Source organism: Paradesulfitobacterium ferrireducens (genome assembly GCF_017310645.1).
In the GTDB taxonomy this organism is placed as follows: Bacteria; Bacillota; Desulfitobacteriia; order Desulfitobacteriales; family Desulfitobacteriaceae; genus Paradesulfitobacterium; species Paradesulfitobacterium ferrireducens.
Genome location: NZ_JAFLRH010000034.1, coordinates 57,672 through 115,342 on the forward strand (window position 1 = coordinate 57,672; position 57,671 = coordinate 115,342).

General features: G+C 51.1%; 42 protein-coding genes (1 of these 42 only partly in view). 35 read left to right on the forward strand and 7 right to left on the reverse strand.

Features of this window, described 5'->3' with window-relative positions; genetic code table 11:
• The 6 genes from J0X21_RS11600 to bshB2 all read left to right on the forward strand — a co-directional run.
• Window positions 1–896, forward strand: partial view of an acetylornithine transaminase gene (locus J0X21_RS11600; RefSeq protein WP_407947650.1) — the 3' portion only. It extends 319 nt beyond the left edge of the window; 896 of the gene's 1,215 nt are visible here — the last part of the coding sequence; the start codon falls outside the window, past its left edge; it ends in the stop codon at window positions 894–896.
• An 80-nt stretch (window positions 897–976) separates the two neighbouring features.
• Window positions 977–2,092, forward strand: a complete 1,116-nt coding sequence (gene carA, locus J0X21_RS11605; protein WP_206812372.1) for a glutamine-hydrolyzing carbamoyl-phosphate synthase small subunit — start codon at window positions 977–979, stop codon at window positions 2,090–2,092.
• Window positions 2,082–5,300 (forward strand): carbamoyl-phosphate synthase large subunit, encoded by a 3,219-nt coding sequence (gene carB / locus J0X21_RS11610; protein WP_206812373.1) that lies wholly within the window; start codon window positions 2,082–2,084, stop codon window positions 5,298–5,300. The genes carA and carB overlap by 11 nt, the downstream gene beginning before the upstream one ends.
• A gap of 915 nt (window positions 5,301–6,215) precedes the next feature.
• A complete protein-coding gene (locus J0X21_RS11615) occupies window positions 6,216–6,710 on the forward strand; it encodes a hypothetical protein (RefSeq protein ID WP_206812374.1) in 495 nt (164 codons plus the stop codon).
• A 278-nt stretch (window positions 6,711–6,988) separates the two neighbouring features.
• Window positions 6,989–7,348: a YojF family protein gene (locus J0X21_RS11620; protein WP_206812375.1), complete on the forward strand. Its 360-nt coding sequence runs from the start codon at window positions 6,989–6,991 to the stop codon at window positions 7,346–7,348.
• Between the two features lie 385 nt (window positions 7,349–7,733).
• Window positions 7,734–8,363 carry a bacillithiol biosynthesis deacetylase BshB2 gene (gene bshB2 / locus J0X21_RS11625; protein ID WP_206812376.1) on the forward strand — a complete coding sequence of 210 codons (630 nt, stop codon included), beginning with the start codon at window positions 7,734–7,736 and terminating at the stop codon, window positions 8,361–8,363.
• 47 nt (window positions 8,364–8,410) lie between these two features.
• On the opposite strand, the gene J0X21_RS11630 is transcribed toward bshB2, so the two are convergent.
• Window positions 8,411–8,809, reverse strand: a complete 399-nt coding sequence (locus J0X21_RS11630) for a pyridoxamine 5'-phosphate oxidase family protein (RefSeq protein WP_206812377.1) — start codon at window positions 8,807–8,809, stop codon at window positions 8,411–8,413.
• A gap of 226 nt (window positions 8,810–9,035) precedes the next feature.
• Between J0X21_RS11630 and larA the strand changes: the two genes are divergently transcribed.
• From larA to J0X21_RS11645, 3 genes are all read left to right on the forward strand, one after another.
• Complete coding sequence (gene larA / locus J0X21_RS11635; protein ID WP_206812378.1) at window positions 9,036–10,304, forward strand: nickel-dependent lactate racemase; 1,269 nt, start codon at window positions 9,036–9,038, stop codon at window positions 10,302–10,304.
• A gap of 108 nt (window positions 10,305–10,412) precedes the next feature.
• Window positions 10,413–11,099, forward strand: a complete 687-nt coding sequence (locus J0X21_RS11640; protein ID WP_268939402.1) for a protein-L-isoaspartate(D-aspartate) O-methyltransferase — start codon at window positions 10,413–10,415, stop codon at window positions 11,097–11,099.
• Between the two features lie 130 nt (window positions 11,100–11,229).
• Window positions 11,230–12,063, forward strand: a complete 834-nt coding sequence (locus tag J0X21_RS11645; protein WP_206812379.1) for a DUF2889 domain-containing protein — start codon at window positions 11,230–11,232, stop codon at window positions 12,061–12,063.
• Window positions 12,064–12,081: 18 nt separating this feature from the next.
• On the opposite strand, the gene ggt is transcribed toward J0X21_RS11645, so the two are convergent.
• Together ggt and J0X21_RS11655 are read right to left on the reverse strand one after the other, a co-directional pair.
• On the reverse strand, window positions 12,082–13,692 hold the full coding sequence (gene ggt, locus J0X21_RS11650; RefSeq protein ID WP_206812380.1) for a gamma-glutamyltransferase: 1,611 nt from the start codon (window positions 13,690–13,692) through the stop codon (window positions 12,082–12,084).
• A 195-nt stretch (window positions 13,693–13,887) separates the two neighbouring features.
• Window positions 13,888–15,093 carry an MFS transporter gene (locus J0X21_RS11655; RefSeq protein ID WP_236006226.1) on the reverse strand — a complete coding sequence of 402 codons (1,206 nt, stop codon included), beginning with the start codon at window positions 15,091–15,093 and terminating at the stop codon, window positions 13,888–13,890.
• 264 nt (window positions 15,094–15,357) lie between these two features.
• Here J0X21_RS11655 and argF point away from each other — a divergent pair, with 264 nt between their 5' ends.
• The 10 genes from argF (at window position 15,358) to J0X21_RS11705 (ending at window position 31,458) form a co-directional block, all read left to right on the forward strand.
• Entirely contained in the window at window positions 15,358–16,302 is a 945-nt protein-coding gene (gene argF, locus J0X21_RS11660; protein WP_206812382.1) for an ornithine carbamoyltransferase, read from the forward strand.
• A 25-nt stretch (window positions 16,303–16,327) separates the two neighbouring features.
• Complete coding sequence (locus tag J0X21_RS11665) at window positions 16,328–17,533, forward strand: argininosuccinate synthase (RefSeq protein WP_206812383.1); 1,206 nt, start codon at window positions 16,328–16,330, stop codon at window positions 17,531–17,533.
• A 501-nt stretch (window positions 17,534–18,034) separates the two neighbouring features.
• A complete protein-coding gene (gene xdhA, locus J0X21_RS11670) occupies window positions 18,035–20,326 on the forward strand; it encodes a xanthine dehydrogenase molybdenum-binding subunit XdhA (RefSeq protein ID WP_206812384.1) in 2,292 nt (763 codons plus the stop codon).
• A 15-nt stretch (window positions 20,327–20,341) separates the two neighbouring features.
• Complete coding sequence (gene xdhB, locus J0X21_RS11675) at window positions 20,342–21,223, forward strand: xanthine dehydrogenase FAD-binding subunit XdhB (protein ID WP_206812385.1); 882 nt, start codon at window positions 20,342–20,344, stop codon at window positions 21,221–21,223.
• Window positions 21,216–21,719 (forward strand): xanthine dehydrogenase subunit XdhC, encoded by a 504-nt coding sequence (gene xdhC / locus J0X21_RS11680; RefSeq protein WP_236006227.1) that lies wholly within the window; start codon window positions 21,216–21,218, stop codon window positions 21,717–21,719. The genes xdhB and xdhC overlap by 8 nt, the downstream gene beginning before the upstream one ends.
• 262 nt (window positions 21,720–21,981) lie before the next feature.
• Complete coding sequence (gene ygfK / locus J0X21_RS11685) at window positions 21,982–25,041, forward strand: putative selenate reductase subunit YgfK (protein WP_206812387.1); 3,060 nt, start codon at window positions 21,982–21,984, stop codon at window positions 25,039–25,041.
• 248 nt (window positions 25,042–25,289) lie between these two features.
• Entirely contained in the window at window positions 25,290–26,633 is a 1,344-nt protein-coding gene (locus J0X21_RS11690; protein WP_206812388.1) for a nucleobase:cation symporter-2 family protein, read from the forward strand.
• Window positions 26,634–26,844: 211 nt separating this feature from the next.
• On the forward strand, window positions 26,845–28,173 hold the full coding sequence (gene ssnA / locus J0X21_RS11695) for a putative aminohydrolase SsnA (RefSeq protein ID WP_206812389.1): 1,329 nt from the start codon (window positions 26,845–26,847) through the stop codon (window positions 28,171–28,173).
• 174 nt (window positions 28,174–28,347) lie between these two features.
• Entirely contained in the window at window positions 28,348–29,589 is a 1,242-nt protein-coding gene (thrC, locus tag J0X21_RS11700; RefSeq protein WP_206812390.1) for a threonine synthase, read from the forward strand.
• Window positions 29,590–29,973: 384 nt separating this feature from the next.
• On the forward strand, window positions 29,974–31,458 hold the full coding sequence (locus J0X21_RS11705) for a pyridoxal-phosphate dependent enzyme (RefSeq protein WP_206812391.1): 1,485 nt from the start codon (window positions 29,974–29,976) through the stop codon (window positions 31,456–31,458).
• 426 nt (window positions 31,459–31,884) lie between these two features.
• Here J0X21_RS11705 and J0X21_RS11710 read toward each other — a convergent pair whose 3' ends face one another.
• The 3 genes from J0X21_RS11710 to J0X21_RS11720 form a co-directional block, all read right to left on the reverse strand.
• Window positions 31,885–32,313, reverse strand: coding sequence for a hypothetical protein (locus J0X21_RS11710; protein WP_206812392.1), 429 nt, complete (start codon window positions 32,311–32,313; stop codon window positions 31,885–31,887).
• 31 nt (window positions 32,314–32,344) lie between these two features.
• A complete protein-coding gene (locus J0X21_RS11715) occupies window positions 32,345–33,832 on the reverse strand; it encodes an FTR1 family iron permease (protein WP_206812393.1) in 1,488 nt (495 codons plus the stop codon).
• Window positions 33,833–34,173: 341 nt separating this feature from the next.
• Window positions 34,174–34,497, reverse strand: coding sequence for a YmaF family protein (locus J0X21_RS11720; protein WP_206812394.1), 324 nt, complete (start codon window positions 34,495–34,497; stop codon window positions 34,174–34,176).
• A gap of 293 nt (window positions 34,498–34,790) precedes the next feature.
• On the opposite strand from J0X21_RS11720, the gene dpaL reads away from it, so the two are divergent.
• From dpaL to J0X21_RS11795, 15 genes are all read left to right on the forward strand, one after another.
• Window positions 34,791–36,062: a diaminopropionate ammonia-lyase gene (gene dpaL, locus J0X21_RS11725; protein WP_268939403.1), complete on the forward strand. Its 1,272-nt coding sequence runs from the start codon at window positions 34,791–34,793 to the stop codon at window positions 36,060–36,062.
• A 627-nt stretch (window positions 36,063–36,689) separates the two neighbouring features.
• On the forward strand, window positions 36,690–38,453 hold the full coding sequence (locus J0X21_RS11730; protein WP_206812395.1) for a sigma-54 interaction domain-containing protein: 1,764 nt from the start codon (window positions 36,690–36,692) through the stop codon (window positions 38,451–38,453).
• A gap of 324 nt (window positions 38,454–38,777) precedes the next feature.
• Window positions 38,778–40,031, forward strand: coding sequence for a YgeY family selenium metabolism-linked hydrolase (locus tag J0X21_RS11735; RefSeq protein ID WP_206812396.1), 1,254 nt, complete (start codon window positions 38,778–38,780; stop codon window positions 40,029–40,031).
• Between the two features lie 83 nt (window positions 40,032–40,114).
• Window positions 40,115–41,119: an ornithine carbamoyltransferase gene (locus tag J0X21_RS11740; RefSeq protein WP_206812397.1), complete on the forward strand. Its 1,005-nt coding sequence runs from the start codon at window positions 40,115–40,117 to the stop codon at window positions 41,117–41,119.
• A 60-nt stretch (window positions 41,120–41,179) separates the two neighbouring features.
• Window positions 41,180–42,130: a carbamate kinase gene (gene arcC / locus J0X21_RS11745; RefSeq protein WP_206812398.1), complete on the forward strand. Its 951-nt coding sequence runs from the start codon at window positions 41,180–41,182 to the stop codon at window positions 42,128–42,130.
• A gap of 391 nt (window positions 42,131–42,521) precedes the next feature.
• Window positions 42,522–43,910 carry a dihydropyrimidinase gene (gene hydA / locus J0X21_RS11750; protein ID WP_206812399.1) on the forward strand — a complete coding sequence of 463 codons (1,389 nt, stop codon included), beginning with the start codon at window positions 42,522–42,524 and terminating at the stop codon, window positions 43,908–43,910.
• A gap of 77 nt (window positions 43,911–43,987) precedes the next feature.
• Window positions 43,988–46,537 carry a selenium-dependent xanthine dehydrogenase gene (gene xdh / locus J0X21_RS11755; RefSeq protein ID WP_206812400.1) on the forward strand — a complete coding sequence of 850 codons (2,550 nt, stop codon included), beginning with the start codon at window positions 43,988–43,990 and terminating at the stop codon, window positions 46,535–46,537.
• A 36-nt stretch (window positions 46,538–46,573) separates the two neighbouring features.
• Window positions 46,574–47,824, forward strand: coding sequence for a serine hydroxymethyltransferase (locus J0X21_RS11760; RefSeq protein ID WP_206812401.1), 1,251 nt, complete (start codon window positions 46,574–46,576; stop codon window positions 47,822–47,824).
• 102 nt (window positions 47,825–47,926) lie between these two features.
• A complete protein-coding gene (locus tag J0X21_RS11765) occupies window positions 47,927–49,525 on the forward strand; it encodes a methyl-accepting chemotaxis protein (protein WP_206812402.1) in 1,599 nt (532 codons plus the stop codon).
• 61 nt (window positions 49,526–49,586) lie between these two features.
• A complete protein-coding gene (locus J0X21_RS11770) occupies window positions 49,587–50,375 on the forward strand; it encodes an XdhC family protein (RefSeq protein ID WP_206812403.1) in 789 nt (262 codons plus the stop codon).
• Window positions 50,365–50,682, forward strand: a complete 318-nt coding sequence (locus J0X21_RS11775; RefSeq protein ID WP_206812404.1) for an XdhC family protein — start codon at window positions 50,365–50,367, stop codon at window positions 50,680–50,682. Before J0X21_RS11770 ends, J0X21_RS11775 begins: the two co-directional genes overlap by 11 nt.
• A 169-nt stretch (window positions 50,683–50,851) precedes the next feature.
• Window positions 50,852–52,234 (forward strand): argininosuccinate lyase, encoded by a 1,383-nt coding sequence (argH, locus tag J0X21_RS11780; RefSeq protein WP_206812405.1) that lies wholly within the window; start codon window positions 50,852–50,854, stop codon window positions 52,232–52,234.
• A 499-nt stretch (window positions 52,235–52,733) separates the two neighbouring features.
• On the forward strand, window positions 52,734–54,203 hold the full coding sequence (locus J0X21_RS11785; protein WP_206812406.1) for a nicotinate phosphoribosyltransferase: 1,470 nt from the start codon (window positions 52,734–52,736) through the stop codon (window positions 54,201–54,203).
• A complete protein-coding gene (gene nadE / locus J0X21_RS11790) occupies window positions 54,193–54,966 on the forward strand; it encodes an NAD(+) synthase (RefSeq protein ID WP_206812407.1) in 774 nt (257 codons plus the stop codon). Before J0X21_RS11785 ends, nadE begins: the two co-directional genes overlap by 11 nt.
• On the forward strand, window positions 54,966–55,526 hold the full coding sequence (locus J0X21_RS11795; RefSeq protein WP_206812408.1) for a 5' nucleotidase, NT5C type: 561 nt from the start codon (window positions 54,966–54,968) through the stop codon (window positions 55,524–55,526). Before nadE ends, J0X21_RS11795 begins: the two co-directional genes overlap by 1 nt.
• A 51-nt stretch (window positions 55,527–55,577) precedes the next feature.
• Here the strand turns inward: J0X21_RS11795 and murC are convergent, their stop codons facing one another.
• The gene (gene murC, locus J0X21_RS11800; RefSeq protein WP_206812409.1) at window positions 55,578–56,927 is read right to left on the reverse strand and encodes a UDP-N-acetylmuramate--L-alanine ligase; all 1,350 of its coding nucleotides are present in this window, start codon (window positions 56,925–56,927) and stop codon (window positions 55,578–55,580) included.
• Between the two features lie 258 nt (window positions 56,928–57,185).
• On the opposite strand from murC, the gene J0X21_RS11805 reads away from it, so the two are divergent.
• Entirely contained in the window at window positions 57,186–57,587 is a 402-nt protein-coding gene (locus J0X21_RS11805; RefSeq protein ID WP_206812410.1) for an AMP-binding enzyme, read from the forward strand.
• Window positions 57,588–57,671 lie beyond the last annotated feature (84 nt).

The following is a 57,671-nucleotide window of genomic DNA, read 5'->3' on the forward strand; positions in this document are numbered from 1 at the left end:
ACAGCGGAGCTGAAGCCAATGAGGCTGCGCTTAAACTGGCACGCAAGTATGCAAAAAATCACTACGGACCTCATAAATACGAAGTGGTGTCTTTGGACAATTCTTTCCATGGACGCACTTTAGCGACTTTAACGGCGACCGGGCAGAAGAAATACCAGGACGGGTTCGATCCACTACCGGCCGGGTTTTCTTATGTAGAGCTTAATGATGTGGCAGGTTTGGAGGAAAAAGTAAATGCGAATACCGCGGCGGTCTTGATTGAGCCCATTCAGGGGGAAGGAGGAGTGTATCCGGCCAGTCCGGAATTCCTGCAGACAGCGCGCGCACTCTGTGACAAGTACGGGGCCCTCCTGATCTTTGACGAGGTGCAGTGCGGAGTTGGACGCACAGGCAAGCTCTTTGCCTATGAGTGGAGCGGAGTGACGCCGGATATTATGACCCTGGCCAAAGCCCTCGGCGGCGGGGTGCCGATCGGGGCCATGCTGGCGACAGATCAAGCGGCTGCCGGGTTTAAGCCCGGAGACCACGCTTCGACTTTTGGAGGCAACCCCTTGGCAACCGCTGTTGGGTGTGCGGTCCTGGAGGTTATGCTGGCTCCGGGCTTCCTTGAAGGTGTGCAGGAGCGGGGACAGTATTTTAGCCACACGCTGCAGGAACTGGCAGCCAAGTACGGCTTAACCGAAAACGTGCGGGGCAGCGGCATGATGATCGGACTTCCGGTTGGGGATCAGGGGCCGCAAATAGTGGAAAGCTGCCGCCAAAAAGGACTGCTGATTAACTGTGTGGGCGGTAAAACCTTGCGCTTCCTGCCGCCGCTCATTGCCGGCACCGAGGAGATAGACCAGGCTTTGACGATTTTAGATGAAGTATTTGCGGAAATTATGGGGGATCACTAACGACAGGGCCGTGAACCTAGGATCGCATTTTAATCGCAACTAGGAAGTTCGAAAATGCACGGGGGAGGGAACCTTAAAACATGCAAGCAGCTTTGGTCTTGGAAACAGGAAAAATATTCAGGGGGGAATCTTTTGGTGCCGGCGGAGAAGCTTGGGGGGAAGTCGTATTTAATACGGGCATGACAGGGTACCAGGAGGTGCTGACAGATCCCTCGTACGCGGGGCAAATTGTCTGTATGACCTATCCGCTTATCGGGAACTACGGTGTTAATCAGGCAGATAACCAATCTGCGAAAATCCAGGTACAGGGGTTTATCGTCAAAGAAGCAGCCCTTAACCCGAACCACTGGCAACTGGAAAAGAATCTTTCCCGGGCTTTGGTTCAAGCCGGAGTAGTCGGGATCAAGGGCATAGATACCAGGGCTCTGACGCGCCTGATCCGTGAACACGGGGTTTTGAAAGGCGTAATCACTACTGACATGGAGCATCTGACCGAATTGGTAAAGAAATTGCAGGATTGGGAAGTGCCGCAGGATGTCGTAGCCCAGGTAAGCACCAAAGAAAGGTATGAATTAGAGCCCACCAAACGGATAGCGGCCGACACTGCTGAAGCGCCGTATCACGTCGTCGTGATGGATTTTGGCATTAAGGAAAACATTTTGCGCACGATGCGGGAAAAGGGTTTCCGCTTAACCGTTGTGCCTTACAATACCCCGGCTCATGAAATTTTAGCCCTGAATCCCGATGGGATTTTTCTCTCGAATGGCCCGGGAGACCCCAAAGTTGTTACGGAGGGGATCGAAACCATCAGACAGCTGCTTGGCGAACGTCCCATCTTCGGGATTTGCCTAGGGCACCAGCTTTTAACCCTGGCCGCTGGGGGAGACACCTATAAACTCAAGTTTGGGCATAGAGGCGGAAACCAGCCGGTGCAGGATCTGCGCACGGCCAAGGTCAACATTACTTCGCAAAACCACGGGTATGCGGTGGCAACTGAGAGTTTGGAGAATACGCCCCTTATGGTGACGCACCGCAACTTAAACGATCAAACAGTCGAAGGGATGGCGCACCGGGAGCTTCCGGTTTTCTCCGTGCAGTATCATCCGGAAGCCGGTCCCGGGCCGAGCGATTCGCTCTACCTGTTTGATGAGTTTGCTCAGTTGATGAGCGAAAGGAGGGGCCAGCATGCCTCTTAATCCGGCGTGGAAGAAAGTAATGGTGATCGGCTCCGGGCCGATTGTTATCGGCCAGGCGGCAGAGTTTGATTACGCCGGAACTCAGGCGTGCAAAGCCTTGCGCGAGGTCGGACTCGAAGTGGTTCTGGTTAACAGCAACCCGGCCACGATTATGACTGACAGGCAAATGGCGGATAAGGTTTATCTTGAGCCGTTGCTTCCGGAAAGACTGGAAGTAATTATCGCCAAGGAAAAACCTGATGCCCTGCTCCCCACTTTAGGCGGGCAAACCGGGCTTAACTTAGCAATGGAGATGGAGAAACAGGGGATTCTCACTCGCTATGGAGTTGACTTAATCGGGTGTGATGCCGAGACGATTTACAAGGCGGAAGACCGGGAGGCCTTCAAGGCGACCATGCTTGAAATCGGAGAACCTGTGGCCGAAAGTACGATTGTCACCAATCAGGAAGAAGGAGACGCTTTCGCGGAGCACTGCGGTTATCCGATCATCGTCCGCCCGGCTTATACCCTGGGGGGCACAGGCGGCGGCATTGCCAAAAACGAAAAGCAGCTGCACGAAATTCTGGAGCGTGGGCTGCAAGCGAGTCCGATCCGGCAGTGTCTGCTCGAACGGAGTGTGGCCGGCTGGAAAGAAATCGAATACGAGGTCATGCGCGATGCAGCCGACAACTGTATTACGGTGTGCAACATGGAAAACATCGACCCGGTAGGGATTCACACCGGGGACAGTATTGTGGTCGCACCTTCCCAAACCTTGACCGATGTCGAGTACCAAATGCTCAGGGCTGCGTCCCTTAAGATTATCCGCGCTTTAGGGGTGAACGGGGGCTGTAATGTACAGTACGCTTTAAACCCCAGAAGCCGGGAATATGTAGTCATTGAAGTTAACCCCCGGGTCAGCCGCTCCAGCGCCCTGGCCTCAAAAGCCACCGGTTACCCGATTGCCAAGATGGCAGCTTTGCTGGCGGTAGGCTTCACCCTGCCTGAGCTTACGAATCCGGTCACCGGGCACACCAGTGCCTGTTTTGAACCGGCTTTGGACTATGTCGTGGTTAAATTCCCGCGCTGGCCTTTTGATAAGTTTCCGGCGGCGGACAACCGCTTGGGCACGCAGATGAAGGCGACCGGGGAAGTTATGGCTTTGGAGAGAACTCTGGAAGCGGCTTTGCTTAAGGCCGCGCGTTCGCTGGAGGTTGGAACCGTTGGTCTCAGGATTGCGGATTCCGGGCGCTGGACGGAGATGGAGATCGAAGACAAGATGGCCAAAGCTGACCATGAGCGCTTCTTTGCTGTCGCTGAGGCTTTTCGCCGTGACTGGACCGTTGCTGAGGTCGAAAACTTGACCGGCATCGATCCTTTTTTCCTGAATAAGATCAAAGATTTGGTCAGCCTGGAGCACCGTTTGCAAAATAGCCCGCTAACTCCTGAACTTTTGCGGTGGGCCAAGGCTCAAGGCTTCTCCGACCTGGCGGTTGCCCGGTTAACAGGGCGCAAAGAAGATGAGATACGTGCCGAGCGCTTTGCCCAGGGAATTGTACCGGTGTATAAGACGGTAGACACTTGCGCCGCTGAGTTTGTATCCTCTACTCCTTACTATTATTCAAGCTATGAAGAGGAAGACGAGGTCGAAGTGCATAACGGCCCGAAAGTGGTCGTCTTAGGTTCAGGGCCGATCAGGATCGGACAGGGAATCGAATTCGACTATTGTTCGGTGCATGCGCTCTGGGCCTTGCAGGAGGCCGGAGTAGAATCCATTATGATTAACAACAACCCCGAGACTGTATCAACCGATTTTGACACCGGGGATAAACTCTATTTCGAGCCCCTGACTGCGGAAGACGTGCTGCATGTCATGGCTAAGGAGAAAGCTGAGGGGGTTTTGGTGCAGTTCGGCGGCCAGACCGCCATCAATCTGGCCGGGCCGTTGAGCCGGGCCGGGGTTAAGATTTTGGGCACGCCGGTGGATGCGATTGATATCGCTGAGGACCGGGAGCGCTTTGCCCAGCTTTTGCTCCGCCTGGGAATTCCTCAGTCCGAAGGGCGGGCGATTACCTCAGTCGCCCAAGCGCAAGAAATAGCCTCGGAGCTGGGATTCCCGGTAGTGGTGCGCCCTTCGTATGTGATCGGCGGGCGGGCGATGGAAGTGGTCAGCCGCCTGGAAGAACTGGAAGAGTACCTGCGCCGGGCGATTCACCTTTCTCCGGAACACCCGATCCTGGTGGACAAGTATTTAGAGGGAAAAGAAGTCGAGGTTGATGCGGTCGCGGATGGGGAAACGACCGTGATTCCGGGTATTATGGAACACATCGAGCGGGCCGGGGTGCATTCAGGGGACAGCTTTGCAGTGTATCCGCCTCAAAGCCTGACCCCGAATGAACTGGCCCAGATCGAGGATTATACCTGCCGCATCGCGGAAGGGATCGGAGTGCGCGGGCTCTTAAATATTCAGTTTGTGGTGGTTCAGGGCAAGGTCTATGTTCTGGAGGTAAATCCGCGCGCCAGCCGCACAGTCCCTATCCTGTCGAAAGTGACCGGAATTCCGCTCGTGAGCCTGGCGGTGCAAGTGGCCTTGGGCAAAAAGCTTAAGGAGCTGGGCTACAAGCACGGACTGGCTCCGGAAGTCCCGTTCGTGGTGGTCAAAGCCCCGGTCTTTTCCTTTGAGAAGCTGACCAAGGTCGAAACTTCCCTGGGGCCGGAGATGAAATCCACCGGAGAAGTGCTGGGAATGGATACCCAGTTCGGACATGCTTTGGCCAAGGCTTTTGCCGCTTCCCATGTGCCGCTGCCGGACTTTGGAGATATCCTGGTCACGGTGGCGGAGAAAGACCGTCCGGAGGCCATGATGCTGACGCGCCAACTGGCGAACCTGGGATTCGGGGTGAAAGCCACGGGAGATACAGCCAAAGCCCTTGCTCTCTGCGGCGTGGAAGTTGAAGAAGTTGGTGAAGGGAGCGAGGAGCTAAAAGATGCGGTGCGCCGCAGGGAATTTTCCTTTATCCTTAGTACCCCCGCCAAAGGCAAGCCCGAAGAACGCATGGGTTATCTCCTCCGCCGCTTGGCTGCCGAACACCGCGTGCCCTGTCTTACTTCAATGGACACTGCCCGCGCGGTGGTGCGCGCGCTCCAGGAAATCCGCAGCAACACCCAGCCCCATGTGCTGTCATTGCAGGAGTATCTGAGCCTGGTTAATCCGGTGGCTGCCAGGTAGTAAAGCCAAACTAAACGCATTAGAACCCCCGTTTTTACTGTTCGAAATACTATATAACCGTTTGATTTCGCGAAACAACACGAAAAACTTTCGTGCTGTTTCGCGTTATTATTTCGTGTTTCGCCGCCCCTGAACAGTGCTCATACTCTGTAAATAGCTTGTTTAAGTCAGAAACCTGTTTTAATCAAACGTATCGATGCAGAAATTGTCGAAAAAATCTTTCTGAAATGTTGTAACATTTTTGACGTGTAAAGTGTCTATATAGTAGAACCGGTAAATTTCTACCATCTTTCCCAATCGAAAGGAAGTGATTATAGTGAAAGTAACATAAATGGCGTAAAGGTAAGTATGATCTGGTTTTGGTTTTTCTTATTTGAATAGGTGGTCATTATAAGACTTTGAGATGCTTAATTTTGGATTAAAAGAAGATTAATTCTAAGTAGAAAGGGGAAAAAATAGTGATCAGAAGAAACCTTAAAACTGCTGCCATCGCATTTGTTATTGGGATTTTATTTTCAACAAGTATAACGGTAGTGTTAGCAGCTGAAGCGTCTAGTCCTTATGGTTCCTACGGTCTTTATCTTGGTTACACCTATTAAAACCAAGCAGTTATCAATACTGGTCCTTACTCAGTGAATGCCCATACAACGGTCCAAACCGAGTCATCGACTAGTGTGCCAACGGGATATATGGGTGCTCAGGCGAGGCTGTTTGATTCATCAGGCACATTAATTGAATATTCGAATATGACATATAATGATAGCCCGACGTCTATCATGAGTACGCTAGCTTACACGATAAATAGACCAGGCACATATTACAGTCATGGTATATCTGCAGCATATACCGGTAATGGATATGATTATTACTACACATTTAAGAGTCCGTATCTCACTTATTAGGGGGGTGAACAGAATGTTTGCTAAAATGATTGGAACAAAGACATTAACTATCACCGTGGCCATTCTTGCGGGTATAGTAGCGGGATCATTTGGTTTTGGAACTGTTTTTGCTAACAACTTTTCTACGTATACCCTGTCTAATCAGAGTACCACACCCACTCCTGTCTATCCGACGAACGATAACGGTCAAACATATGGCTCTGCTCGGGACGCTACTTCTCTAGCCACAGAGCCGGATTTAATTAGAGCACGCGGCCAGGACGGAACTGAAGGGTACGTACGGTCTACAGATTTGCACGGGATAATGCCTAAAACGCCGGAGGAAGCTTTAGCCCTGCAAAGTAATCGTAAACCTGGAAGTTTTGAAGAGATTCCGCTCTATGATGTTGACGGTAAAACTGTTATTGGGTCATTTAAAATCCAAAACACTCAGGGTATTAACAAGCCAGTAGAGGCCATAACTGAACAAGATCTTAAGAAGGCAAGAGGAGAGTCAACTACCGAATAAAAATTAGCAAGTCAATGTAAAGTTGACCAAGGTTGATACTTCCCGTCCGGAAGCCATGATGCTGATGCGCCAGCTTGCGAACATGGGATTCAGTGTAAAAGCCACGGGAGCCTTGCTTTATCGGGCAAGATCCGGCTAACAAGATGGCTCATAGTAGCTTCAGCGAAGAAGATTTGCTAAATTAGATATACTAAAGTAGACTTGATTGTGGAAAATACCTAGGAAGGCTTTCCGAACAACGATTGACCGGGAAGATTCCCCGAGGAGGTGAGAAGTGCATGAACCCCATTGATCCGTCGGCTGTTCAATCCATACTGGACAGTTTTCTCAACCGTGAAGTATATATCCATCTGGAGACAACCAACGGCGCTTACGCCGTCCATCGCCGGGAAAGGAAAATATCCGCCGGGGCTTTTATCCGCAATGCCCGGATTCGTTTTGAAAGAGGGGTTATCACGGGAGACCGTCCCTATCGGGTTGGCCTCAAAATGGAGCTGGGTTGGGTCTATGCCGAGGGATTAACCGACTTCGAGCTGGACCGGGAAGGGCGGCTCTTGCTCGCTGGTCATGATGAAGAAGGACGTTTGGCGGTAGCGCTTGAGCTGAGCCTGAGCCCGTTCCCTCATGCTGACTCCTGACTCCTGCCCTGTAACATGCCGGCAAGCTACCTTGCCCGCATCCTCCGCCGCAAAAGCATTTCTTTACGGTTTGCGGCTACGGCGTTAGTCTGCACTGCAGACTAACGTACCACGCGCCGGATGCTCGAACAGCGTGAAGCTGTTCGCCGAAGGATCGAGCTTGTCGACTCGCTACCGCGCCAAACCTTTGGGTAATACCTGGAGTGAACCGTGGCGCGGCTTCACGCTTCGTCGACTGCGCTCACGACGCTCCTCTGCTCTACGGTTCGCTCCGCAAGGTAGCTTGCCTGTTACATTCATCAGTGGTGCTGCGTAGCAGCATGGAAGTCTGACTTCTGTCTCCTGACTCCTGACTCCTGATTCCTGTAACAGAGGTGAAATTTAAATGACACAACATGTGCTTGTGGTTTTTCCGCATCCGGATGATGAAACATTTGGCTGTGGAGGGACCATCGCTCTCTTCGCCAAATCCGGCATACCGGTCACTTATGTTTGCGCAACGCTGGGGCAAATGGGGCGGAATATAGGAAAACCTTTTTTCGCTACCCGGGAGTCGCTCCCCCACATCAGGGAAGCGGAACTGGAAGGGGCCTGTAAGGCCCTGGGTATCCAACGGGTGATTAAACTCGGGTTGTGGGATAAAATGATTGAATTTGAAGAGCCGGAAGCCCTGATTGCCAGGCTTGGACAGATTATCCGTGAGGTGAACCCGTCATTGGTTCTCACTCATTATCCCGGATATGCAGTCCATCCGGATCATAATGCGCTGGGGAACTTAACGATTCAGGCGATCTCCCGTCTTTCTCCTGAAGAACGCCCGTTGGTTTACGCCCATGCTTTTGACCGCATGGCACGGGAGGTCCTGGGAGAGCCGGATATCGTCAACGACATCTCAGCTGTGGCTGAGGTGAAACTGGCGGCCATCCGGGCGCACAAATCCCAGTCCCAATTGATCCCGATTGAGCAATTTCTTAAGCAGGAGTCTTTTTGGATTTACCGGTTTGACAATAAGTAAGAGAGGGCCAGGACGAGATAGTCTTGGCCCTCCGAAGTTAAGAAGAATTATAAGATTTTCTTGCCGGCCATCGGCCCGGGTTTAAGGCCATGAATTTCCTCAACGTGACATAAAACGACAGCCTTGGGTTTGGGCAGGCCCGCTTGTTGGGACATTGCTGCGGCTTGGTCATACAGGGCTCCGCTGTTTTGGACTTCCGGGGTGCAAATAAAGCGGAAGCCATCAGGGATCTCTCTGTTGGCAACGGCTACAACTACCCTTGAACCATCCAGGACGTTTTGGTAGGTAGTCCCGCCGGTACCTTCCGTGAAAACCAAGGTTTCATCGTTCAAAACCCGGGTAGAACGTTTCGGAGCTACGTTTTGAATCCCTTCTTTACTTACTGTTCCTACGTAACATTGAGTGCTGTTCACCATGTCTTTCATTTCTTGAGTTAAGACAGCCATTAGGGTACTCCTTTCAAAAAGAATTTGGATCATACTTTGGTATAATATTATAGATTCTAGGATATTTTGGCAAGTACGCACTGACGCAACAAAAAGGTAGTCAAAGAAATGCGCCGGTAAAATAGTTGAAGAATGAATCGAGCAAGCATTGACGAACGAAAAGCCTCTGAAACAGCCCTCTGTACATAAGCCTAAGTAGAGCTAAACCAAAATGGAGAGTTTATCTATGCAAATCACCTTAGCCTACGGCAAAACCGGGCTTCCGGCAGAACTCCCGGATGACGCGGTGGTGATCGAGCCCAGGCACCTGCCTAAGCTCGAACATGAAGAAGTAGCAGTGAAGGAAGCCCTGTGCCATCCGATCGGAACCCCGCCGCTCAAAGACATGGTCAAAGCCGCGGATAAAGTGGCCATTGTCATCAGCGATATGACCAGGCCCACGCCCAACCATAAGCTGGTGTCCTGGCTCCTGCGGGAGTTAGAGCATGTGCCCCGGGAAAACTTTGTCATCATCAACGGCACCGGCAGCCACCGGGACAATACCCGTGAAGAATTAAGCCGGATGCTGGGGGCAGAAATCGTAGATACTATTAGGGTCATTAACAACAATGCCTTTGACAAGGAAACCCAGATCTATTTAGGCCAGAGTTCATTCGGAGCCGAGGTTTACTTAAACAAGGAATATTGTGCAAGTGATTTTCGGATTGTGACCGGATTCATTGAACCGCATTTCTTTGCCGGATTCAGCGGCGGCCCCAAAGGGATTATGCCGGGAATCGCCGGGATCGAAACAATTCTTCATTTTCATAACGCCTCTATGATCGGCAATCCCAACAGCACCTGGGGTTTGATCGAGGGGAATCCTCTGCAGGCGGCCGCTACGGAGATTGCGTTGATGTGCAAGCCCGAGTTTATGCTGAATGTGACTTTGAACGGAGACAAGGAAATCACCGCTTTTTTTGCCGGAGATGTGATTGAGGCGCACCGGCAGGGGTGTGCCTATGTTAAAGAACAGGCTATGGCTGCCTGTGCTGAACCCTTTGACATCGTAGTTACGACCAACAGCGGTTACCCTTTGGATCAGAATCTGTATCAGGCAGTCAAAGGAATGAGCGCTGCTCAAAGAATAGTTAAAAAAGGCGGAGCAATTATCTGCGCCGCGGAGTGCAGTGACGGCCTCCCTGATCACGGCAACTATGCCAAGATTCTCGGGATGCGCGCTACGCCTCAGGGAATTTTGGATATGATTCATGATCCTTTATTTTCTATGTTCGATCAGTGGCAGGTGCAGAAACAGGCTATGATTCAGCTCTGGGCCGATGTCTATGTCTATTCTGCACTGCCGGAAGAGCAGGTGCGCAAGGCGATGTTCAAGCCCTGTGCGGATATTGCCCAGACGGTAAGCGAGCTCCGGGTAAAATACGGTCCGGAGAGTAAAATTGCGGTGATGCCGCTGGGGCCGCTCACGATTCCGTATGTGCGGGAAATTTTATAATAGTTTTGGCCTCCAAGGTATAACCTAAGGAAAACTAGTCATTGTTGGATATCGGATATTACCTGTAAACAGCGGGATCGCAATTAGATAAATACCGGAGGGATAAGGATGCAAGCTGAAGAGCCGGGTAGAGAACAAGATCCTATTATGAACAGGGCTGAGGAACGGCAATGGATGGTTGATGTTCTTAAACAGGAAGGCATTAAAGACGAGGCGGTGCTTGCGGGAATGCAGGCGGTGCCTCGTCATTTCTTTGTGCCCAGGGAGATGTCCGATTATGCCTATGATGATGAAGCCTTGCGCATTGAGGCCGGGCAAACCATCAGCCAGCCTTATATCGTCGCTCTTATGGCTCAGGCCTTGGAGTTAAAATCCGGAGACAGAGTGTTGGAGATCGGCACGGGCTCCGGGTATTCGGCGGCTGTACTCTCCCGGCTGGCAGCCAGAGTGTATACCATTGAGCGCCATAAAGTGCTGGCTGACCAAGCCGGGGAGCGCTTTGCGCGCTTAAACTATGAGAATATCGAGATTCGCTTTGGGGACGGAACCAAAGGCTGGCCGGAGGAGGCTCCCTTTGATGCGATCCTGGTTACCGCCGGTGGGCCGCAGGTGCCGGCCTCCCTTAAGGGGCAGCTAAAGGTTGGGGGCCGGCTGGTCATGCCTGTAGGGACAGAAAAGATGCAGGAGCTAATCAGAGTACGCAGGAACGGAGAACAGGATTACCGGGAAGAAAGCTTGGGTTTGGTGCGTTTTGTGCCCTTGATCGGGGAAGAAGGTTGGCCGTTGAGAAGCTGAAATCTACCGCTCAGGCTGAAATGAGTGCCGGGCTGCAAGAAGAAGAGTTATAATTCTGCTGAATGCCAACGTTTGATATTAGGCCAGAAGAGATGGTTGGCAATCCGGATGAGTGGGGGGAGTATGGGAGATGAAACCGGTTTACCAGCGTTTTTGGAACCATTCCGTGACGCGCGTGAATCCGCGTGAGCTCATGTCAGTTACGACCTACTTAGATACTCTGAGTGAATACCGGGTTCTGCTTCAGGTCGGAGTCAGCGATCTGGTGATTGCGGGCGGAGTGATCGAATGTTTCCGCAAGCAGGGAGAGCAATTGATTAAACCGCAAATTGTTAAGCCTTCCTTGCAAGGAATTCAAGCCTACTTCGGGTCGGGCAGGCAGGTCAAAGAAGCCCTTGAAGGAGATACGGTGCTGATTGAACTGGTGCTGGAGAATATCATGGCGGTCATTCAGGCGGAAGCCTATCTTTATGCAGAAAGAGGTTTCCCAACCCCTGAGGCTTATGATGATTTTTGGGATCAGTGCTACCGGGGATCGTGCAAGTACTACAGCAACTTAGATTTAGTCAAAACACGGTTTATGGAGCACATTCAGCCGAAACAGCGAACCGATTACTTGTTTACGCGCATTAGGAATGCAGCGGTTTACCAAAGTGAGCCTGAGCGCTGGCAAGTCTCTGTGAATTTTGGTGACTCTTTTCATGAGATGACTTTAATTTTGGGTTGCCGTGGAGATGATTTCCAAGTGATTGAGATAGATGGCGCGATCCTTCGTTGCCCGGATCAAATTTGTACAAAGGCTGTGTCTCATTTAGAGGACATGGTTGGCCTAGCTTTGGCCGGGTCGAATGAGAAGGAAATCCTAAAAGCAACGGGGGGCGGAGAGGGCTGCAGCCACCTGGGCTTTATGGCTGTGGATGCCGCTAAGGCTGTTAAGGCAGTAAGAGCAGCTAAATTTCGGTAGAGCTAAACTCCTTCACGTTTACCAACAAGCGACCATTCCGTCTGTGCGTGAATCGGTGCCGCCGGTAAGAACGCCTGTCTTTTGGTCCTTCCAGATAATTTGCCCGCGTCCAAAGCCATAGGGGTCTAACACCATGTTTACGTTGTGCCCTCTCCTGGCTAACGCTTCTGCAAGATGGGGCGGGAAGGAATGTTCCAGTTCAATACTCCTATCCCCGATCCAGCGCCAGCGGGGGGCGTCTATGGCCGCTTGCGGGTTAAGATGAAAGTCAACGGTATTCATAATGACTTGGAGGTGCCCTTGGGGCTGCATAAACCCGCCCATCACCCCGAAAGAACCTATCGGCCCATGATCTTTCGTCAAAAATCCGGGGATGATGGTGTGGTACGTTCGTTTGCCCGGTTCCAAGCGGTTTGCCGCTGCCGGATCCAAGGAAAAATTATTCCCCCTGTTTTGAAGACTGATGCCTGTTCCCGGAACGACCAGGCCGGATCCGAAGCCCATATAATTGCTTTGGATGTAGGATACCATGTTGCCCGAGTCGTCAGCAGCTGCCAGATAAACCGTCCCGCTGCCCGTTGGTTTACCCGCTTCAGGAAAAGAAGCCGTTTCTTTAATCAATTGGCTGCGTTCTTCTGCATAGGCCTTCGAGAGGAGATCCTCAATTTTAACGGACATTTTTTCGGGATCGGTAATATAGCGCTTTCCGTCGGCAAAGGCCAGTTTTAAGGCTTCGATTTGGGTATGAAAGGTTTCCGTGGTATCCCGTTCAGCAAATTCAAAACGGTCTAAAATATTTAAAGCGAGTAAGGTCACCAACCCTTGACCGTTCGGCGGAATCTCCCAGACATCATACCCCCTGTACCTGACCTTGATGGGTTTTACCCATTGGGGTGAGAAATTTTCAAGATCTTGTTTGCTTAAGTATCCGCCGAATTGTCTGGAGAATTGGTCGATTTTCTCGGCCAATTCCCCCCGGTATAAGGCTTCGGCTTTGGTCTCGGCAATGAGTTGCAGGCTTTGGGCATGATCCGGAGAATTCCAGATTTCACCGGCAACCGGAGCCCGTCCTTTGGGCGCAAAGGTTGCAAACCAATTTGCAAATTCGGGTCCGCGCAGCGCTTCAGAATAGGTCGCAAAAGATGTGGCCCAGTATTTGGCTAAGACCGGCGACAGGGGGTAACCTTTCTCGGCATACTCTATTGCCGGTTTGAGACAATCGGCAAACGGTATTTTCCCGAAACGGGAGGAGAGGGCCGCCCAGCCTGCAGGGGCACCCGGAACGGTTACGGGTATCCAGCCGTATTTGGGCATTTGCTTATATCCCATCTTGAGCACGGTTTCTAAAGACAGGGTTTGAGGGGAGGGGCCGCTCGCGTTGAGACCATACAATTCCCCGTTTGTCCAAACCAGGGCAAAAGCATCGGAACCGATACCGTTGGAAGTCGGTTCTAAGACCGTTAAACAGGCCGCGGTTGCAATGGCTGCGTCGATGGCATTGCCGCCTTTTTTGAGGATGTCCAGACCGCCTTGGGCCGCCAGATGCTGGGATGTGGCCACCATTCCGTTTTGTGCGTAAACGGCTACCCTCTGTGATGGATAAGGATAATACAACGAATCAAAGTTCATATTAGCCTCCATGCAATGTAAATGTTTGTAAGAATAATCAAGTCGCCTAAGGTTTTAATCAGTAAGTTATTTTCGGTTAACTGAACAATTTCCATGTGAAAATCCCTGATTCTTTCCAAAACGGAATCGAACCCCTCATTATGATAAGCAATGGTTTCAGCTTGCACGATATTGTTCAGAACCTGCAACATGGACTTAGAATTTTTGAGCTTGGTAAATACTTTCTCCAACCTGGGATTGGCGGCTGAATGCCAGGTAGAATGCCAAAGCCAGCACCGCCGGGATAACATTCAACAGATACATCATACGATAGCCGACCGCTTGGGCCACCACTCCCCATAAGACGGAACCAAGGCCCACTCCGATATCGAAGACTGTGAAGTAGGTGCCGACGGCTGCACCGCGCCGGTCCGGCGGGACATTTAAGACAGACAATGCCTGCAGGCTCGGTTGGACAGCACCGAATCCAATCCCAAAGACAATTGCGGCTGCGATAAACATCGTTAAAGATTGGGCAAGGAAAAATAAAACCATGGTCAGGGTTACGATGACCAGTCCGGGAATGACTACAATATCAAAGCCCCGTTGATCCGCGAGACGCCCCAGTATGGGCCGGCTGAGAGTAATCGTCACGGCGTAAACTGTGAAAAAGATTCCAATTCCGCTGATTCCCCTTTGGGCACCGTACAGGGCGAGGAAAGACAGGACTGAGGAATAAACCAAAGTGATAAAGAAGGCAACCAGAGAAGGGCGAAGGGCGCGCTTTTCTATGAGCATCGATTTGGCGGCGCTGGGGTTGTGATCCACTTTTCTATATGAGATTAAGACGGCTGCCAGCAAAGAGACTAAAATAGCAAACGTCGACCCCAAGAAGAGCACGCTAAAATGATACTTCTCAATGATAAAGAGAGAGAGGGCGGGAGCAATCCCCATGGCTGCGCTCATGGCCAGGCCAAAATACCCCATTCCTTCGCCCAGCCTGCTCTTTGGGATCGCATCGGCGGCAACTGTTCCGGCTGCGGTGTTGCAGTAACCCCAACCAAATCCCTGGATGAAACGGAAAAGCAAGAAGATGAATAAACCCTGGACCCAGGTAAAAACCAGGGAGCACAGCATAAAAATCGCCAGGCCCAAAAGATAAATCCCGCGGCGGCCATGCCTGTCAAGTGTACGCCCGGCAAAAGGCCGGATAAGTACCGCAGAGATTAAGAATACGCCCATGGCCAGCCCGGATAAACTTTCCTTGCCGCTGATATTTTTGATGTATATGGGCAAAGTCGGGAGCAGCATGTAAAATCCAATATAAGTTGCAAAGTTGGAAATGAGCACCAGGAGGAAGTTTTTGGTCCATAGGGGTTCTGCTAAAGAACCATGCACAGACGATTTGGTAAGAATACTCAATAAGTTCGCCACCTTTGGAAAATTCGGAAAACTACTCAACGTATTGTATTCGGCAGCGGAATATATTTTCCTGCATTTCTTGAAACATCTTCTCTTTTCAGGAACATGTTGCATCCGTGGCACGATGATTGCATAAATAACACAATTATTGCATAAATATTGGAGTGCTTTTTGGTATCATATCCCAGCACATTTTCTATTGAATTTTTATACACTAAATAGTATAATCATACACATCAAGAAGAGAGGAAATGGTGATAAGAGATGACACAGCTAAACAAGGAAAAATTCAAAGGCAGAGATTTTATCTCTTTGCACGATTTTTCGCAAGAAGAGATTGCTTATATGTTAAAAATTGCAGCAGATTTGAAGCGGGAGCGCAAAGAGGGCATTCCGCATCCGCACCTGCAAGGAAAAACCTTGGCCATGATGTTTACCAAGTCTTCCACCCGGACCAGGGTTGCGTTTGAAGTGGGGATGTATCAGCTCGGGGGCCAGGCTCTTTTTCTAAGCAGCCGGGATATTCAGTTGGGGCGCGGGGAAAGCATCGCCGATACAGCCCGGGTGCTGTCGCGCATGGTGGACGGGATTATGATCCGAACCTTCAGCCATCAGGAAGTGCTGAACCTGGCCGAGTATGCCACGGTTCCGGTGATTAACGGTCTGACAGACCTGCTCCATCCAACTCAAGTGCTGGCGGATTTATTGACTATCCAGGAGCATAAGGGTGAACTGGCGGGCCTTAAATTAGTTTACATCGGAGATGGAAACAATATGTCGCATTCCCTGATGTTTGGCGGAGCCAAAATGGGAATGCATGTCGTGATTGCCTGCCCCGATGCCTACCGGCCGAACCCGGAAATTATCGCGTTGGCTGAGGAAGATGCCAAGGCCAACGGGGGTAAAGTGGAAGTCATATCCGACCTGCAAGCGGCTGCAGAGGGTGCGGATGTGCTCTATACCGATGTGTGGGCCAGCATGGGCCAGGAACAGGAAGCTGAGATCCGGAAACAGGCCTTCTCTTCCTACCAGATTAACGCGGAGCTGTTAAAGGCGGCCGCCAAGGATGCCATTGTGCTGCACTGCCTGCCGGCTCACCATGGGGAAGAAATTACGCACGAGGTATTTGAAGGTCCGCAGTCCGTAGTCTTTGACGAGGCTGAAAACCGCCTTCATGCTCACAAAGCGATTATGGCGTTGGTAATGTAAAATAAGAGTTGGGAGGAAAGAATGTATGAAAAAGGTTGTGTTAGCGTATTCCGGAGGGTTGGACACCTCCATCATCATACCCTGGCTGAAAGAGAATTACGGGTATGAAGTGATTGCTATGGCTGCAGACTTGGGCCAGGGGGAAGAACTGGAGCCTCTTAATGAAAAGGCGATTAAAAGCGGAGCCAGCAAAATCTACATTGAAGACCTGAAGGAAGAATTTGTGACCGGCTTCATTTATCCGACCTTAAAAGCGGGAGCGGTTTATGAAGGACAGTATTTGCTCGGCACCTCCTTTGCCCGTCCCCTGATTGCGAAACGGTTGGTGGAAATCGCGGAAAAAGAGGGCGCGGTCGCAATTGCCCACGGGGCCACCGGTAAAGGAAACGACCAAGTGCGTTTTGAATTGAGTGTCAAGGCTCTAAATCCTGATCTTCAAATTATTGCTCCCTGGCGCTTATGGGATATTAAGTCGCGCGAAGATGCCATTGATTATGCCCAGGCCAGAGGGATTCCGGTTCCGGTCACCAAAGACCGTCCTTACAGCATGGACCGCAACTTATGGCATCTAAGCCATGAGGGCGGAGATCTGGAAGACCCTTGGAATGAACCGCAAACAGACATCTATTTGCTGGGTGTGGCTCCGGAAAATGCCCCTGACACCCCGACTTATATCGAATTGGAATTTGACAAAGGGATCCCGATAGCGCTGGACGGGGAAAAATTATCTCCGGTCGCCTTGGTTGAGAAGCTGAATGAACTGGGCGGGCAAAACGGAGTCGGAATCGTGGACATGGTGGAAAACCGCCTGGTCGGGATGAAATCACGCGGTGTCTACGAGACTCCCGGGGGTACCATTCTTTATGCCGCCCATCAAGCCCTGGAACACCTGACTTTGGACCGCCAGACTCTTCATTATAAAGAGCAAATTGCCCTTAAATATGCGGAGCTGGTGTATGACGGCGTTTGGTATTCTCCGCTCAGGCAAGCGCTCGATGCCTTTGTGGATGTAACCCAGCAAAATGTGACCGGAACGGTGCGGATGAAGCTTTATAAAGGAAATTGCACTCCGGCTGGGGCCAAGTCCCCGTATTCCCTGTACAACCAGGAATTTGTCACCTTCGGGAGGGATGGGGTCTATAATCAGAAAGACGCTGAAGGCTTCATCAATCTCTTTGGATTGCCGCTCAAAGTAAGAGCACTGATGGAGAAAAAAGCTGGTCTTCGCTAGAAAACTTTAGCAGACGGGGCGTAACTATAAAATCCTTTAGAAAAAGACTCTGCATCTAAAACTAGATTGCGAAGTCTTTTTTCTTTGAAAAAACAAGGAAATACATATCAAGATTAAACGAATGTATCAAAATGAGATTTGAACGGCCAAGGCTTGGAAAATCGTTAAAAAATACTGGACTTGTGAAATATGGTACGTTACATTATCTCAATCTGAGATAGTATAACCTTGAAAAAGGCTTAAACAACTGCCCCCAGACTTGAAGGTTGCCTCTGGCATGTTTCTTGCTTTAATAACAATTTTATCTGAGGTTTTTTACCCATGCAAGAACTGGCCCAATTATAAAGGAAACTTACTTCAGATGGAGTTTTAACTCCACCTGAAGTTTAGTTGAACTTATCCAGGGGCTTAGCGCCACTTAGTGGCGGTTAGCCATCGGATAAATCTAATTTAATATAATGTGACTTTTTATTATGTTCAAAGAAAGGGTGAGGGTGGAATATGGCTTTTTCGGTCGTGGGAAAAAGTGTGCAGAGAGTGGATGCGGTGGCCAAAGTTACAGGCAAAGCCAAGTACACCGATGATTTCTACGAAAGAGATATGCTGGTTGGCAAGATCTTACGCAGCCCCTATGCCCATGCCAAAGTCAAAAAGATTGATGTCAGCAAAGCCAAGGCATTGCCGGGGGTAGAGGCTGTTCTTACTTACTGGGACGTGCCGCACCTTAAATTTGCGACAGCCGGGCATCCCTATGCCCTTGATCCCAGCCACCGGGATAAAGAAGATCGCTTCATTCTTACGGACAAAGCGCGCTTTGTGGGCGATGCGGTGGCGGCAGTGGTGGCCACGGACGAGCTGATCGCCCAGCAGGCATTGCAGCTAATTGAAGTGGAGTACGAGGTGCTGGAGGCTCTGACCACCCCGGAAAAGGCCTTGGGGGAAGGCGCGCCCCTCATTCACGAGGACTGTGAGCGCAATATTTTGGCTGCGCGCGGCTACCATATCGGAGATGTTGAAGCAAGTTTCGCGGAATCAGATTATGTGATTGAAGGGGAGTACGAGACCAGCATTGTCCAGCACTGCCACCTGGAAAACCACATTTCTTACGCGCGTCAGGACTCGGACGGCCGGATCATCATTGTCTCTTCGACCCAAATCCCGCACATTACGCGCCGGATTGTGGCCCAGGCTCTGGGGCTGCCCTGGGGCAGGGTGCGGGTGCTGAAGCCTTACATCGGCGGCGGGTTTGGAAACAAGCAGGATGTCTGTGTCGAGCCTTTGAACGCGGCCATGACTCTGGCTGTCGGCGGCCGGCCCGTTAAGCTTGAGCTTTCCCGGGAAGAATGCATGATTGACACCCGCACCCGCCATGCTTTTAAGTTCAAAATGAAAACCGGGGTTTCCAAAGCGGGTAAATTAAAGGGAATTCAGATCGAAGCCATCTCCAACACCGGGGCTTATGCTTCGCACGGACATTCGATTGCCATGAGCGCAGGCACCAAGTTCCGGCCGCTCTATGCCTTTGAATCGATTAAGTACGACCCGGTCACGGTGTACACTAACCTGCCGGCGGCAGGGGCTATGCGCGGCTATGGGGTTCCCCAAATCCAGTTTGCCCTGGAAAGCCATATTGAGGATATCGTGAACAAGCTCGGATTTGACCCGATTGAATTCCGGCGGCGGAACTTAGCCGGTGTCGGGTATGTCGATCCCTTAAGCAAGAATAAAGTCTACAGCAACGGCTTGGCAGAGTGCATCACCAAAGGGAAAGAACTGATCCGCTGGGAGGAGAAACAAGCGGGCTACAGCAGGCAGAGCGGGGACAGACGCCGCGGCCTGGGACTGGCCTGCTTCGCCTACGCTTCCGGGACCCATCCCGTGGGCCTGGAACTTTCCGGAGCGCGCATTGTGCTCAATCAGGACGGCTCGGTGCAGCTGCAGATCGGGGCTACGGAAATCGGCCAGGGCAGTGATACCGTCTTTGCCCAGATGGCGGCCGAGGTTTTGGGCCTGCCCATGGACATGGTGCATGTTATCTCTACCCAGGACACGGACATTACCCCGTTTGACACCGGTGCCTACGCTTCCAGGCAGACGTATATTGCCGGGATGGCGGTAAAAAAGGCCGCCTTGGAAGTAAAAGAAAAAATTCTTAACTTTGTCTGGGGAATGACCGATATTCCGGCAGAGATGCTGGATCTGAAAGAACAAAACGTCGTCTACAAGCACTCCGGCGAAGTGGTTCTGCCTTTGGCCGAAGTCGCCATGCACACTTACTATGACACGGTCTTCGCCCAACCGATTACGAGTGATACTTCCAATAATGCCCGAGTCAATGCCATGTCCTTTGGCGTGACTTTTGCAGAGGTTGAGATTGATCTAAAAACCGGGAAAATAGAGGTCAAGGAAATTTTCAACGTCCACGACTCGGGCAAGATCATCAATCCCAAGCTGGCCGAGGGGCAAGTGCACGGCGGGGTCAGCATGGGCATCGGCTATGCCCTGTCCGAGCAAATGCTCTTTGATGAGGAGACAGGCAAACCTTTGAATAATAACTTGCTTGATTACAAATTGCCGACCATCATGGATACTCCGGACATTGGCGTGGCCTTTGTGGAAACCGAGGAACCATCTGGTGCTTTTGGGGTAAAGTCTCTGGGAGAACCCCCGGCCATTTCCCCCGCACCCGCGATCAGGAATGCAGTCTTGGCTGCGACCGGAGTGAAATTTAACCGCTTGCCCATGAACCCGCAGCGCGTGTTCGAGAAGTTTAAGCAAGCAGGCTTAATTTAGGAAGGCGGTGATTTGATGTATAACATTAAAGGATACCTGGACGCCTGCACCGTTAGCGAAGCCATAGAACTTTTGGCCCAAAATCCCAATTTAAGAATCATTGCCGGCGGCACTGATGTGCTCATTAAAATGCAGCATGGGCAGTTTCAAGAAGCCGAACTTTTAAGCATTCGCACTCTCGAGTCTATGGCAGATATTAAAAAGCTGGAAGACGGTACGATGATCATTGGAGCTTTGGCTACTTTCAGCCAAATCTTTAATGATCCGATAATCCAAGCCGAGATTCCGGCCCTGGCGGAAGCGGCCGTCTCGATGGGCGGTCCCCAGATCCGCAACATCGCGACCATCGGTGGGAATATCTGCAATGGAGCAACTTCGGCAGACAGCGCCTCCACCCTCTTTGCCCTCAATGCCAGCTTGCGGCTGGAGTCAAAGACCGGTGCCAGGCTGGTTCCGATCCGGGAATTCTACCTGGGCCCGGGGAAAGTGGACCTGAAGCCCGGGGAAATATTAACGGAATTCCGGGTTGCTCCTGAAGACTACCGGGGTTTTGGCGGGCATTATATCAAGTTTGCGGCGCGCAAGGCTATGGATATCGCTACCTTAGGGGTGTCCGTGATGTGCAAGGTCGCCGCCAAGACTTTGACCGAAGTCAGAATCGGGCTCGGAGTCGCCGGACCAACCCCGCTCCGCTGTGTCGAGGCCGAAGAGTTTGCCAAAGGCCAGGAGATTTCAAAGGATACCCTGGCCCAAATCGGCAAGCTGGCCGTGAAATCCACCAATGCCAGGACATCCTGGCGGGCTTCCAAAGAATACCGGGAACACCTGGTTGAGGAATTGGTCCAGAGAGCGCTCAAGACTGCCATTGTCAGAGCTGGAGGTGAAGAACTTGCTTAAGAAAATTTCGTTTACGGTAAATGGCAAAGCTCTCAGTCTCGAAATCGATATCCGCGAATCCTTGCTTGAAGTCTTGCGCACCCGCTTAGGATTTACCGGGGTTAAAAAGGGATGCGGGGTTGGAGAATGCGGCGCCTGCACCGTCCTTATTGACGGCACCCCGATTGATTCCTGCATCTATCTCGCGGTCTGGGCCGAAGGCAAAAGCATTACCACCATTGAAGGTGTGGCTTCGAAAGACGGAGAGCTGTCCAAGGTCCAGCAAGCCTTTGTCGAAGAAGGCGCGATTCAATGCGGTTTTTGCACCCCGGGCTTAGTCCTCACGACCACCGCTCTGGCCGAAAGCGGCAAAGAATACACGCGCGAAGAACTAAAACGCGAGTTGTCCGGGCATTTCTGCCGCTGCACCGGGTACAACAACATCCTCAAAGCCGCGGAAAAATCCCTCAAACCCGAAGAGCACCAATGCGCCTGCGGACACCACGGGGAGAAGTAGTCAGGAGACAGGAGTCAGGAGACAGGAACGTAAGTCTCCGGTGGAGACTTACGCCGTTCGGCCAAACCAAAGAGAGATTCTTGCGGCCGAACGGAGCAAGAGTCAGCATAAGAGAACGCATATCACGCAAGAGTCAGTATGTAATTTCTCAGGAGCCAGAAGTAGTTAGGAAACAGAATAATAATTCGTGAATAAATCTACTGAGTACTGACTACTGAATTCTGACTCCTAATTTAGAACTTTCAAGAAGGAGCAGAGAGTAATGAGCGACAAAATGCGCCAGATCCCGTTTCAGAAGCTCGTCACCTGGGTTTTTGACGAATACGGGCAGACCAAGACAATCTTTGGGATTCCGGAAGACAAGTTTTACCGTAATGAAAGCGGCAAGTTCATCACCATGTTCGGGGAAAAGCTGGACAGCCCGGTCGGACCTGCCGCAGGGCCGAACACCCAGCTGGCTCAAAATATTGTCGCCTCTTACCTGAGCGGCAGCCGTTTTTTTGAATTAAAAACCGTGCAAATCCTTGACAAGCTCGAGTTTCCCAAACCGTGCATCCGGGCCGAAGACGAGTGCTATAACACGGAGTGGTCAACCGAGCTGGCCATTGAAGAGGCTTTGGCGGAATATGTTAAAGCCTGGTTTATGCTTCACATTCTGCAGAAGGAACTGTTTAACATGGACGAACGCCGCTTCATGTTCAACATGAGTGTCGGCTATGACCTGAAAGGGATTCAGTCTCCCAAGGTGGACAGCTTCATCGAGGGGCTTAAAAATGCTGCCGCCACCGCCATTTTTCAAGAATGCAAAACTGTTTTGCTGGCTGAAGCGGAGGCCGGAAAATTCCACAACGTGAGTAAGGAGTATATTGAGAAAATTTCTGCAAATATCTGCACCTCAATTACGCTCTCTACCATGCACGGCTGCCCGCCGGCCGAGATTGAAGCCATCAGCAAGTATCTATTAACCGAGAAAAAACTGCATACCTTTGTCAAAATGAATCCGACTTTGCTTGGCTACCGCTATGTGCGTGACACCTTCGACCAAATGGGCTATACCTATGTGGAGCTGAAAGAGGAGTCTTTCACCCACGATTTGCAGTATGCTGACGGCGTTGCCATGTTAAAGCGGCTCAAAGCGGTGGCTCAAGAAAATCAACGGCAATTCGGAGTGAAGCTCTCCAATACCCTGCCTACGAAAATCACCCGGGGAGAACTTCCTGGCGAAGAAATGTATATGTCTGGGCGTTCTCTCTATCCCCTGACCATCAACTTGGCCTTGAAACTGGCCGGGGAATTTGACGGAGATTTAAGGATTTCCTTCTCAGGCGGCGCTGACTTCTTTAATATAGCTAAGATTTTCGCGACCGGTATCCGCCCGATTACCATTGCCACCACCTTGCTCAAACCGGGTGGATACACCAGGCTGAAGCAGATCGCTTCAGAACTTGAGGGGCTTTTGGACAACGGCGAGTCCGCCCGCATTGATTTTGCCAAACTGCAGGAATTGGCGGCAAGCGCTTTTGCTGACCGCAACCACCGCAAAGAAAAGAGAACCGGCGGCAGCCGCAAGATTGAGCGCAAATTGCCGCTCATCGACTGCTTTGCCGCACCTTGCACCTACGGCTGCCCCATCGGCCAGGATATTCCGGAGTACACCCGTCTGGTCGGGGAAGGCCGCTACCAAGAGGCGTTTGCCGTGGTGGTCGACAAAAACCCGCTTCCGTTCATTACCGGGACGATTTGCAACCACAACTGTCAGACGAAATGCACCCGCCTTGATTATGACGAATCCGTCTTGATCCGGGACATGAAACTCCTGGCTGCCCAAAATGGTTATGACGCGTTTATGGAGAGACTAAACCGAATGGCACCAACGAGCAAAGGGAAAGCCGCCGTCATCGGCGCCGGTCCTTCCGGTTTGGCCGCAGGTTATTTCCTGGCGCGAGCCGGGCTTGAGGTCACTGTCTTTGACAAACGGGAGCAGGCCGGGGGCACGGTGGAATATGTTATCCCCGACTTCAGGATTGGCCGCGAAGCAATTCGCAAGGATATCGAACTCATAAAGCGTATGGGCGTGAAGTTTGAGTTTGGAGCCGATTCCGACTTCTCAGTTGCTCAGCTTAAAGAAAAAGGATACACCTATGTCTACCTGGCAATCGGGGCCGGGAAAACCGGTTCCGTAAACCTTGAGGGAGACGGGGACAAGGTGATGGGAGCGATTCCTTTCCTGGAAGCGTTCACTAGAGACAGGAACACGCTCAAGCCCGGTAAGAGCGTAGCCGTGATCGGCGGCGGCAACTCGGCCATGGATGCGGCCCGGGCGGCCAAACGCCTGCCCGGTGTAGAGAACGTCTATATCATTTACCGCCGGACCAAAGAGTTTATGCCTGCGGACAGAGAAGAGCTAAACCTGGCTTTGGAAGACGGCGTGGTGTTCAAGGAACTCCTGGTACCGCTTTCCCTTAAGGGTGGAGTTTTGAAATGCCAGAAGATGACCTTAGGCCAGCCTGACGCTTCCGGCCGCCGCAGTCCGGTAGCAGTCAACGGGGAATTTGAGACCATTCCGGTTGACACCGTACTCACAGCAACCGGAGAACAGGTGGATTATGATATTTTGCGTCAAAACGGCCTCGAAGTGGATACTGCGGGTAAAATTCAAGTGAACCCCGAGACATTGGAAAGCAATCTGGAAAATGTCTTTATCGGCGGGGATGCGCTCTACGGACCGTCCACCGTTGTCAATGCCATCGCCCACGCCGCCAAGGCCGCCAAAGCAATTATTGCTAAGGAAAACCAGGCTTTCGGAAAAGCCTTGGCACCGACAATTCCTTTTGACAATACGCAGCGGCTTCTGGATATCGTGGCTAAGAAGGGCGTCCTGAAGCCGGCAGAGAGTACAATAAGCGGAGAGACCGAAGCCAAGCGTTGCCTGGAATGCAATTATGTCTGCAACGTGTGCGTGGAAGTTTGTCCCAACCGCGCCAACATCGCCCTCGAGGTGAACGGTCTTAACAATGTGAACCAGGTCATCCACGTGGACGGAATGTGCAACGAGTGCGGCAACTGCTCCACCTTCTGCCCCAGCAGCGGGGCTCCCTATAAAGATAAATTCACGCTCTTTTGGAGCGAGGAAGACTTTGCTGATAGCGTTAATTCCGGATTCCTGCTCCTTGAGGACGAAGCCGAACCGGTATTTAGAATTCGGCTCGATGGTAAAGTCTTTGAAGCAAAATTCGGTGCAGGCGGGAAATCCGAAGTTCTTGAGGATAGCATGTCTGCCTTGGTTTGGACGGCGTATAAGAGTTATCCGTATTTGTTCTAGGGGGAAAGTCACTTAATCTTTAAGTCCAGGTAGCCAAGTGTGGGGAAAGTGCGTTGGAAGATTTTTTGGTAAAGTAGGTGATTAAAAAAATTAATTATACAAAACCAAATTAAGAAGAGGATTCCCGTAAGGACTATTAAATTAGGACAACAAAATTAGAATTTCAATTCCAACGCAATTCATTTTCCCCGCACTTTTAAGTTACAAGTTCTAATTATTAAATCCTAAATAAAGTAGGAGGGAACTTAATGGGTAATAGCAAACACCCTGTGGATCAAATGCTACCTGCCGGACAGCTTTTCCTATACGGATTGCAGCACGTCCTGGCCATGTATGCCGGAGCGGTTGCAGTGCCGTTGATTATTGCGGGCGCTGCCGGTCTTACAAAAGAACAAACTGCTTTTCTGATTAATGCGGACTTGTTTACCTGTGGTATCGCAACCTTATTGCAGACGCTTGGGTTCTGGAAGCTGGGTATCCGGATTCCGGTCATTCAAGGGGTGACCTTTGCTGCAGTGACGCCAATGGTTTTGATTGCCAAAGAAGGCGGCATGGTTGAGATTTATGGCTCGATTATTGTGGCGGGTCTGGTTACGTTCCTGCTGGCGCCATTCTTTAGCAAGCTTTTGCGTTTCTTCCCGCCGGTGGTTACAGGAAGTGTTATTACAGTCATTGGTGTCTCTCTGCTGCCGGTAGGTGTCAACTGGGCGGCCGGAGGAGTGGGCAATAAGAATTATGGCTCAATAACTTACCTCGCCGTTGCCGGCGTTGTTCTCTTAACCATTCTCATCATCAACAAGTATTTCAAAGGGTTTATTGCTAATATTGCGGTATTAATTGGCTTAATTGTAGGGATGCTTGTGGCTATGCCTCTGGGACTTGTAAGTTTCGACGGGGTTTCGAAAGCAGCGTGGATCGGCATTGACACCCCGTTCTATTTTGGAATGCCGGTGTTCAGTACGGGCGCCATTATTTCCATGATTCTGGTGATGCTGGTGGTCATGGTGGAATCCACCGGGGATTTCCTGGCGATTGGGGAAATTGTCGGTAAAGAGATCAAAGAGGAAGACTTAACCCGCGGCCTGAGAGCAGACGGCTTGGCGACCGTGTTTGGCGGGATCATGAACTCTTTCCCGTACACTGCTTTTGCCCAAAATGTCGGTCTGGTTGGTTTGACTGGGATTAAGAGCCGCTTTGTGGTTGCAGCTTCCGGCGGTATCCTGGTGCTTATGGGCTTGTTCCCTAAATTGGCAACGATTATTGCTTCCTTGCCCAATGCAGTACTCGGCGGAGCCGGAATTGCCATGTTTGGCATCGTAGCCGCCAGCGGAATCAAGACTTTATCCAAAGTTGATTTCCAAACCAATAACCATAACATCTTTATCGTAGCGATCAGTGTGGGCATCGGCCTTATTCCCTTGGTGGCTCCCAACTTCTTCAGTAATTTCCCGGGCTGGAGCCAAACTTTCCTCCACAGTGGAATTACTCTGGGTTCTTTGACTGCCATCATTCTTAACGCTTTCTTCAACGGCGGCGGTTCCACCGAAGATATGAAGAAAGAATTGGCAGCGAATGCCGGTATTGACGCTTAAAAATTAAAACAAGCGCGAAAAAAGTAAATGAAGATCTCGCTGAAATGTAATAGAGGGTATGAAACCAAAAGGACTTCTAAGACGCAATGGTCGTGTCTCAAATGTATGGAACTAGAGACGGTGGGGAAGCTCCGCTTTCCCCACCTTTCGAACCAAGAACATCGAACTACGAACATCGAACATCAAATATAGATTACAGGGAGGGCTGAAAATGCTCCTGATTGGGAATGGAACCGTTTTAACCTTAGGCCAAGACAACAAAGTCATTGCCCAGGGTGGGGTGTTAATCGAGGGCGCTAAAATTAAGGAGATCGGAGACAGCGCCGAGCTGCGCGGGCGCTTCCCGCAGGCGCAGTTTATCGACGCCCGCGGCCATTTGATTATGCCGGGAATGATCAACACGCATATGCATCTTTACAGCACATTTGCCCGGGGGATGGATGCCAAGAGCAAGCCCCCCAAGAGTTTTCGCGACATCCTCGAGGGGCTCTGGTGGAAACTGGATAAGCAGCTGTCTCTGGATGACGTCTATTACAGTGCGCTGGGGCCGCTGATTGAGTGTATTAAAACCGGGACCACAACGATTGTCGACCATCATGCCAGTCCTTATGCAGTCACCGGGAGTCTGAACACGATGGCCAAAGCAGCCAGGGAAATAGGAGTTAGAGCCGCCTTCTGCTATGAAGTGAGTGAACGGGACGGAGATAAAATTACGGAGGAAGGCATCAAGGAAAATGCTGACTTCATCGCGGCCTGCGCCTCTCAAGCGAACCCGATGGTAGCGGGGCTCTTCGGATTGCATGCTTCCCTTACTTTGTCTGACCGCGCCCTGGCCCAATGCCGGGAAGCGGCCCAAGCTTCCGGGAGCGGATTTCACGTCCATGTGGCTGAAGGGATTGAGGATTTGCAAGACAGCCTGGCTAAATCCGGACTGCGGGTGGTCGAGCGCTTAAATAAATTCGGCATTTTAGGGCCGAAAACCGTTGCCGCTCACTGTGTCCACGTCAATGATGCGGAAATCGAAATTCTCAAAGAGACCAAAACCCAGGTGGTGCACAACCCCGAATCCAACATGGGCAATGCCGTCGGGGCCGCTCCGGTGCTGAAAATGCTGGATAGCGGGGTCACGGTCGGATTGGGCACGGACGGCTATACCTGTGACATGTTTGAAAGCGCCAAAGTAGCCAATGTCCTGCAAAAACACGCGGCCGCCGATCCCGGCGTTGCCTGGGGGGAAGTGCCCCAGATGCTTTATAGTAATAACCCGCGTATTGCCGAGAACCTTTTCGGCGGGAAATTCGGGGAACTGCGCGAGGGTGCCTGGGCTGATGTGATTGTGGTCGATTATATCCCGCCCACACCCATGACCGCAGCCAACTGGAGCGGCCACTTGCTCTTCGGCGTTTCCGGCCGTTCCGTTGAGACCACGGTTGTGAATGGGCGCGTGCGCATGCTGAACCGGGAACTGGTCGGCATCGATGAAGAAGCGATTCTGGCCCGTTCACGCGAGCTGGCGCAGAACTTATGGGAGAGAATATAAAGAAGGAGTCAAGGAGTCAGGAGTCAGGAGTACGAGGAGACAAGAGACGAGTCTTACGGGAGTCTCCGACGGCGAGAATCCCCGGTGACGGTGACATCCGAAATTCTGAGTACTGACTCCTGAATTCTGAGTACCTTATACAGATGAATTCAGCTTAGAAGTAAGGTGATTGTTTTGAAGAACGTACTAGGACTCCGTTGCATTAAATGCGGCCAAGAACTTCCGGCCCTGCCGGGGGTTTATACCTGCCCGTCCTGCGGCCCCAAAGAAGGGATTCTGGATGTGGAATATGACTATCAGGCCATCAAACGGGAAACAACCAGGGAGGAACTGAGCCAAGGGAAAGAACGCTCGATTTTCCGCTACCTGCCGTTTTTGCCGGTAAAACCCGACACCCCGCGTCCGCACCTGCGCGTAGGTATGAGCCCGCTGTATCAACCGGCAGGACTGAGGCAGAGCCTCGGTTTAAGTCATCTTTATGTCAAAGATGACGGGCAAAACCCGACGGCTTCCCTCAAAGACCGGGCCTCGATCATTGCTGTGATCAAAGCCGTGGAAGAAGGGGCTGGCACAATTGCCTGCTCTTCCACCGGGAATGCGGCTTCATCTCTGGCCGGGAGTGCGGCAGCCATGGGGCTCAAGACCTTCATTTTCGTCCCGGGCCGGGCACCCCAAGGGAAAATCGCCCAGCTCTTGATTTTCGGGGCCAATGTAATCAGCGTCCAGGGCTCGTATGAAGATGCGTTCAGTCTCTCAGCCGCAGCCATTGAACGCTTCGGCTGGTACAACCGCAATGCGGCCATCAACCCTTATCTGGTGGAAGGGAAAAAGACGGTGGCTTTGGAGATTGCCGAGCAGCTAAACTGGGAGGTTCCGGACTGGGTCGTGCTCTCGGTCGGGGATGGCTGCACCATTGCCGGGGTTTGGAAAGGCTTCAAAGACCTGTACCAAGTCGGCTGGATTGACCGCCTGCCCAAAATTGCGGGGGTTCAGTCTACCGGATGTTCTCCCCTGGCAGACGCTTTCCTCGAAAACCGCCCGTGGCGTCCGGCAGCGGAAAACACAATCGCCGACAGTATTGCTGTCGGTGTGCCGCGCAACCCGGAGAAAGCTCTCAGGGCTGTCCGGGAATCAGGCGGCACGATGATCGCCGTTTCTGATGAGGAGATTTTAGATGCGATGCGGGAACTGGGCCGGACGAGCGGGATTTTCGGGGAGCCTGCCGGTGTCACCGGAACCGCTGGGCTTAAGGCCTTGGTTAAACAAGGAGTAATCAAACCCGATGAAAAAGTAGTTTCGATTGTCACCGGGAATGGACTTAAGGATGTCCAAAACGCGATTAAAGCCGCGGGTGAGCCCATCAAAGTCGAGCCATCCCTGAATGAACTGTTGCTAAAGTTGGAAGGCAGGATCTGAGCGCTGCTAGCCGGCAAGGTGCATTATCCGCATCCTTCGGCGCATGTCTCCACCGGAGACATGCGTACCACGCGCCAGATGCTCGAACAGCGTGAAGCTGTTCGCCGAAGGATGAGCTTGTTGATTCAGCTACAGCGCCAAACCTCGGGGTAATACCTGAAGTGCGCCGCTCCTGTGCCGTCCTGGCACTCGCGGCATCAGTCCCGTTAGTCCTTGCCCGGACTAACGCACTTGTTTCCATGGACTAGTCCCGTGGCGCTGCTTAACGCTGAATCAACTGCGCTCTCGACGCTCTTCTGCTCGAACGGTTCGCTAAGTAATTGCGCCTTGCCTGTCCGGGACAGTGGTATGCAATTTTCCAAACTACGAATATGGAGGATATTTATGAAATCTCTAATTGACTTAACCATTAACGAAGAGCAGCTTAAGAAAACAGTTCAGAGTGTCAAGGAAAAAAATATTCTTATCCCGACCTTGGCACAGATGAAGGATCCCAATAAAATACCTGAATCCGTCAAGAAAAAGTTGAAGAAGACAGGGCTCTGGGACGTCAACCCCATCAACCTGTTCCGAATTTCTTGGAAAAACGAGCCGGTAAAAGAGGGCGGCTTATACAACCCGCTGCCGAACTATATTGAAATCCCGCCTGCAATCTCAGGGGTTAAAGCCCGAATTATCGCCATGTCCGGAAAGTTTTTTCCGACCGGAGCCCATAAAGTTGGAGCCAGCTTTGCCTGCTTGGTTCCCCGGTTAGTCACCGGGCAATTTGATCCGAAATACCATGAAGCCGTCTGGCCTTCAACCGGCAACTACTGCCGCGGCGGCGCCTATAATTCTGCGTTGTTGGGCTGCAAATCGATTGCGATCTTGCCGGAGAACATGAGCAAGGAACGGTTTAATTGGCTGAAAACCGTAGCGGGAGAGGTAATTGCAACCCCCGGCTGTGAAAGCAATGTTAAGGAAATTTATGATAAGACTTGGGAACTGCGCCGAACCCGGGATAACGTGATTATCTTCAATCAATTTGGAGAGTTAGGCAACCATTTATGGCATTATGAAGTCACCGGGAATGCCATGCATGAGATCCTCAAAGCCGAAATGGGGCCGAAAGGGAAATTGGCCGGGGTTTGCTTAACTTCGGGCTCTGCTGGTACTCTTGGCAGCGGCGATTACCTTAAAGATCAGTTTCCCCATGCTAAAATTGCCGTTGGAGAAGCCCTGCAATGTCCCACTTTGCTCAATAACGGTTTCGGTGACCACCGGATTGAAGGGATCGGGGATAAACACATTCCTTGGGTTCATAATGTCAGAAACACAGACATGGTGGTTGCCATCGATGACAATGACAGCTTAGGACTCTTCCGCCTTCTCAATGAGCCTGCCGGACAGGAATATCTCAGAGAGCAGGGGGTGTCCGAAGAAGTAATCGCCAAACTGAACTGGGTCGGAATTTCCGGAGCGGCCAATATCCTTACCTCCGTCAAATTTGCCAAATACTATGAGCTCACCGAAAATGACATCGTCATGACGGTTCTGACTGACTCAGCTGAAATGTACCAATCCAGGCTGCAAGAGATGGAAGAGGAAAGAGGGGGTAAATACAGTGCCCTTCTTGCTGCCATTGATCATAATAGGCATGTTTTGGCTGTGAGAACAGACAGTATGGAAGAGTTAACCTATCAATCGAAAAAACGGATTCATAACCTTAAGTACTATACTTGGATCGAACAACAACAGTATGATGTGGCCGACCTGAATGCCCAATGGTATGACTATGACGAATACTGGGGCAGGCTGCATCAGATGGGACCGGAGCTGGACCAACTCATTGAGGAGTTTAATGCAAAAACCGGTGTCGTGATCGAATAATAGTATTTCAGTCTAATTTGGACACAATAGCTATTGAATAATCTAAGGAATACTCTAATACTCTTGATTTTTAAGAGGCAGCGGTTCTTGCACAGGAACCACTGCCTCTTTTTGGCTAATCAGAAAGCGTAAGTTTGAAGGCGCACAAGTGCAACTAAACAAGTGCGTTAGTCCTTCACGGACTAACGGGCTTCCGCCTTCGCTAAGGCTCAGCGTAAGCCAAGTTTTCTTTGAAAGGGGATAAGCCGGTGTCGATTTTATTCGCTGGTTGCCATTGTCAACTGCGGCAACAGCAGCCTTGCGGATACGACCATTGTCAATGGCAAGCTCGTTGTGCGCGGAGGACGGCTTTTAACCCAAGACCTTGAGGCAATAAAAGTTAAGGCTCATAAAGTTGCCGGCGATTTGGTGCAAATAGAGAGGGAGTTATAACTGCTCTTTTGCTGCCAACTCATTTAATGCTTGGGTTAAATCTCCATTTAATTTTCCAAGTGCTTGTTTATCCAAGGGGCTTGCCTTAACTCCGGCTATCGTTGGATCAAGAAATTGTTCTACTTTTTTATAGAGATCCGGGTATTTCGTTTTGACGCTATCTTCAAAGAGCCCCCAGGCTTCTTCTAACTGAGGCCCGGTTACTTTAACTTTTGCTTCATCACCAGTGTCTATAGCCGTTTTCAAATCGGCGGTGATGCTAAGCATCTTTGTCACGCCCGCTTTAATGTCCGAAGAAGTTGCTTGTGATACCTTTTGTTCCGTCTGGCTTGGTGTCGTGGCTGTTGTGTTGGTTGCGCCGCATCCGGCAAGACCTAAACTGATTACAATCGTTGAAGCAAGGATTATCCGAGATAATTTCATTGAACGCTCCTCCTAAATGTTTACTCAAATCTTATTTTTGTATTTCGTGCGATGCTTTGGGGAAGGGTTTTTTAGCTGTCATCCGCTTCCAAAGAATTACGATTAGAGCGCTGAGCACTAAGGCAATCTGGGGAAGTGTGCTTTGCCAAGATGGATAAAGAGCTAAAAAGTCGATATTGGGGATATTCGAGGCAGTTGTTGATGGGATTGTACCGGCCAATTGCAGACTGTGAATCCCCATTCCGGTAAACTTAATAGATAAATAGAAGACGATCACACTGGAAACCATGAAAAATAGGCGAATAGGAAGTTTCAATCCTATTCGAATCATTAAATAAGCCAGAGTTGCAAGTAAGCCAAACCCGACTACTATGCCAAGCACAAGTTCTTTCATATTAATCTGATTGACCATTCCGATAAAGAACAGGACTGTTTCTGTTCCTTCCCTGAAGACGGCCAGAAAAGAAAGAACTCCCAAGGAAACTATCCGTCCGGAATCCAAAGCTGATTTAGTTTTAGTGCGAAGGTACTTTTGCCAATCGGCAATATTGGATTGACTATGCAGCCAATAACTCATGTATAACAACATAACAGCTGCAATTACTCCGGTCCATCCATTGATCAGGGCATTGTTATTACCGAATGTGCCGGAAGAGAAGACAAACTTTACGATGATCGCGATAATAATGCTGAGCAGCAGACCCCCTAAAACCCCAAGCCAAATCCATCCGTTTCCCTTGGTTCGGCCAGACTTCTTAACAAAAGCCAGTAAAGCAGCAAGAACCAAGAGAGCTTCAAGTCCTTCGCGTATTAGGATCATAGCGGCATCCCAAAACGTATACCCGGATTTACTCGCCAGTGGGCTCAAGTAATTAATCATCTGATCCAACAGTTGAATCGCGCCTTGATAATTGGGTGGATTCGCAGAAAGCATGGCATTGACAGTGACCATGTCTCGTTCCGAATCGCTATAAACGGCAGCGGATTGAGCAACTACAACTCCTTCTACACTTAACCACGATTCACGTGCTTTCGAAATCCCGGACAGTGCCGCTTGCTGTTCATGGTCTTGAGCCTTGAGCTTCGTTTGTTGTAACAGGATGATAAAATCACTTAATGAAATATTTTGTTGTATAAACTGTTGACCTTTGGGGAATTCACCCCGAATGAACTTCTCATTCACATTTTTTAGTCCTTGAAAGGCCTGGGCTATGTTTTCCTGTTTATTCTGTATGAAGGCATAATCCACTTGGCCCATATTGGCTTCAATCTCTTTATACGCCTCTCCAGATTCTTGTTTTACGCCATCTTCGATTTGTCCCCACATATCGCGAAATTTTTGATAGTTTTGTTTTGCTTCTGATAATTGCCCTTGGTTTGCCTCGGCCAATGCTTGATCGAGATAAAGTTCCGCTTTGGCCATGTTGTCAGATGCCTGAGTTGAGGCCCACACCTTGATCGGACTGAATGTCGTTACCAGAATTATTAGAATAAGTAATGTAGTTTTAATTCGATGCATTGTCAGTCACCCCCCTCCAAACAAATGATTATGATAATTGTTCTCATTAAGAGATTATACCCTTAATACCAATTAAGTCAATAGGTTTTATTGGTATAAAGTTAATTTCGATCAAACGTCTATGATTTAACCAATAATTTGGAATAAAGAAGATAATTTGGAAAGATCATATTCCTTTGAATAAATGGAAATGCTGATTATGATTAAAGGGGTGACCCAAATTACCTTGAGTCACCTTCCTTTTTTTGATACTGTCCACCGGACAGTATCGTACTGGAGACTTTATGGGGACTAACGGGAATGCCACTGTACGCCTGGGCTGATAAGACGCTGGCGATAGACTACCGGTAATCCGCAAATAAATGCGAGGTTTGCGCATTACTTGTGGCGGAAAAAAACGTATGAGAATGACCGTGATCAATGGTGGTAATCCCCGTATAACGATGGACATGACCTCCGCCAGGTAAAGGAATGGACAGACCGGTTACGCCGCTATAGTGATGAACATGGCCATCATTAAAAGTAGCTGTTCCCTCAAAATAATGAATGTGTGAACCACCGGCAGGTACACCATAACCTGTTTTTCCTGCCATATGATGAATGTGACCGAAGACAAAAGAAGTTGGATTTTCATAGCTGTGAATATGGTTCATGTCGTTGTACATAGAATCACCTCACTTTTCGGGCTTGTTCAAACAGCCTCCACTGTAATTATATGGTAATCGAAGAGATAGTGTGATAAACTTATAAGTCTTATGAACATTGCCCCGCAACCAGACAGGATACAGAAAACTTCGTCCTGAGTGGAATGTTTATGCTCTGGTGAAGACTGTTCTGGCTTATAGTAGAGTGCGCATTTTTTTATATCTTACCTGACATGGGTGTAAAATGTTGGCATGGAATTTGCATAAAACCTAAGGTGCAATAACGTGAAGAATTTAACTTAGGAGGAGATACCATGTCAACGCAAACTCAGAGCAGCTGGCAAGCACCTGAGGAGGCTGTTCCTTACACCGGATTAGAATGGGCTCAAAACAGGATGCTGAAAAAATACGGAGAGGGCACGTCGACCGCTCTTTTTGATACAACAGAAATCGCCAAGGCCCGGGCATTCCATCGTACGTTCCCAGAATATAAGCCGACACCGCTTCATAACCTTAAGGCTTTGGCCAAGGCTTTGGGAGTGGGGGGAGTATACGTCAAAGATGAATCCCACCGCTTCGGTCTCAATGCCTTTAAGGCCTTGGGCGGTTCTTACGCCGTCGCCAAATACCTGGCCCAGCGCTTGAACCGGGATCTGAGCGAGCTTCCGTTTCCGGTGCTCACTTCGCCGGAGATAAAGGAAGAGTTAGGCGAGATTACCTTTGCGACCACAACCGACGGCAATCATGGGCGCGGGCTGGCTTGGACCGCCAGGCAATTAAAGCAAAAGGCGATTGTCTATATGCCTAAAGGGTCTTCCTTTTACCGCCTGGAAAAGATCAGAGCGGAAGGCGCTGAGGCCTGGATCACGGATCTCAACTATGATGATGCCGTGCGCATGACGGCGGCCAAAGCGGCAGAGAATGGCTGGGCTTTTGTTCAGGACACTTCCTGGGAGGGTTACGAGGAGATTCCGACCTGGATCATGCAGGGTTATGGCACGATGGCCGCAGAGGTCACAGAACAGCTGCCCGAATTCGGCGTGGATAAACCCACTCATGTTTTTGTGCAAGCCGGTGTAGGGGCTTTTGCCGGAACGATTCAGGGTTATTTTGCCTCATTATACGGGGAGGCCCGGCCCCAAACCGTAGTTGTGGAGGCTAATAAGGCCGCTTGCCTTTACCGTTCGGCACTAGCCGCCGACGGCAAGCCCCGGGTTGTGGGCGGGGATTTGGATACCATTATGGCCGGACTCGCCTGTGGGGAGCCGAACCTCATCGGCTGGAGAATCCTGCGCGATTATAGCAATATGTTCATCTCGTGCCCGGATGAGATTGCCGCCAAAGGCATGCGGATTTTAGGCAATCCGTTGGGTAGGGATTCCAAAGTGATTTCCGGGGAATCCGGAGCGGTTACAACCGGGCTCTTGTGGGCTTTGACCAATGATGAACGCTTAAGCGCAGCCCGCACAGCCCTTGGACTTAACGAGCATTCGCACATCCTCCTCTTCAGCACGGAGGGTGATACGGATCCGGTTAAATACCGCAGGATTGTGTGGGACGGGGAAGTTCCTTCGGCTGCGCGTTAATAGAGGATCATCCAGATACTTGATTAAGAGGGGAAGTACGTGAAAATCCGAACAGGATTTACAGTCTTCCCTGCTTTTCGTTAGTGAGGAGTCAGACTTCCATGCTGCTACGCAGCACCACTGATGAATGTAACAGGCAAGCTACCTTGCGGAGCGAACCGTAGAGCAGAGGAGCGTCGTGAGCGCAGTCGACGAAGCGTGAAGCCGCGCCACGGTTCACTCCAGGTATTACCCAAAGGTTTGGCGCGGTAGCGAGTCGACAAGCTCGATCCTTCGGCGAACAGCTTCACGCTGTTCGAGCATCCGGCGCGTGGTACGATTGTCTCCGGTGGAGACAATCGCCGAAGCCGCAAACTACAAAGACTGCTTTCGCGGCGAAGGATGCGGGCAAGGTAGCTTGCCGGCATGTTACAGGGCAGGAGCCAGTAGTCAGGAGTCAGTAGGAGTCCGGAGAGAGAAGAGAGATTATCCGGGTCTACTGAATTCTGACTACTGAATTCTAAGTACATAAGAACATTTCTAGGATAAAAAATTATGAACACGTCAAGGAAAATCGATAAAAAAAGCGAAGTAATAAGTAAGAATGTATCAATTTGATACAGAAGTCTTATTTTAGGTGGGGATAATATGTACCAGCTACGCGACATCAAGAGCACGGTGCAACAAACGGCAGACGCAATTGCTGCCGCGCTTAAGCTTGAAGTTGAGATTGCGGATGCGGATTTAATCAGGATAGCCGGTACGGGTAAATACCGTAAGCTGTGCAACCGCCCGCTGGATGACGGATTTGTCTACCGGCATGTGATGAAGACCGGGATTCCGGTGATTATCGACAATCCTGGTTTTAATGACTTATGCCAGCCTTGTGTGAAGCGCGGAAAATGCCTTGAGTTCTATGAGGTGGCCATGCCCATTAGGGCTCAGGACCAGATTATTGGAACCATTGGACTTTTAAGTTTTGACGAAGAGCAAACAGAGCGTCTTAAAGAAAACAGAGATTCCCTTTTGCGCTTTTTGGAAAAAATGGCGGTACTCTTAGTGGGCAAAGTCGTCGAACACTACCAGAACCGGGAGCGGGAACTGCTCACCAGTCAGCTCTTGACTGTTTTGAACCTGCTTCATGACGGTATTTTGCTCGTCAATAACGAAAAGCAAGTGACCCATTACAATACCTTGGCTGCCAAGCTGCTCGATATTGAAGAAGGCCAGCAGCCGGGATTAACGCAGTTACTGGACGAGAAACGCTTTTGGAAATCAGTGGTGCAAGGGGAAGGCTTCTCCGGGCAGGCTAAAGGCAAACGGGTGGCCACCCAGCTCTATTGCAATGTTGTACCCATTAATAAAAAAGGAACCATTGAGGGTGCGGTCATCACTCTGCGCGATGTGCAACAGATTAAAAATATCGTAAAAGAGGCGACGGTCAATGAAATCGAAACCAGCTTCTCTGAAATCATCGGTTCATCCGCAAAAATGGCTGAGTTAAAGAAAATCGCGCTCCAAGTGGCGCCCACGAATGCCACTCTCCTGATCCAGGGTGAGAGCGGCACCGGGAAAGAACTTTTGGCCCGGGCCATTCATCAAAGCAGTAAACGGAAGGGCCACGCTTTTATTGCCCTTAACTGCGGCGCGATTCCTGAGAACCTGCTGGAAAGTGAACTCTTCGGGTATGAAGAGGGTGCGTTTACCGGTGCCCGCCGCGGGGGTAAGCTGGGAAAATTTGAGCTCGCCCATCAAGGGACGATTTTTCTGGATGAAATCGGGGATATGTCTTTGCATCTTCAGGTGAAGCTCCTGCGCGTGCTCCAGGAACGAAGGGTGGAACGGATTGGAAGCACACGCTCCATTCCTGTGGATGTCAGAGTACTTGCTGCCACCAACCGGGATTTGGAAAAAATGGTGGCGGCGGGAGAGTTTAGGGAAGACTTGTTTTACCGTCTAAATGTCATCCCCTTGACGATTCCCCCATTGCGCGAACGGATGGACGATATCCCCACGTTAATCCGGTTCTATCTTGAGCATTACTCTGAGCTGACCGGGAAAGAGGTTAAAGGTATTTCCCCGGAAGCGGAGGAAGTTCTGGTCAAGTATTCCTGGCCGGGGAATGTCAGGGAACTGGGGAATGTGATTGAATACTGCGTGACCATGGCCCCCGGAGAATGGATAACCCCCGAGGTTTTGCCCCAGCGGCTGAAGACGGAGCGAAAATCTGACGCTCAAGACTTGTCCCTTAATCTCAGAGCGCTGGAACGGCAGGCGATCATGAAAGCTTTGGCTCTGGCCATTGCCGACGGGCATAAAGAAGATGCGGCCAGGATTTTAGGCATCAGCCGGGCCACGCTTTATCGCAAGATTAAGGAATACAACATTAACGAAAATATCACCTATGCTTAAGGGTAAAAAATTTAGACTTGCGTATCATAATGAGACTAGAATCGGTCCAACCTGGTCTAGGTGCGGGATTAGGCTAGGTTAACGACTGAGCCAGACGGTGAAAGTATCAATTTGAGACTAAGCCCGCTGATTCACCTTGCTTTGCCACAGCCGATTGCATTTGGATGCTAAGCTTTGTGTGAGCTTTAGTTTGAAAAAAAATATACGCATTTCATCAACGCTTTGGTTTGGCACAGTTCTTGCAAATATTAAGTAAAAAGTACGGTAATGAGTAAATACTAATGGTACTTGGAAAAGAGTATTCACGAGAAAGGGGTATTTGCATTGGACAAGGACTTTGCCAAAATTTTGGAACTGGCACAGAAGTACGAGCCGGAAATGACTAAGTTTCTGCGTGACATGATCGCGATTCCCAGCGAAAGCTGCCAGGAAGAAAAAGTGGTCTTGCGCATCAAAGAGGAAATGGAGAAAGTGGGTTTCGATAAAGTCGAGATTGACCCCATGGGCAACATTCTCGGTTACATCGGCCATGGCAAACACGTGATCGCTATGGACGCCCATATCGACACCGTAGGTGTAGGGGATAGAAGCCTCTGGAAATATGACCCGTATGAGGGCTATGAGGACGACGAAGTGATTATCGGCCGCGGAGCAAGTGACCAAGAGGGCGGCATGGCTTCCATGGTATACGCCGGCAAAATCATCAAAGACTTAGGCCTGGAAGATGACTACACCTTGGTCATTGTGGGTTCCGTGCAAGAAGAAGACTGTGATGGCCTTTGCTGGCAGTACATCATTAACGAAGACAAGCTGCGCCCGGAATTTGTGGTCAGCACTGAGCCCACGGACGGTAAAATCTACCGCGGACACCGCGGCCGCATGGAAATCAAGGTTACAACCAAAGGGGTAAGCTGCCATGGCTCGGCTCCGGAACGCGGGGACAATGCCATTTATAAGATGGCTCCCATCTTGATTGAATTGCGCGCCCTGCATGAGAACTTAAAAGATCATCCCTTCCTGGGAAAAGGCAGCTTGACCGTTTCCGAGATCTTCTTTACTTCTCCTTCGCGCTGCGCAGTGGCAGACAGCTGCACCATCTCCATTGACCGCCGGCTGACGGCCGGGGAAGATGCGGAATACGCTTTGAACCAGATCCGCAACCTGCCTGGGGTGAAAGCTGCCGGAGCCGAAGTCAGCATGTACACTTACGAGCGTCCTTCTTATACCGGCCTGGTGTACCCGACGGAATCCTACTTCCCGACCTGGCTGATTGAAGAAGAGCATCCTCTGTGCTCAACTTTGATGGATTCCTACCGCGAGCTGTTTAAGGAAGAACCGGTGCTTGACAAGTGGACCTTCTCCACCAACGGGGTTTCCATTATGGGCCGTTATGGGATCCCTTGCATCGGATTTGGTCCCGGCCACGAAGCCGAAGCCCACTTCCCGAACGAACGCACTTGGAAGAAAGAACTGGTGAAGGCCTGCGCCCTCTATGCAGCGATTCCCCAGATCTATCTCGGGAAGTACGTGGACAAGATGCCTACAACTACCGAAAACTTAATGAAGATTAAGGGCTAAATCTCAGAAGAATAATAAAGCAAGTTACCTTGCTCAATATATCCATAGAAAAAAAGCATGAGATAAAGAGAGGAGATTTAAGAATGCAATCAATTTTCCGCGGCAGACACTTTATTAACCTTGAGGATTTTACCAAAGAAGAAGTCGACACGATGTTGGAAGTTTCCCTGGACTTAAAGAAGAAATTTGCAATGGGAATTCCGACACCCTACCTGCAAAATCAATCCATGTTCCTGATGTTCTTTGAGCAATCCACCCGCACCCGGAACTCCATGGAAGCAGGACTTGCCCAACTGGGCGGGCATGCCGGATTCCTTGATTCCAGCAGCATGCAGATTGCCCATGGAGAAAGTGCCAAAGACACGGCGATCATCCTGTCCCGCTTCGGTCACGGGATTGCTGCCCGCTATTGCAACTGGGGCATCGGCAATAAGTACTTGAATGAAATGGCTAAATGGGCTACGGTTCCGGTCATGAACCTCCAGTGCGACCTCTACCATCCGTTCCAGGCCCTGGCTGACCTCATGACCATGAAAGAGAAAATCGGGGATCTGAAACGAGTTAAAGTCTCCATCATCTGGGCCTATGCCGAGAGCCATAAGAAACCGATTTCTGTGCCTGTATCTCAAGTGCTTCTCTTCCCCCGCTACGGCATGGATGTTGTCCTGGCACATCCGAAAGGCTGGGAGCTTCCGGATTGGGTAATCGAGCAAGCGAAAGAGAATGCGGCCAGATACGGCGGCACGGTGACTGTGACCAATAATGAAGAAGAAGCGTATGAAGGCGCGCACATCGTGATTCCGAAAAACTGGGGCAGCTGGGTCAACGACCAAACCGGCGCCACCACCGTTGGGGCAGCCAAAGTCGTTGATGACAAACTCATGGCTCAGAGGTCTTGGAAGTGTACTGAAGCTAAAATGGCCCTCGCAGACAAAGATGTGATGTATATGCATGCGCTGCCTGCCGACCGCAACAACGAAGTGGAAGACTCAGTCATCGACGGACCGCATTCAATTATTTATGATGAGGCTGAAAACCGCCTGCACACTGCCAAGGCAGTCATGACCCTTTTGATGGGCGGAAGATAAAGGAAACTTAAGCGTAGTGAAGATATGTAACTGTACCGGAGGAGAAAGTGGTGGATCAACGTGAGTAAACTAGCAGTCATCGCCATCGGCGGCAATTCCCTGATCCGCGACAATGCCCACCAAAGTGTGGAAGACCAGTATGCTGCGGTCTGTGAAACCGCTAAACACATCGCGGGGATGATTGAACAGGGTTATGAGGTGATTGTGACCCATGGCAACGGCCCGCAAGTCGGGTTCATCTTGCTCCGTTCAGAGATAGCCAGCGGGGTGGCCCATATGCACCGGGTTCCTCTGGTAAGCTGTGGAGCTGACACCCAAGGGGCGATTGGCTACCAAATTCAGCAGGCTCTGGACAATGAATTCAAAAAACGAGGCCTAAACAAATCTGCGGTTACGGTTGTAACCCAGGTTGTGGTGGATAAGGCTGATCCCGCTTTTGCAAAACCAAGCAAGCCGATTGGTTCCTTCTATACCGAAGAACAAGCCGAGGCGCTTAAAAACGAGAATCCTGACTGGGTGATGGTGAATGACGCCGGGCGCGGCTACCGCCGGGTTGTTGCTTCCCCGCTCCCGCAGGAAATTGTGGAAAAAGACGTGATCAGTAAGCTGGTGCGCGACGGTTATTGTGTCATCGGTGTAGGCGGCGGCGGCATTCCTGTTGTCCGGGAGGCAGACGGCACCTTTTCCGGAATTGATGCGGTTATTGACAAAGATTTTGCCTCGAGCGCACTTGCATCTGATATTAAAGCCGACGTCTTAATCATCTCGACCGGAGTGCCGAAAGTTTACCTAAACTTCGGCAAGCCGGATGAAAAAGCCCTGGATAGGGTCACTTTAGCCGAATTAAAACAGTATGTCACTGAAAACCATTTCGCGCCGGGCAGCATGCTGCCTAAAATTCTGGCGGTCATCAAGTTCCTGGAGCGGGGCGGCAAACAGGCAATTATCACGAATCCCGAGTCTCTGGAAGATGCAGTCACTGGCAAGACGGGTACGCATATTTATCCTTAAGGATAAGAATTCAGAATTCAGGAGTCAGTACTCAATCAGTATTCAGAATTCAGGAGTCAGTACTCAGAATAAAAACAGCTTCTGTTTTCGTTCTCCTGACTCCTGTCTCCTGCCCTGAAAATAGACGAGGGGCAATTACTTAGCGAACCGTAGAGCAGAGGAGCGTCGAGAGCGCAGTTGATTCAGCGTTAAGCAGCGTCACGGTTCACTTCAGGTATTACCCTAAGGTTTGGCGCTGTAGCTGAATCAACAAGCGAACAGCTCCGGCGCGTGGTGAGCGGGTAATGCACCTTGGCTATTTTCATTCATCAGTGGTGCCGCATAGCGGCATGGGAGTCTGACTCCTGACTACTACCAGTAAGAATATCTTATAAGACAAAGGAAGATGACCATGGGCATAGTTTTGCGTGGGGGCACGGTGGTGACCGCAGCGGACGAATATCAAGCCGATGTCCGGATCGAAGGAGACAAAGTGGCTGCGCTTGGTTCTAATCTCGCTCAGCCCCAGGATGAGGTCCTGAATATCGAAGGCTGCTATCTCCTCCCGGGTGGGATTGATGCCCACACGCATTTTGACTTGCCGGTGGGGGAAACGGTCACGGCCGATGATTTTGAAAGCGGCACCCGAGCCGCAATTGTGGGCGGCACGACCACAGTAATCGATTTTGCGACTCAGTTTAAAGGAGAAACTTTAACCCAGGCGTTTGACAACTGGCAGCGCAAGGCTCAGGGGAAGTCTTACGCCGATTATGCGTTTCATATGGCAATTACGGACTGGTCTGAAGAGATTGCCGCTGAAATGGAGGAATTAGCGGCAACGAAAGGGGTCACGTCCTTTAAGTTATACATGGCCTACAAGCATGTGCTCCAGGCGGATGATTCCGTCCTGCTTCAGGCATTGCGCCAGGCCAAAAAAGCAGGTGCTCTCATTGCTCTTCATTGTGAGAATGGAGACGTGGTGGATGAATTGATTAAGGAAGCTCTGGCCCAGGGACAGACGGCACCGGCTTACCATCCTCTGAGCCGGCCGCCGGAAGTTGAGGCGGAGGCCACTGCGCGCGCCGTCGCCCTGGCGGAAATAGCCCAAGCTCCTCTTTATGTTGTCCATTTAACATGCGAGAGTGCGCTGAACGCGGTGATTGAAGGCAAAAAACGGGGAGTTGAAGTATACGCGGAAACCTGTCCCCAATACTTGCTCCTGGATGACAGCCGCTACCGCCTCGAAGGGTTTGATGGGGCAAAATACGTTATTTCCCCGCCGTTAAGACCAATAGCCAATCAGACAAGTCTTTGGCGCGGCTTGCAAAACGGGTTCATTCATACAGTTGCAACTGATCACTGTTCTTTTAACTATAAAGGACAGAAAGAGGCGGGCCGTTCGGATTTCAGTAAAATTCCGAACGGAATGCCGGGTGTGGAAAACCGCATCGCTTTAATGTATACCTACGGTGTAGTTCCTGGGAAGATTAGCTTGAACCGGCTGGTAGCCCTGACAGCTACCGAACCGGCCAAGCTTTTCGGGCTTTATCCGCGCAAGGGCACGATTGCTCCGGGGAGTGACGCGGATCTGGTGGTATGGGATCCCGGCGCAACGGGAGTGATTTCCGCCCAAACCCAGACCCATCATGTCGATTACACTCCATTTGAGGGATTCCCGCAATCCGGCAAAGCCCGGCATGTATTCTTGCGTGGAAGTCAAGTTGTGGCTGATGGGCAGTTGGCTTCCGGATCTCCGGGAGGGGTCTATCTTCCCCGGAAAGCGTTCCAACCCAGGCCTTGAAGCAATGACGCTGCACCGGTCTAAGACCGGGCAGCTGCCTTGCTGAATATTATCAGCGTCAGAAAGGTGGGAGAATGATGTTTTCATTGAACATTAATGGGAAAAACTACACAACCGCAGAAGACCTGAACCTACTGGAATATTTGCGCGATCATTTGCACCTCACCTCCCTCAAAAACGGCTGTGGGGAAGGAGCCTGCGGAGCCTGCACCATCCTGGTGGACGGCAAAAAAATGCGGGCGTGCGTGCTCACCGTCTCGAAAGCAGCGGGCAAAAAGCTGGTGACGGTGGAAGGCCTGTCTGAGACGGAACAAGAAGCGTATAGCTGGGCTTTTGCCGAGGCCGGAGCGGTGCAGTGCGGTTTTTGCATCCCGGGCATGGTGATCAGTGCCAAAGGTCTCATTGATACCAATCCCAATCCATCTACCCAGGAAATTAAAGAAGCAATCCGGGGCAATATCTGCCGCTGCACCGGGTATGTTAAGATCGAAAAGGCCATTCAGATGGCGGCCCAGGTGCTGCGGGGCGAGCTAAAGCCTAAAACCACAGCATCCGCCGGAATTGGAAGCAGTTTAACGCGCGTGGATGCCAAGGCCAAAACCCTGGGCACCGGAGAATACGTGGATGACATGTTCGTGGAAGACATGCTGTACGGAGCGGTTTTGCGTGCTCCGTCCGCCCGGGCCTTGATTAAAGGGATTGATGTAAGCGCAGCCGAGACTGCTCCGGGAGTGGAAGCGGTCATGACGGCGGCAGATGTGCCGGGTGAGCGCTACTGGGGCCACATCTTCCATGATTGGCCGGCCCTGGTGGCGGTCGGGGAAGAAACCCGCTATATCGGGGATGCCCTGGTGCTGGTTGCGGCCCGCACCAAGAAAGAAGCCCGGGCCGCTTTATCTTTAATTAAAGTGGAGTATGAAGAACTGGAGCCTATAACAGCCCCGGCTGCTGCTCTGGCGGACGGAGCCCCGAACATTCATCCCAAAGGAAACCTCCTGAGTACAACCAAGGTTCAGCGAGGTAACGTGGATGAAGCCCTGGCTCGCTCGGCCCATGTCGTGACCAACCGCTACCAGACTCCGCCTACGGAACACGCTTTTATGGAACCGGAGAGCGCTCTGGCGGTGCCGGAGGCAGACGGCGGGATCACCGTCTACGTGGCCGATCAGAACGTGTATGATGACCTGCACGGTCTGGTGTCGATCCTCGGTTTGCCTGAGAATAAGGTGCGTGTCATCAGCAAACTGGTTGGCGGCGGCTTCGGGGGTAAAGAAGACTTAAGTGTTCAGCATCATGCAGCGCTTTTGGCACAGAAAACAAACAAACCGGTTAAACTGACTCTGACCAGGCAGGAAAGTATTCTGGTGCATCCCAAACGCCACGCCATGGAGATTGAACTGACCACCGGCTGTGATGCCGACGGGAAAATCACCGCTATCCGGGCCAGAATCGTAGCCGATACCGGTGCTTATGCCTCTCTCGGATCGGCGGTACTGGAGCGGGCCTGCACCCATGTGGGCGGGCCGTACCATGTGCCCAATGCCGATATCCTTGGCCACTGTGTTTACACGAATAACCCGCCAGCAGGCGCTTTCCGAGGGTTTGGCGTACCTCAGTCCGCCTTTGCCTGTGAATTAAACCTCGATGAATTGGCCGAAAAAGTCGGGATCTCTCCCTGGGAGATGCGTTTCCGAAATGCCCTGGAGCCCGGTCTAACCATGGCGACCGGACAGATTGCGGATGAGGGCACTGCGATTAAGGAGACTCTCCTGGCCGTGCGCGAAGTGTATGAATCCCATCCGTATGCCGGAATTGCCTGCGCCTTGAAAAATACCGGAATCGGGGTGGGGCTGGCGGATGTTGGCCGGGTTAATCTTAAAGTTGAAAGCGGCAAAGTGTTGGTCTTAACCGGCGCCGCCTGTATCGGCCAAGGGCTGGCCACGGTTCTTACCCAGATTGTGCATGAAGCCACCGGGCTGGGGCCGGAGTTGATCGAAGTGGCCGCGCCGGATACTTTTCTGACCCCGAATTCGGGAACCACGACCGCTTCCCGCCAGACCCTTTTCACCGGAGAGGCGGCGCGCCAGGCGGCGCTCAAGCTGCAGCAGGCTCTGGATCAAGCGAACCTTAGCGAGCTTGAGGGCCGGGAATTTTACGGGGAGTATTTCGGCAAGACCGACCCGCTCAGTTCGGACAAGGCTAACCCGGTTAACCATGTGGCCTTCAGTTATGCCACTCAAGTCGTGATTCTGAATGAGGCCGGCAAGGTCGAGAAGGTCGTAGCTGCCCATGACATCGGGCGCGCTATTAACCCGAAAGCGATTGAAGGGCAAGTTGAGGGCGGAGTGGCGATGGGCCTCGGTTATGCTTTGCGCGAAGATTTCCCCTTGGATAAAGGGGTGCCAAAGGTTAAGTACGGAACCCTGGGACTCCTGCGTTCCACCGACATGCCGGAAGTGGAAACGATTCTGATCGAGAAAAACCCGTCCCCGCTCGCTTATGGCGCCAAAGGCATCGGAGAAATTTCTACCATCCCGGCGGCTCCGGCAGTGGCAGCGGCTTATTACAAATATGACGGGAAAATCCGGCGCAGCCTGCCCTTGGCAGGAACGGCGTACCGGAAATAATGATAAAGATAAAAACTTTGAGAAGGGGATTAAGAGATGTTTAACGGCGATTATAAATTAAAAGAATTTGATCCGGAGCTTAGCAGCCTCATTGGCCAAGAGTTGGAGCGGCAGCGCCACAATATTGAGCTGATTGCCTCGGAGAACTTTGTCAGCCCGGCAGTGATGGCGGCCCAAGGGACCATCTTAACCAACAAATATGCGGAAGGGTATCCGGGGAAACGCTATTACGGGGGCTGCGAATTTGTCGACCAGATTGAGGAATTAGCCCGCACCCGGGCTAAGAAGCTGTTCCAGGCGGAGCATGCCAATGTCCAGCCCCATTCGGGCGCGCAGGCCAACACGGCGGTCTATTTCGCCATGCTTAATCCCGGAGATACGATTTTAGGTATGAATTTAGCCCATGGGGGGCACTTGACCCATGGCAGCCCGGTTAATATTTCCGGAAAATATTTTAACTTCATTCCTTACGGGGTCAGCCGTGAGACCGGGATGATCGATTATGACGAATTGGAACAATTGGCCTTAACTCATAAGCCGCGCATGATTGTGGCCGGGGCCAGTGCTTATCCGCGAATCATTAATTTCCCGAGGTTCCGCGAAATTGCTGACAAGGTAGGGGCTTTGTTCATGGTGGATATGGCCCATATCGCCGGACTGGTGGCTACAGGCCTTCATCCGTCTCCGGTGCCCTATGCCGATTTTGTAACAACAACTACCCATAAAACTTTGCGCGGGCCGCGCGGTGGGATGATCCTTTGCCGCGGGGAATATGCCGCTGCGGTGGATAAAGCGATCTTCCCCGGAATTCAGGGCGGACCGCTGGAGCATGTAATTGCAGCCAAAGCCGTGGCTTTGAAAGAAGCGCTTCAGCCGGAGTTTAAGGTATACCAGCAGAATGTGGTGAAAAACGCGAGTGAGCTGGCCCAAGCTCTGGTCGGGTATGGCTTTGAATTAACCTCCGGAGGAACGGACAACCATCTAATGCTGGTGGATCTGCGCAACAAAAAATTAACCGGGAAAGAAGCGGAACACCGGCTGGATGAAATTGGGATCACGGTCAACAAAAATGCGGTGCCTTTTGACACGGAAAGCCCGTTCGTGACCAGCGGAATTCGCATCGGCACACCGGCTGCAACGACCCGCGGCTTTGATACAGCCGGAATGAGTGAAATCGCGGCCATTATCAATCTCGTTCTAGCGGAGAATGCCGGCGAAACCGTGTACGCCGAAGCCCGGGCCCGCGTGCAGGAGCTGAGCGCACGCTTCCCGCTGTATGCGGAGTAGACCGGTTAGAGCAAATTCAAAGTTCGCTGATAGGGTATGAAAATGCGCTGATTAAGAGGCTAAGGCGCAGCTATGGTTCGAATAACAGAGAGAGGTGCTTTTATGCCGAAAGTGTCAACCTCACACAGCACAAGGGTAATTTTGTTCCTTGTGCTTCTTTTTAGCCAGGTTGTTGCTTTTATACTGGGACAAGCTGTTGCGCTCGGATGGTGGCTGCGTTTGATCATAATGATAGGCAGCATCTTGCTTGTTTTCTGGTTTTTCAGTAAACTATATGAAAAGCCGGTGCGGAAACTAAGCGCCATGGTAGAAGAATTGGCACACGGAGATTTATTTGCAGAAGTTAAAGTTCCACGTGGGCCGGCAGCAGGAATTGCCCTTCCTGTGCAGAAACTGCAGGCGGCGCTCAAGGGCTTTTTCGGACCGGTAACCCAGCTTGCTCTAAAAGTGAATGAAGCCGGTTCGGAAATTTCCAAAGCAGTTGATGAAATAGCCAGCAGCGCCAATCAAGTTTCCGCCAGTTCCTCAGCCATCAGTGCTACTAACCAGGAACAGGCCGCGACGGCGGAAAAGATGAGCCATTTTGCTCAAACGCTTAATATTCAGGCCAATCAAGTAGCGGAGCAAACTCAGGTACTGGCTCCGGAAATTGAACGGGCGGCCCGCGCAGTTGAGCAAGGGAAGGCAGTGACTCTAAGCTCAACGCACTACTTGGAAGCAATAGAGGAAGAAGTCCGTAAAACCGTTAACGCGGCCGAGTCATTGCTGCAATTATCCCGGGGAATAAGCGGAATGGCCGGATTGATTGGGAATCTGGCCAAGCAAACAGACCTTCTGGCGCTTAATGCCGCCATCGAAGCGGCGCGGGCCAATCAGGAAGGTAACGGGTTTAATGTCGTGGCAGCACAGGTCAAGAAACTGGCCAACCGGTCTGCGGATACGGTGACCCAAATCCGCGCCACCATTGCAGAAGTGGAAAGCGGGATCGTGCGGGTACGGGAGACCAGTTCCTTGGCTTTGGATAAAACAGAAGCGGGAGTTAAAGCCATGAAAGAGGCCGGGGGACTGTTTGAAGCGGTCTCTGACATTACGTCTAAGGTGGTTGCGTCCTTTGACGAGGTTGTCAGTGTAAGCCGGGGAATTACGTACCAGACCCAGGAATTTGCTGATGCCATCGAGCAGTTAAGCGCGAATGCCAAAGAAGTCGCCCTTGGCAGCCAAGAAATCAGTGTCGGCTTAGAGCAACAGAGCCAAAGCATCGATGGAGTTGTCATGCACCTGCAGCATTTGCTCAAGCAAGCGGATGAAATGCAGCAATGGGTTGCGACTCAGGCGATGGAACGCACGATGTGGAACAGGGTCCAAAAAATTGTGGCTGCGGACGTACAGGAAGCGGTGACACGTACCCGCTTACAAGAGCTTGCCCAGGAGTTGGAGCTGGATGTAGTCTATCTCACAGACACCGAAGGCGCGATTGAGCTCTGCACTGAAAAAGAATTTGAAGGACTTAATTTGCTCAAATTCAATCCGCGCTACGCGCAAGTGCTTGCAGGCAGGGAACCTATGGTGGTGACGCCGATCATCCGGCGGGCCCAAGACGGCTTACTGTATAAGTTTCTGGTGGTACCCCGGCCTGGTGGTAAAGGCTTAATTCAAATTAGTTTCTCGCTCGAGCATATTCTGCAATTGGCTACGTCATAAGGACAAAAATTCCGATCTAAAATAAGGGATAGAAGTTTAATCTTAAGGCAGGTAAGAGGATATGAAACAAACCTATTCTCTGATTAATTCCATCGTGCAAGCAAACCGAGCGGGTGCGGTGGGAACAGTGATCAGCGGTTCCCCGGAGCTTTGTCCTCCCGGTACGAAATTTGTGGCTGATCATGACGGACAGGATCTTCTGGGCGCAATGGATCCTGACCTTTTTCAAAGGCTGCAAGAGGAGATTTTTAAGAGCATCAAGGCGAGGACCCCCAAAACAGTTGAGGCCAGTTGGCAGGGGACAACGATTCAGGTTTTCATCGATCCGATTATTCCTCAGGCTCGTTTGCTTATTTTAGGTGGGGGGCATATCGCCCTGCCTCTGGCTTCTTTGGGTAAGCTGGTGGGGTATGAAGTGACCGTCATCGATGACCGCCTGTCATTTGCCAATCCCGGGCGTTTTCCCCAGGTTGACCACGTGATCTGTGAGGATTTTCAGAAAGCCATCCGCAGCCAAGTCATTGACCTAAGCACCTATGTCATCGTAGTAACGCGCGGCCACCGCCATGACCGGATCTGTCTGGAGGAACTTTTCGCCAAGACCCCGGCGGCCTATACGGGAATGATCGGCAGCAGGCGCAAAATTGCCGCCTTGTTCGAAGAATTACGAGCCGGCGGCTGGGAAGAAGAGGTGCTGGATCGGGTTTATACTCCGATAGGACTGGATATCGGGGCCCAGACTCCGGAGGAAATAGCTGTCAGCATTATGGCTGAAATAATTATGGTCAACCGTTTAGGCTACAGTGTGGGACTGAAGACGAAAGGCGGGGGGAAAAAAGGTGGACAGTAAAGTGGTGGAAGCGATTTTAGGGTTAAATCAGGGAGAAGAGGCCGCTTTAGCCACGATCGTGGCCACCAAAGGCTCCACCCCCAGGAAAGCGGGTGCTCAGGTGCTCTTTTACCGGGATGGGCGTACGGCCGGAACGATTGGCGGCGGCTGCGGAGAATCGGAAGTGCGCCAGCACGCCTTTCAGGCGCTTCGTACTCAAAAACCCGTCTTGGTTCATGTAAACTTAACTCATGACATCGCAGAGGAGGACGGTATGGTTTGCGGCGGAATTATGGATGTGTTCATTGAGCCGCTGCAGGGGGAATAGCATGTAATCTAGCAGCCTACACCCGGAGAAACCACCAGGTGTAGGTTTTTTTTGAATGGAATAAGTCATAATGAAATAGCTTCTTTATTCGTGGGCAAGTCATCGCTTAAGTTTTCGAACAAAATGGTGTACAATAATACCCAGACCGCATATGAAAGGAAGAATATGCATGAAACTTTGGGGAGGACGTTTTGAAAAAACGACCGATGCGCTGGTGGAAGACTTCCACTCCTCGATTTCGTTCGACCAGCGCCTGTATAAACAGGATATCGAGGGAAGCATCGCGCATGCGCGCATGTTGGGCAAGATCGGGGTCTTGGAACCGGAAGAAGCGGATACGATTATCCAAGCCTTGGGGGAGATTCTCGCTGACATTCGCGCAGGCAAGGTTGAATTCGAAATCGGTGCGGAAGATATACATATGAATGTGGAAAAGATTCTGACTGAGAGAGTCGGAGCAGTGGGCAAAAAGCTCCATACCGCCCGCAGCCGCAATGACCAGGTGGCGCTTGACCTAAGGCTGTTCCTGCGGGAGGAAACCGACCGGACTCAGGAGTTGCTGGCCGCTTTAATCCATACCCTCTTAAAAGCGGCCGAGGATCACCTGGAGACCTGGATGCCGGGTTATACTCATTTGCAGAAAGCTCAGCCGATCACGCTGGCCCATCACCTCATGGCCTATGTCCAGATGTTTTTAAGGGATCTCGAGCGCCTGAAAGATGGGCGCAAACGCTTAAATATGTCCCCGCTTGGTTCCGGAGCTTTGGCCGGGACGACTTTCCACCTGGACCGGGAAATGGTGGCTAAGGAACTTGGGTTTGACGGAATCACGCTCAACAGCCTGGACGGGGTCAGTGACCGGGACTTTGCGCTTGAATTTATGGCGGCAGCTTCTATCGCGATGATGCACTTAAGCCGCTTGTGTGAAGAATTGGTTCTATGGTCGAGCGGGGAATTTCAGTTTGTGATCATGGATGACGGTTATGCGACCGGTTCCAGCATCATGCCTCAGAAGAAAAACCCGGATGTGGCTGAATTAGTGAGAGGAAAAACCGGCAGGGTCTATGGGGATCTAATGGCTCTGCTAACGGTGATGAAAGGACTGCCTCTGGCTTATAACAAAGATATGCAGGAAGACAAAGAACGGGTCTTTGATGCCGTGGATACCCTGCAGAAGTCTCTCCTGGTGGTGGAAGGGATGCTCAGGACAATGCGGGTAAATAAAGACGTAATGGCTCAGGGAGCCAAAGGCGGTTTCACCAATGCCACCGATTTGGCGGATTATCTCGCCAAAAAAGGAGTCCCCTTTAGGGAAGCTCATGAAATAATCGGACGGATCGTCTTGCACTGCAGCAAGCGCGGGCTGGGACTCGAAGAAATGACCTTGACTGAATACCGCGGCTTTTCGCCTGTTTTTGCCGACGATTTGTTTGCGGAAATCAAGATTGAGCAGTGTGTCCGGGCCCGTAAAGTTGTGGGAGGCCCGGCTCCTGAGGTGGTCGCTCAGGTAATTGCCCAGAGCCGGGAGAAACTGAACGCACTTTTAGAATAGTTATGTCGTTTTTGGGCGAGTTAAACTAATTATAACGTAGATTACAGAGAATATTGTGTTTCTGATACCGGTATAGGGTTTAGCAAGTGCTTAATTTTAGCCTTGAAGCGGTTTTGAGCTTAAGGGTTATCCACAAAAGGCAACGAAAAACTGTGAATACTGTGGATAAATATGTGGATTAACGCGAAAAAACCAGGGATAACTTCTGTAAACTTGTGGATAAGCTTGGGATAAGTCTTGATTTCAGACATGAATTAACAAGAATTAAGTCAAGAAAAGCTCGGAAATAGTCGAATATCATTCCTACGCATGTTTTCACAGATCCGGCTGCATGTTATAACATATAATGGTACTCAGGAGTCGGAATTCAGAATTCAGAATAAGAGAACCGGCTAATAACCAAAAAAATTGAAATATGTCTATTTCTCCTGACTCCTGGCTCCTGACTACTGAATTCTATATACTTAAAAATGGTGATTGAAGAAAAGAGGGTTTATCAATGCAAAACCTGACGATGCTCACGGATCTCTACCAGTTGACGATGACCCAAGGGTATATGGAAAATGGATGTCAGGATAAAATGGCAGTCTTTGATTTGTTCTTCCGTACCTTGCCCCAGGGGAGCGGCTACGCCGTCGCGGCCGGGTTGGAGCAAGTGGTGGAATACATAGAAAATCTTCGATTCAGTGAAGAGGATCTGGCTTACCTAAGAAGTTTGGGGATTTTCCGCGAAAGTTTTCTTCAGGCTTTGCAGGATTTTCACTTTAGCGGGGATATCGATGCTATTCCCGAGGGGACGGTCGTGTTTCCGCATGAACCCTTGGTTCGGGTCAAAGCGCGGATTTTCGAAGCGCAAATCTTAGAGACGACCCTGCTGAATTTAGTGAACTTTGAAACCTTGATTGCGACCAAAGCTTCAAGAGTGGTTGCAGCAGCGGGCGGGGGCAAGGTCATGGAGTTCGGCTTAAGACGCGCCCAGGGTCCGGATGCCGGAGTCTTAGGAGCTCGGGCCGCTTTTGTGGGAGGGTGTCAGGCCACATCAAATGTTCTGGCCGGACGCCGTTTTGGGATCCCTGTGGCCGGAACAATGGCCCACAGCTGGGTTCAATGTTTTCCGTCGGAACTGGAAGCTTTCCGGGCGTATGCCCGCTCTTTCCCGGAACAGTGCCTGCTTTTGGTCGACACCTATAATGTCTTGAAGTCGGGAGTCCCGAATGCCATCAAAGTGGGACTGGAGTTGGAGCAGGAAGGGCATCATTTCCTCGGAATCAGGATTGACAGCGGGGATCTGGCTTACCTTTCACGTGAGGCCCGTAAGATGCTGGACCATGCCGGCCTAACCAAGGCGATTATTGTAGGATCCAACGACCTGGACGAAGAGACGATTTGGGCTATCCGGGCGCAAGGTGCGGCGATCGATACCTGGGGTGTGGGCACGCATCTCATTACTTCCAAGGAATCTCCGGCCCTGGGCGGGGTGTATAAGCTGGCCGCTGAAGGAGATGCCAACAAGCTGGAGCCGCGTCTTAAAGTATCTGAGAATATCACCAAAATCACCAACCCCGGGGTGAAAAAAGTGGTCAGGTTCTATAACCGCGACGGGAAAGCGATGGCCGACCTGATTGCCCTTGAGGAGGAAAATTTTGAGCAGGAAAAAGAGCTGACGATTTTTGACCCGCTTCAGACTTGGAAACGCAAGACTTTGAGAAATTTCCGCACCCGGGAGCTCATGGTGCCGGTCTTCAGGCAGGGGCAGAGGGTGTATGACCTGCCCAGTCTTGGGCAAATCCAGGAGTATTCCCGCCAGGAGATGAGCACTTTATGGGATGAAGTCAAACGTCTGACCAATCCCCATCGTTACATTGTGGACTTATCTTTGAAACTGTTTGAGTTGAGGCAAAACCTTTTGCTGGAAGTGAATAATAAAGTTGAGAATAATGAAAAAGGAGGAATTAAGGATGTGGAGTGAACAAGAACTGGAGGAGCGCATTGCCAGCGCAGTCGAGTGGCTGAGAGAGCAAACAGGTGTGGCCGGCAGCAAAGGCTTAGTCATGGGGATTTCAGGAGGAGTAGATTCAGCTGTGGTCGCCGGGCTTTGCAAACGGGCGTTTCCGGATAACTCTATCGGTGTGATTATGCCCAGCCATTCCAGTCCGGAGGACCGCGAAGACGCGTTGCTGGTGGCGCGCACCTTTGATTTGCCCGCACTCGAGATCGATCTGGGCGAACCCCATACGCTCATTATGGGGCAAGTGGAAAAAGAGTTGGCCCGCTTTGGGCATAACCCCGACCTCAAGCGTCTGAGCCAGGGCAACCTGAAGGCACGCCTGCGCATGTCCACTCTGTATGCGGTTGCCAATGCCCTCAACTATTTAGTCGTGGGCACAGATAATGCACCTGAAAGCTATACCGGGTATTTCACCAAATACGGAGACGGCGGGGTTGACCTGCTGCCGATCAGTTCCCTGACGAAAACAGAAGTCCGCGCTTGGGCTAAAGCCCTGAGATTGCCTGATAAGATAGCCAACCGGGTGCCGACGGCGGGACTATGGCCGGGACAGACGGATGAGTCGGAGATGGGAATAACCTATGACCTGATCGACCGCTATTTGCTTGGAGAAGAGGTGCCTCCAACGGCGCGAGAGAAGATCGAGACTATGCACCGCCAGAGCGAGCACAAACGGCATCTGCCGCCGTCCTTAGAGCTGCCGCGGCTTGCGAGGTTGGATTAATGCGCATTGGGGTAGATATTGACGGCGTGGTCTGCGACAGTTACCCTCTTTGGCTTCAGGAGTTAAACAGGCATTACCAAAAAAATATCACGGCCATTACGGATTATGAAATGCATCTCCTCTTTGATGTGCCGTGGGATGATATGAATGACTTTTTCGTAAAAAATGTTGAGACTTTGCTCGGGCTGCCGCAGCCGGTCAAAGGAGCGAAAGAGGGGATCGAAAGTTTAATCCGGGATGGGCATGAGATTGTTTATGTCACGGCCCGAACCCCGGAGGAAAAAGGAGTTACCTTGAAATGGTTCGAAAAGCATGGAATTCCCTTTGAACATGTCCTGTTTACCGGTTTCAAAAGTAAAGTTGATATGGTCGAACAGTGGGACATGAAAGTATTTGTCGAGGACTACATGAAAAATGCCAAGGCGATTGCGGCTGTGGGGGTACCGGTGTTCCTTCTCGATGCGAGCTACAACCGGGAAGATACTGCACAAGGGGTAACGCGCTGTCATAACTGGGAGGAGATACTGGCCGGGATTCAAACGCTCACGGCTAATGAATAATGCGAAAAGGGCTTTGCATTTCTTGAGTGAGATGCAAAGCCCTTCTTAAGTCTAGACGACGAGACCCTGGCCCACTTTATAGATGTCCCCCGCGCCTAGGGTTAGCACTAGATCCTGGGGTGCGATGGTTTCCGCCACATAGGTTTTGATGTCATCCAGGGTGGAGAAATAGCGGACCTGAATGCCCTGCTTTTGAATGAGTTCCGCCAGGACGGATGAGGACAGGGTATGGAGATTTTGCTCGCGGGCGGAAGCGAAAATCTCAGCGATCACGACCTCATCCGCCGAACCGAAGGCGAGCGAGAATTCCTCCAAGAGCTTTTCCGTGCGGGTAAAGGTATGGGGCTGGAAAATGGCCCGGATGCGGCGGCCCGGATAGGATAGGCGCGCCCCTTCGAGTGTGGTGCGGATTTCAGTCGGGTGGTGGGCGTAGTCATCCACAATCAGGGCGCCGTCCCGGTTGCCGATATGTTCAAAGCGGCGTTTGGTGCCATTGAATTGCGCCAAACTCCCGAAGATCTGGTTCAGGGGAATCCCGATTTCCCGGCAGAGGGCGATGGCAGCCAAAGCATTTAAGATGTTATGCTTCCCGGCCACATGCAGCTCGAGCGTTCCGGCATCCGTGCCCCCGATCATGACTTTAAATGAGCTTCCCTGATCATGAAACACAATATCGGCCGCCCGGATATCCGCCCCTTCGGAAAAACCAAAGGTTGTCACCGGCGCCGGGCTATTAATCGCGGCGCGGTTAGGATCCTCGGCCCAGACAAAGGTGCGGCCGCTGGGCGGAATTTTAGCGGCTAACTCGCGAAAAGCATCGACGACATCGTCAAGGTCTTTAAAATAATCCGGATGGTCAAATTCAATGTTGGTAATGATCAGATATTCCGGAGAATAGTTAAGGAAATGGCGGCGGTACTCACAAGATTCCGCCAGGAAGAATTCCCCGTGTCCGGAGTAGGCATTGCCCCCGATGCTGGGGACATCGCTGCCCACAACAATGGTTGGGTCAATACCCGCTTGCAGCAGGACCAGTCCGATCATGGCGGTGGTGGTGGTTTTGCCGTGGGTTCCGGCGACCGCGATTCCCCGTTTTTTTGACATCAGGCGTCCCAAGTATTGAGGGTAGGAAAGCACAGGAATCTTAAGCTCCAAGGCCCGGGCAATCTCCGGATGGTCCTTGGTATAAGCGGCCGAGGCTACGACCAAATCAGCCTTATCCACATTTTCCGGAGCAAAGCTTAATACGCGAATTTGGGCCCGCTCTAAAACTGCATCTGTAAAAAACCGTTCTTCCACATCGGACCCGGAAATCGTTGCTCCTTCAATTTTCGAGCTCACTTGCGCCAAAGCGCTCATGCCTGTTCCTTTGATTCCGACAAAATGAATATGTAAGGCCAAAACCAATCTTCCCTTCTTCATGTGGCAATGTTTGCGATTAATCCTACCCTACATTATAACCAATATCGGGCGGAAAAGTATCATTATTATACCAGGAAATTTACGCCAGGGAACCGCTTTTAGCCAGGGATGTGTTTAGCCAGGGAAATCGACCGTTCACCTGTTGATTTTGTTAATTGACGGAACATTCATTAAAATTTCCTGCGTTAAAAAGTATAATGTTAACAGGAGGAGTTTACACAGAAAGCAGGGTTGAAGATGGGAACTTGCATGGGTGCGGTGCTTCAGGATGAAATGGGTCAATTGGACGGCCGCCAGCGCGACGGGATCATGCTGGAGCAGTATATCAGTTATGCCCGGATTGAGTCCGCCTTGCTGGAATTTCCCGGCGTTCTGGAGGCCGGGGTTATCTCGGAGTGCCGTTACCGGCAGCAGCCGCTGCTCAAGGTTTTCTTAGCCTTAGATGAGGATGAGGTTAAGCTGATTCGTTCCAGGCTGGACGAATCAAGATTGAGTGATTTTGTCCGTGAGGTTCAGGAATATCTACGTGAGCAATTCAACTTTGGGATAGCCCTTAAGATCAAAGTCAGTGTGAGAGATAAGCTTCCGATGACCCGCTCCGGGAAAATCTTGCGCAATGTGTTAAGCGAATGGGAATAGGTAATAAGTTCATAAAGAGACGCTAGCGAATCGAAGCTTCCCTCCATTTTCAGGTTAGGGAGGCTTTATTTTGTATGAAAGGAT

Bases quoted from the DNA above. Each gene is read 5' to 3' on its own strand.
- ggt (WP_206812380.1), bottom strand. From the start codon at position 13,692: ATGAACTTTGATTCGTTGTATTATCCTTATCCATCACAGAGGGTAGCC.
- hydA (WP_206812399.1), top strand. From the start codon at position 42,522: ATGGGCATAGTTTTGCGTGGGGGCACGGTGGTGACCGCAGCGGACGAA.
- J0X21_RS11630 (WP_206812377.1), bottom strand. From the start codon at position 8,809: ATGGCTGTCTTAACTCAAGAAATGAAAGACATGGTGAACAGCACTCAA.
- larA (WP_206812378.1), top strand. From the start codon at position 9,036: ATGCAAATCACCTTAGCCTACGGCAAAACCGGGCTTCCGGCAGAACTC.
- J0X21_RS11720 (WP_206812394.1), bottom strand. From the start codon at position 34,497: ATGTACAACGACATGAACCATATTCACAGCTATGAAAATCCAACTTCT.
- J0X21_RS11795 (WP_206812408.1), top strand. From the start codon at position 54,966: ATGCGCATTGGGGTAGATATTGACGGCGTGGTCTGCGACAGTTACCCT.
- xdhB (WP_206812385.1), top strand. From the start codon at position 20,342: ATGTATAACATTAAAGGATACCTGGACGCCTGCACCGTTAGCGAAGCC.
- nadE (WP_206812407.1), top strand. From the start codon at position 54,193: ATGTGGAGTGAACAAGAACTGGAGGAGCGCATTGCCAGCGCAGTCGAG.
- J0X21_RS11710 (WP_206812392.1), bottom strand. From the start codon at position 32,313: ATGAAATTATCTCGGATAATCCTTGCTTCAACGATTGTAATCAGTTTA.
- J0X21_RS11770 (WP_206812403.1), top strand. From the start codon at position 49,587: ATGAAACAAACCTATTCTCTGATTAATTCCATCGTGCAAGCAAACCGA.
- J0X21_RS11740 (WP_206812397.1), top strand. From the start codon at position 40,115: ATGCAATCAATTTTCCGCGGCAGACACTTTATTAACCTTGAGGATTTT.
- J0X21_RS11690 (WP_206812388.1), top strand. From the start codon at position 25,290: ATGGGTAATAGCAAACACCCTGTGGATCAAATGCTACCTGCCGGACAG.
- J0X21_RS11620 (WP_206812375.1), top strand. From the start codon at position 6,989: ATGAACCCCATTGATCCGTCGGCTGTTCAATCCATACTGGACAGTTTT.
- ssnA (WP_206812389.1), top strand. From the start codon at position 26,845: ATGCTCCTGATTGGGAATGGAACCGTTTTAACCTTAGGCCAAGACAAC.
- xdh (WP_206812400.1), top strand. From the start codon at position 43,988: ATGTTTTCATTGAACATTAATGGGAAAAACTACACAACCGCAGAAGAC.
- xdhA (WP_206812384.1), top strand. From the start codon at position 18,035: ATGGCTTTTTCGGTCGTGGGAAAAAGTGTGCAGAGAGTGGATGCGGTG.
- J0X21_RS11645 (WP_206812379.1), top strand. From the start codon at position 11,230: ATGAAACCGGTTTACCAGCGTTTTTGGAACCATTCCGTGACGCGCGTG.
- argF (WP_206812382.1), top strand. From the start codon at position 15,358: ATGACACAGCTAAACAAGGAAAAATTCAAAGGCAGAGATTTTATCTCT.
- ygfK (WP_206812387.1), top strand. From the start codon at position 21,982: ATGAGCGACAAAATGCGCCAGATCCCGTTTCAGAAGCTCGTCACCTGG.
- J0X21_RS11730 (WP_206812395.1), top strand. From the start codon at position 36,690: ATGTACCAGCTACGCGACATCAAGAGCACGGTGCAACAAACGGCAGAC.
- J0X21_RS11615 (WP_206812374.1), top strand. From the start codon at position 6,216: ATGTTTGCTAAAATGATTGGAACAAAGACATTAACTATCACCGTGGCC.
- J0X21_RS11805 (WP_206812410.1), top strand. From the start codon at position 57,186: ATGGGAACTTGCATGGGTGCGGTGCTTCAGGATGAAATGGGTCAATTG.
- J0X21_RS11765 (WP_206812402.1), top strand. From the start codon at position 47,927: ATGCCGAAAGTGTCAACCTCACACAGCACAAGGGTAATTTTGTTCCTT.
- J0X21_RS11785 (WP_206812406.1), top strand. From the start codon at position 52,734: ATGCAAAACCTGACGATGCTCACGGATCTCTACCAGTTGACGATGACC.
- J0X21_RS11705 (WP_206812391.1), top strand. From the start codon at position 29,974: ATGAAATCTCTAATTGACTTAACCATTAACGAAGAGCAGCTTAAGAAA.
- J0X21_RS11665 (WP_206812383.1), top strand. From the start codon at position 16,328: ATGAAAAAGGTTGTGTTAGCGTATTCCGGAGGGTTGGACACCTCCATC.
- carA (WP_206812372.1), top strand. From the start codon at position 977: ATGCAAGCAGCTTTGGTCTTGGAAACAGGAAAAATATTCAGGGGGGAA.
- carB (WP_206812373.1), top strand. From the start codon at position 2,082: ATGCCTCTTAATCCGGCGTGGAAGAAAGTAATGGTGATCGGCTCCGGG.
- J0X21_RS11760 (WP_206812401.1), top strand. From the start codon at position 46,574: ATGTTTAACGGCGATTATAAATTAAAAGAATTTGATCCGGAGCTTAGC.
- argH (WP_206812405.1), top strand. From the start codon at position 50,852: ATGAAACTTTGGGGAGGACGTTTTGAAAAAACGACCGATGCGCTGGTG.
- dpaL (WP_268939403.1), top strand. From the start codon at position 34,791: ATGTCAACGCAAACTCAGAGCAGCTGGCAAGCACCTGAGGAGGCTGTT.
- bshB2 (WP_206812376.1), top strand. From the start codon at position 7,734: ATGACACAACATGTGCTTGTGGTTTTTCCGCATCCGGATGATGAAACA.
- J0X21_RS11715 (WP_206812393.1), bottom strand. From the start codon at position 33,832: ATGCATCGAATTAAAACTACATTACTTATTCTAATAATTCTGGTAACG.
- J0X21_RS11640 (WP_268939402.1), top strand. From the start codon at position 10,413: ATGCAAGCTGAAGAGCCGGGTAGAGAACAAGATCCTATTATGAACAGG.